Below are 56428 nucleotides of genomic sequence, written 5' to 3'. Positions count from 1 at the left end.
CGCGCTTGCCGAGCATCAGGCACGACACGAGGCCCGCGATACCGGCGTTGATGTGCACGACGGTGCCGCCCGCGAAGTCGAGCACGCCGTCCGCCGACAGCCAGCCGGTCGGCTCCCACACCATGTGCGCGATCGGCACATAGACGATCAGCGACCAGAGCGTCATGAACACGAGCATCGCCGAGAACTTCATCCGGTCGGCGAACGCGCCGCAGATCAGCGCCGGCGTGATGATCGCGAACGTCATCTGGTACACGAAGTAGACCGACTCCGGGATCGTCGTCGCCAGGTGGCTGACGGTCAGCGTGGTCGCCTTGTCGCCCTTCACGTAGGTCATCCCGTGCAGGAACGCGCGCGACAGGCCGCCGATGAAGCCGTTGCCCGGCGTGAACGCGAGGCTGTAGCCGACCACCGTCCACAGCACCGTGATCACCGCGGTGATCGCGAAGCTCTGCATCACGGTCGCGAGCACGTTCTTCTTGCGGACCATGCCCGCGTAGAACAGCGCGAGGCCGGGGATCGTCATGAACAGCACGAGCGCGGTGGAGGTCAGCATCCACGCGGTGTCGCCGGCGCTGATCTTCGACGAATCGACCGAGAACGGCTCGGTCGGTGCGGCGGGTGCGGCCGGCGCGGACGCGGCGGCGGCAGCCGATGCGTCCGCGGCGCCCGAAGCGGGTGCGGTAGCAGCGGCAGGCGCCGAAGCGTCGGTGGCAGCCGGCGCCGAAGCGGCGGGCGCGGCGGCAGCCGATGCATCGGAAGCCGCGGCGGCGGGCGCGGACGCAGCCGCGGCGGAGGCCGCGTCGTCGGCGAGCGCGGGGCCGACGCCGGCCGCGATCAGCGAGCCTGCCATCAGCAGGGACATCAGAAGTTTGCGCATCTCGGGTTTCCTCTTGTCGCTTGTCTTTGTCTGTTACAGCGCGTCTGCGCCGGTCTCCCCGGTCCGGATCCGGATCACCTGCTCGATCGGCGTGACGAAGATCTTCCCGTCGCCGATCTTGCCGGTGCGCGCGGCCCGCTCGATCGCCTCGACCGCCTGGTCGACGAGATCGTCGGATACGGCCGCCTCGATCTTCATCTTCGGCAGGAAATCGACCACGTATTCGGCACCCCGGTACAGCTCGGTGTGCCCCTTCTGGCGCCCGAACCCTTTCACCTCCGTCACCGTGATGCCGGAGACGCCGAGCGCGGAGAGCGCTTCGCGCGTCTCATCGAGCTTGAACGGCTTGATGATTGCGGTAATCAGTTTCATGAAGTCCTCTCGCTGGGTGATCCCGTCGAATTGGTTGGAATGGTGTAACGGCATCTTCTCAGCAACTCGCATGCCATGTTCGTGCGAGCACCGTCTCGAATGGCCATTAAACGGGGACGCATCGCACGTTGAAAGGTGCGGAAGCCCGGCCGAATGGCCAACGTGGCCCAGGTTTGCTGGCGCGTCGAAAGGATCGTTGCTAGAGTGCTCGCACGTCCCGGCTCACCGGGCCATTCACCCATGCGGGCGCCATGCCCGGAATTCGCGCCGCGGGCGCACCATTTCCGGTCATGCGTGCATCATGGGCGTGTACGCAACTGAAGATGCACATTTTTTGTGCAAGGAAGGGAAATCTCATGAAGCAACCCAGCGATGTTTTCAACGACCTGCAGTCGCGCGTCAGCGATCTGCTGAAAAACTCGCCGGCCAAGGATGTCGAGCGCAACGTGAAGGCCATGCTGTCGCAAGGCTTCTCGAAGCTCGATCTCGTCACGCGCGAGGAGTTCGACACGCAGGCACAGGTGCTCGCCCGCACCCGCGTGCGTCTCGAGGAACTCGAGAAGCGCGTCGCGGAACTCGAGCAGAAGCTCGCGGCGTCCCAGGCCTGACGCCCCACCCGACCGACAGGTCCAGGCGCGGGCCGCCATGTGCGGCCCGCGCCTGACACCCGGAAGTCAGCCAGCCAGTCAGTCGTTCCGTCGTTCTTCGCAGTCCCCCGCTCTTCGCTGTTCCTCGCTCTTCGCTCTTCGCTCTTCGCTCTTCGCTCTTCGCTCTTCGCTGTTCGTCGTTCCTCGTTCTTTCCCGCGCCACGCCGGCACGCGCGCACCGATTCCTCCGATTCCGCGGCATGCGGCCCCGAACGGCCGTTGCCCGTCCGATTCATTTACAGGAGCCTCGCCATGTCGCTCGCCGTGGTGCGCAGTCGCGCGCCGGCGGCCGGCCGCGCGCCGGACGTCACCGTCGAAGTCCATCTCGCCAACGGGTTGCCGTCGTTCTCGATCGTCGGCCTGCCCGATCTCGAAGTCCGCGAAAGCCGCGAGCGTGTGCGCGCCGCGCTGCAGAACTGCGGATTCGACTTCCCCGTCAGGCGCATCACCGTCAATCTCGCGCCGGCCGACCTGCCGAAGGAGTCGGGCCGCTTCGACCTGCCGATCGCGCTCGGCATCCTCGCCGCGAACGGTCAACTCCCGGCCGACGCGCTGGCCGGCCGCGAATTCGCGGGCGAACTGTCGCTGACCGGCGCGCTACGGCCGATGCGCGGCGCGTTCGCGATGGCGTGCGGTGCGGCACGCGACTGGCGCGAGCGGGTGGCCGGAGCGAGCCTCGGCTCCGGGCTCGGCTCCGGTCTTGATTCCAGCCGCCGTTCCGGCCTCGATTGCGACGCGATATCCGGCGCGACCGCCCTGTCGCACCCACCCGAGCTGTACCTGCCGCTCGACAGTGCGGCCGAGGCCGCGCTGGTGCCGGGGGTCACCGTGTTCGGCGCGCCCGACCTGCCCGCGCTGTGTGCGCACCTGGCCGATGCGCCGGATGCCCGGCTCGCGCCGATCGCGGCGCCCTGCCTCGACGGCGTGCCGGTGCCGGCGGCACCCGATCTCGCGGACGTCGTCGGCCAGCGCGGCGCCCGGCGCGCGCTCGAAGTCGCCGCCGCGGGCGGGCACCACATGCTGATGATCGGGCCGCCCGGCGCGGGCAAGTCGATGCTGGCCGCGCGGCTGCCCGGCCTCCTGCCGCCGCTGACCGACGACGAGGCGCTGACGTCGGCGGCGCTCCTTTCCGCGAGCCGCATCGGCTTCTCGCCGGCGCAGTGGCGGCGGCGCCCGTTCCGCTCGCCGCACCACTCGTCGAGCGCCGCCGCGCTGGTCGGCGGCCGCAACCCGCCGCAACCGGGCGAGATCACGCTCGCGCACCTCGGCGTGCTGTTTCTCGACGAACTGCCCGAATTCGACCGGCATGTGCTGGAAATGCTGCGCGAGCCGCTGGAAGTCGGCCGCATCACGATCTCGCGCGCGGCGCAGCAGGCCGACTTCCCCGCCGCGTGCCAGCTGATCGCCGCGATGAATCCGTGCCCGTGCGGCTGGCATGGCGATCCGTCCGGGCGCTGCCGCTGCACACCGGACGTCGCCGCGCGCTATCTACGCAAGCTGTCGGGGCCGCTGCTCGACCGGATCGACATCCAGATCGACCTGCCCGCGCTGTCGCCAGCCGAACTCGCGTCGCGCGCGAAGGCGCCCGGCGAGCCGAGCGCCGCGGTCGCCGCACGGGTCGCGCAGGCGCGTGCGCTGCAACTCGGCCGGCAGGGCAAGACGAACCACATGCTGAGCGGGCGCGAGACCGACGACCTGTGCCGGCCGACCGACGACGGCGAGCGGCTGCTGCGCGAGGCCGGCGAGCGCTTCGGCTGGTCGGCGCGCGCGTATTTCCGCGTGCTGAAGGTAGCGCGGACGATCGCCGACCTGGCCGGCGACCCGTTGCCGACAGCCGCGCAGATCGCCGAGGCGATCCGTTACCGGCGTGCGCTCACGGCGCTGTGACCGCCGTCGGAGGACAAAATATGACTGTCAAGACTTGACTTATGCACAATTTCACGAATCCGGCCCCTGATTACCATGCGCGGGCGCCCTTTCATCACGAAATTCGCATCCCTTTGTTTTTATTGATTTTTCCCAAACGGAGCGCAGACTGTCAAATGCGCCGGAAGGCCGTCCGGCGCGGCTTTGCGGGAGATTCGGTCAACTTTTCAACAAAGTTATCCACATGTGCTGTGGACAGTCGAAAAATCCCCGCAAAATCCGGCGATTAGCGTCGAAAGCTGCGAATGAACCTTCAATTGTCACAGCAGGTCCAAGCGTCCTCGCCGGCCGCTGTCAGTCGAGTTTGAACGAGCCGAAAAACTGGTCGAGCTGTTCCTGCGCAAGCGATCCGTCGGCGATCGCGACAGCCTGGTACGCATGCCGGCCGCGCGCCACGAGCCGCGCGACGATCGTCTTGTGCGAGTGGTCGCCGCCGCTGGCCGCACCCGCGATGCGCAGCTCGAGCCCGTTCACCGCACCGCCGGCCGCGAGCGGCACCGGCACCGAGGCCGTCTGCGGCACGCCGTCGAGATTGCGCGACAGCCCGGACCGCAGGAACTCGAGCGCCGCGCGGCGCGTGTCGTCGCGGTCGTCGGGCAGCGTCAGCGTGCCGACCGCGAATACCGCGCCGTCGACGTGCGCGGCCTGCATCCGCATCGGCATCGACGCGCCGCCGACCGCCACCGGCTGGTCCTCCACGGTCGGCTTCGCCGGCAGGTCGATCGTGTAGCCGGCGTCGTTGTGCAGCGTACGCCAGTCATATGACGGCGAGCACGCGGCCAGCGCCGCGCTCACGCACACGAGCGCGGCGAAGTGTCGCAGCGGACGAAAAAGGGGGCGCAACGAATCGATGACTTCCTTCGGCATGGCAGTGATGGGGACAGGCAAAACGCCCATTATCCGCCGAAGCTGACACCCGGGATGTGTCGCGGCCGCCGGTGCGTGCGCCGCATTCGCGCTAAAATAACCGCCGAATTTCGACGTCCTTTGCATCGATCCGCGTCATCGACCGACTCCGAGAGCACCGCAGATGAACACCACGCCTCCCGCCCAGCGCCGCACCGGCCCCGTCCGCTATATCGTCGCGGCCGTCGTCGTCGCGGCCATCGCCGTTGCCGGCTTCTTCGCGTTCAACGGCAAGTCCACCGTGCCGGACGCCACGTTCACGCTGCTGTCGGGCCAGAAGGTGTCGACGGCCGGCGATCTGAAGGGCAAGGTCTACCTCGTCAATTTCTGGGCGACGAGTTGCGCCACCTGCATGCAGGAAATGCCGCAGATGGTCGATACCTACAATCGCTTCAAGGGCCAGGGGCTGGAATTCGTCGCGGTCGCGATGAACTACGATCCGCCGATGTACGTCGCGAACTACGCGCAGACGCGCCAGTTGCCGTTCAAGGTCGCGCTCGACGACGGCAGCGTCGCGAAGCAGTTCGGCAACGTGCAGCTCACGCCGACGACCTTCGTCGTCGACAAGGACGGCAAGATCCTGAAGCGCTACGTCGGCGCCCCGCAATTCGCGGAACTCGACGCGCTGCTCAAGAAGGCGCTCGACAGCAACGCGGCCTGAACGCCGCCCGGCAAGACTCGCAGGGCCGGCCGCCGCGCCCTGCTCCGCATCACGGATCGCACGACCGGCCAGCCCGGTTCCGCGGTCCGTTTCATTTTCAGCGCTCGGTTTCGCCTTTCGCCGACAACCCGTAGCGCTTCATCTTCTCGTACAGCGTCGCCTTGCCGACGTGCAGCCGGTCGGCCGTCGCGGCGACCGCGCCGCCCGTCTGGTTCAGCGCCTCGGCGATGACCGCGCGCTCGAACTGCTCGATGCGCTCCTTCAGCGTCTGGTCGCTCTCGGCATCGTCGCCGCTTGCACCGGCTTCCTGCGGCATGTCGGCGACGCCGAGCACGAAGCGGTCGGCCGCGTTGCGCAGCTCGCGCACGTTGCCGGGCCAGTCGCGCTGCATCAGGCTCGCGCGCTGCCGGTCGGTCAGCACCGGGGCCGGCCGCGCGTAGCGCACGGCCGCGTCGAGCATGAAGTGCTCGAACAGCGGCACGATGTCCTCGCGACGCTCGGCGAGCGGCGGCAGCGCGATCGTCACGACGTTGAGGCGGTACAGCAGGTCGCGCCGGAACGTGCCGGCCGCGACGAGTTCGCTCATGTCGCCCTTCGCGGCCGCGACCACGCGGCAGTTCACGCGGATCGGCTGGTTCGAGCCGAGCCGCTCGAGCACGCCGTCCTGCAGCACGCGCAGCAGCTTCACCTGCAGCGCGAGCGGCATGCTCTCGATTTCGTCGAGGAACAGCGTGCCGCCGGACGCATATTCGAGCTTGCCGACGCGGCGCTTCGCGGCACCGGTAAACGCGCCGGGCTCGTAGCCGAACATCTCCGACTCGAACATCGGCTCGGGCAGCGCGCCGCAGTTCACCGCGATGAACGGCTTGTCGCGACGCGGCGACAGCTCGTGCAGGCTGCGCGCGATCAGCTCCTTGCCGGCGCCCGTGTCGCCGTTGATCAGCACCGATGCGTCGGTCGGCGCGACGTTCGCGATCAGCTTGCGCACCTGTTCGATCGCCGGGCTGCGGCCGATGATGCGCGGCGCGACGATGTTCTGCCCGGCGAGCTCGCGCCGCAGCGCATGGTTCTCGAGCACGAGCTCGCGCCGCTCGAGCGCGCGGCGTACCGTCTCGATCAGCCGCTCGGCCGCGAACGGCTTTTCGATGAAGTCGTACGCGCCGTCGCGCATCGCCTGCACGGCCATCGAGATGTCGCCGTGGCCGGTGACGAGGATCACCGGCACGTCGGGCACGCGCTCGCGGCACTGCGCGAGCAGGTCCAGCCCGCTCGCGCCGGGCAGCCGGATGTCGCTGACGATCGCGCCGGCGGTTTCCGCGACGATCGCCTTGTCGGCCGCCTCGGCCGACTCGAACCCGACGACGTCGAACCCCGCGAGCTGGAGGCTCTGCACGCTCGCCCGGCGAACGAGCGCATCGTCTTCGATATAGATCACTTGCAGCCGGTTGGCCATCGTAGTCACTTGCTCCTGGCGGGCCGCGCGGCGCTGGCGCGCGGCTCTCGTTGATACCGGTCGTTCGCCGGCCGGGCCTGAGGGCGGACTAATGCGAGCCCGCCGGCTCGGACATGGAGTCCGGATGATGCGTGCGCGCGCGCCGCAGCGTCAAGACGAACGACGCGCCGCCGGACGGCGCATTGCGCGCGGTCAGCGCGCCGCCCGCGTCGCTCGCGATCGACGACGAGATCGCGAGGCCGAGCCCGAGCCCGCGCCCCATTTCCTTGGTCGTGAAGAACGGTTCGAACAGCCGCGGCAGCAGATCGGGCGCGATGCCGGAACCGTTGTCGCGCACCTCGACCGCAAGCGTCGCGACCGACACCGCGATCGTCACTTCGATCGCCGGCGCCGCGACGCCCGCGACCGCGTCGAGCGCGTTGCCGAGCAGGTTGATCAGCACCTGTTCAAGGCGCAGGTCCTCGCAGCGGGCGACGAGCTCCGGATAATCGCGCGCCAGGTCGAGCGGCGCGTCCTGCGCGGGCGACACGGTCGCATCCTGCAGGGTCAGCGTGAGCGCGACGCCGCGCAGCCGGTCGCCGAGCAGCGCCAGCACGCTGCGCAGCGCGCGCACGACGAGCGCCTGTTCGTTGCGCGGCTTCGCGCGGCCGACGAACAGCTTCAGCTGGTTGGTGATCTTGCCCATCCGCTCGGTCAGCGCGGCGATCGCCTCGAGATTCTCGCGCGCGGCCGCCTGCTCGCCGCGATCGAGCAGCACGCGCGTGTTGTCCGAGAAGCTGCGCAATGCCGCGAGCGGCTGGTTCAGTTCGTGCGTGATGCCGGCCGCCATCTGGCCGAGCGCGGCGAGCTTGCTCGCCTGGATCAGTTCGTCGTGCGCGGCGCGCAATTCCTGTTCCGCGCGAATCCGGTCGCCGACTTCCTTCTGCAATTGCGCGTTCGCTTCCGACAGGTCGGCCGTGCGTTCCTCGACGCGCCGGTTCAGCTCCGCGTACGCCTGCTGCAGCAGCGCACGGCCGCGGATCATCTCGCGCACGCGTGCGCGGCGCATGCGCCAGTAGAACGCGAGCAACGCGACCGACACGAAGCCGAAGCCGGTGACGATCGTCGCGTTGCGCGCGTCGGCGTCGATGGGCGCGATCGGCGCGAGCGTGACGAGCAGCCAGTCGGGCTCGCCGATCCGGCGCTTGCTCGCGAGAAAGCGCGGCGCGCGCCGCCCGGCGCCTAGGCGTACGATCTCCGCGTCGGGGCCGAGCACCTGCTCGACGCGCAGCGGCAACGGCGTGACGGGCTGCTGCGCATACTGGCGCGTCTCGTAGATCGACGCGGCGACGGGCCCCGTCAGCGGATGCAGCGTGTGATACTTCCATGCGGGCACGGACGACAGGAACACGACGCCGTGATCGTCCGCGACGACGAGCGGCTCGGACGCATCGGCGCCCTGGAACCATTCGAGATTGAGCTTCACGACGACGACGCCCGCGATCCTGCCGTCGCGCCATACCGGCTGCGAAATGTAGTAGCCGGGATCGCGCGAGATCGTGCCGATCGCGAAGAAGCGGCCGACCCGGCCGTTCATCGCGTCGATGAAATACGGACGAAACTGGTATCCGATCCCGACGAAGCTGTCGGGCGCGCGCCAGTTGCTGGCGGCGACGCACAGACCGTCCGCACCGATCACGTAGGTGACGGTCGCGTGTGCGTGTTCGTTGAGGTCTTCGAGATAGCGGTTCGCGCGCGCGGTGAAATCGGCGCGCTTCGGCTCGGCGAGCAGGTCCAGCACGTACGGATGGCTGCCCAGCAGATAGGGCAGCGATTCGTAGCGATCGAGCGTGCTCTTGAGCGCGTTGGTGGTGCGGTCGACGCGCACCGCGGCGTTGCGCTGCAGTTCGGCGACGCCGCGCTGCCACGTGACGGTCCACGTCAGCGCGCACGCCGCCGCGAGCGCGGCGGCAAGCACGACGAGGATGAACAGGCGGCGCTTCACGGACGAGGCTTCCTGGCGATGCGGATCGCCTATTGTGTCATAGGGCTCCGCATCGATGCCCGGGCCGCCGCGCGGCGCGCCGCCTGCGGGCGGTGCCGCCGCCTGCTCCTTCATGGTGTCAGACGCCGGCCGTCTCGGTCGTCGTGACCTCGCCGCCGCCCTTCATCGCCTGGCGCAGCTTGTTGCGGTCGAGCTCCTTCTCCCAGGCCGACACGACCACGGTTGCGACACCGTTACCGACGATGTTGGTCAGCGCGCGGCATTCGCTCATGAAGCGGTCGATGCCGAGGATCAGCACCATGCCCGACAGCGGGATCGTCGGCACGACGGCGAGCGTCGCGGCGAGCGTGATGAAGCCCGCGCCCGTAACGCCGCTCGCGCCCTTCGACGTCAGCATCGCGACCGCGAGCAGCGTGAGCTGCTGCATCCACGTCAGTTCGATGTTGGTCGCCTGCGCGATGAACAGCACGGCCATCGTCATGTAGATGTTGGTGCCGTCGAGGTTGAACGAATAGCCGGTCGGCACGACGAGGCCGACGACCGAACGCGAGCAGCCGGCCTTCTCGAGCTTTTCCATCAGCTGCGGCAGCGCGGCTTCCGACGAGCTCGTGCCGAGCACGATCAGCAACTCTTCCTTGATGTAGGACACGAAGCGGATGATCGAGAAGCCGGTGGCGCGCGCGATCGTGCCGAGCACGACCAGCACGAACACGACCGACGTCAGGTAGAACGTGCCGATCAGCTTGAGCAGCGGCACCAGCGAGCCGACGCCGTACTTGCCGATCGTGAACGCCATCGCGCCGAACGCGCCGATCGGCGCCAGCTTCGTGACGATGTGCACGATGCCGAACAGCACGCGCGTGAGGCCGTCGATGAAGTCGGTCACGACCTTGCCGCGCTCGCCGAGGTGCGCAAGCACGCTGCCGAACAGCAGCGCGATCAGCAGGATCTGCAGGATTTCGCCCTGCGCGAACGCATCGACCATCGTGTTCGGGATGATGTGCATCAGGAAGTCGACCGTCGACTGCCCGTGCGCCTTCGCCGCGTACGATGCGACGGCCTTGCCGTCGAGCGTCGCCGGATCGATGTTGAAGCCGACGCCCGGACGCAGGATGTGCGTGGCCGCGAGGCCGAGCAGCAGCGCGAAGGTCGACACGATCTCGAAGTACAGCAGCGCCTTGCCGCCGACGCGGCCGACCTTCTTCATGTCCTCCATGCCGGCGATGCCGGTGACGACCGTACAGAAGATGATCGGACCGATCACCATCTTGATCAGCTTGATGAAGCCGTCGCCGAGCGGTTTCATCTCGGTGGCGAGCGACGGATAGAAGTGGCCGAGGATCACGCCGACGATGATGGCGAAGATCACCTGCACATAGAGCACTTTGTAGAAGGGTTTCTTCTTCACGATGGTTCCTGCTGAAGTAGATGAGCCGATGGAAACGGCGTCACGCGCGCGGACGAATGTCACAGGGGAAGATTCACTCGCCCGCGCGGCTGCCGTGCCGCAACAAGCGATGCCTCAGGACGTCCGGAGGGGGAGGAAGGCAGTGGTCATCGATTGTCTCCTTGCTTGCTGTAGTAGTTCGGCCGGGGGGATGGCCGTGCGCTTTATATCGCAAGGTCGATGCCAGGTTTCCGGAGCCCCTCAAGCCGTTGTTTTCATTGTATTTCTCATAATGCGGCAGGCAAGGAAATCCGGGATTCCGGATTTCCGGAAAATATCCGTCCGGCGATCCGGACGGATGGGCGATTTCATCCGACGAATCAGTGCTGGACAGCCCGGCTCGCCAGAACCCCCGTCTGCGCATAGAACTCCTGCTGCGCGAACGCGTCGCGCTCGCGTCGCGCGCGCTCGCCGCGGTCCGCGAGCGAGCCGACGACGATCCCGACGAACGCGAGCGGCACCGACACGAGTGCCGGGTTGTCGAGGAACACCGGCGCATGCGCGTGGTGCAGCACGTCGACCCACACCGACTTCGACAGCACCGTGAGCGCCACTGCCGACGCGAGGCCGAGGCCGCCGCCGAGCACCGCGCCGCGCGTCGTCATCCCGCGCCAGAAGATCGACATCGCGAGCACCGGGAAATTGGCGCTGGCGGCCACCGCCGCGACGAGGCCGACCATGAACGCGACGTTGACGTGCTCGAACAGGATCGACAGCGCGATCGCGACCGCGGACAGCCCGATCGTCGCCGCACGCGAGATACGCATCTCCAGCCGCTCGTCGGGCTTGCCGCGCGCCCACATCTGCGCATACAGGTCGTGCGAGATCGTGGTCGCGCCGGCGAGCGTCAGCCCGGCGACCACCGCGAGGATCGTCGCGAACGTGACGGCCGCGATGAACCCGTAGAACCAGTTTCCGCCGACCGCCTGTGCGAGCTTCACCGCAACCATGTTCGAGCCGCCGAGCAGGTCGTGCGTCAGGTTGAACGTGCCGTTCGCACCGAGCCGGAAGAATTCCGGATGCTGCGCGAGCAGCACGATCGCCGAGAAACCGATCACGAAGGTCAGCAAATAGAAGTAGCCGATGAAGCCCGTCGCGTACAGCACCGACTTGCGCGCCTCCTTCGCGTTCGGCACCGTGAAGAAGCGCATCAGGATGTGCGGGAAGCCGGCCGTGCCGAACATCAGCGCGATGCCGAGCGACAGTGCGTTGGCCGGATCGCGGATCAGCTTGCCGGGCCCCATGATCGACAGCGCGCCCGGATGTACGGCCACCGCGCGGCGGAACATCGCGTCGACGCTGAAGCCGAACTCGCCGAGCGCGAGCAATGCAAGCAGCGTCGCGCCGCACAGCAGCAGCACCGCCTTGATCACCTGCACCCAGGTGGTCGCGGTCATCCCGCCGAAGAACACGTAGACGACCATCAGCACGCCGACGATCAGCTCGGCCGTGCCGTACGACAGCCCGAACAGCAGCTGGATCAGCTTGCCCGCGCCGACCATCTGCACGACGAGATAGAGCACGACGATCGTCAGTGCGTTCGCGGACGTCAGCAGCCGGATCGGCCGCTGCGCGAAGCGGTACGCCACCACATCGACGAACGTGAACTTGCCGAGGTTGCGCAGCGGCTCGGCGATCAGGAACATCACGAACGGCCAGCCGACCAGGAAGCCGATCGAGTAGATCAGTCCGTCGAAGCCGAACATGAACACCATCCCCGACAGCCCGAGGAACGACGCGGCCGACATGTAGTCGCCGGCGATCGCGAGCCCGTTCTGCAGGCCGGTGATGCCGCCGCCGGCCGTGTAGAAGTCGCGCGTCGAGCGCGTGCGGCGCGCGGCCCAGCGCGTGAGCGCGAGCGTCGCGAACACGAACGCGAAGAACATCGCGATCGCGACCGGGTTCAGCTCGACCTTGTCGGGCATCGGGCCCGCGACGGAGGTCGCATGGGCGGCGGAGGAAACGAGAACGGCCAGCGCGCCGAGCGCGCTCGAGATGCGTCGCATGTCGGCCTCCATCACGAACGCTGCAGGATCGCGTCGACGCGGCGGTCGAACGCACGGTTCGCGCGCAGCACGTAGCACGCGGTCAGGCCGATCGCGACCAGGATGATCGCGACGCCCGCGGCGATCCCGACCGTCGTCGTCGCGCCGCGGTACAGCGGCGCGGCGAGCACGTGCGGCGCGAGCGCGACGAGCAGGATGAAGCCGTAGTAGGTGGCGATCATCAGCGCCGTCAGCGTGAAGCTGAAGCGGCGCCGCGCGCGCACGAGCTGCTGGTAGTCGCGGCGCGCCGTGACCGATTCGATGACGGAAAGCTCCATGGTGTCTCCATTTCCAACTCGTCATTGCGAGGGGTGTTGTGTGGCATGGTCGGCGCGCGTCGACTCCCCGCCCGCGCCGCGGCGGGAGAATCGATCTACACCACGCGGTCCGCACGCAGCCGCGCCAGCTCGGCCGCCGACAGCCCGAGCCAGCCGCCGAGCACGTCGTCCGTATCGGCGCCGAGCACCGGCGGCGCGCCGCGCACCGGCAGGCGCGCGCCGTCGAAGCGGTATGGCGGCGCGAGCACGTCGACGCCGCCCGCGACCGGATGCGGCTGCCGCGTGACGAGCCCTGCGCGGGTCGCGCGCTCGGACGTCAGCGCGTCGTGCAGCCCGAGCACTTCGCCGCACGGGATGCCGGCACCGGCCAGCGCCGCGAGCAGCATCGCGCGCGGCCGCCGCGCGAGTTCGCGGCGGATCTCGGGCAGCAGCGCGGCGCGGTTCTCCGAGCGGCCGAGGTTGGTCTTGTAGCGTTCGTCCGCGGCGAGGTCGGGCCGCTCGATCGCGTCGCAGAAACGCGCGAACTGCGCGTTGTTGCCGACCGTGATCACGAGCGGGCCGTCGGCCGCGTCGAACACGCCGTACGGCACGATCGACGGATGCGCATTGCCGTAGCGCGGCGGATCCTCGCCCATTAGCAGCGCGTCGAGCCCGTAGTACGCGGTGATCATCAGTCCGCAGTCGAACAGCGCCATCTCGATGCGCCGCCCGCGCCCGGTCGCATGGCGCTGGTACAGCGCGGCGAGGATCGCCTGCGCCGAATACATGCCGGTGAACAGGTCGACCGCCGCGACGCCGAACTTAAGCGGCGGCTGGCCGGCCTCGCCGTTCAGCGCCATCAACCCCGCCTCGCCCTGCACGACGAGGTCGTAGCCGGGCCGCGCGGCCTCCGGGCCCGAGCGGTCGTAGCCGGAAATCGCGCAATGCACGAGCCGCGGATTCAGCTCGGCCAGCAGGTCGTAGCCGAGCCCGAGCTTTTCCGCGCCGCCGAACTTGAAGTTGTGGATCAGCACGTCGGCCTGCGCGGCCAGCTCGCGCGCGATGCGCTGCCCGGCGTCCGTCTGCAGGTCGACGCAGATCGACCGCTTGCTGCGGTTCACGCTGTTGAAGTAGGTCGTTTCGGTCTCGCCGATCCGCAGCCCCCAGTCGCGCGTATCGTCGCCGCGCGCCGGATGCTCGACCTTGATCACGTCCGCGCCGAAATCGGCGAGCACCATCGCGCTCCACGGGCCCGCGAGCACGCGCGAGAAATCGAGCACCTTCACGCCGGCCAGCGGCAACGCACGCGGGTCGTTCGTCATCGTTGTCTCCTCCATTCGCGTGTTCGTCCTTATTGTTTCGACAGCGCGATGTAGCGTGCGAGATGGTGATCCTCGTCGCCGAGCTGGTGATCGATCATCACGAGCCGCTTCGCGTAGTGCGATAGCGGCAGCTCCCACGTCATCCCGATCCCGCCGTGCAGCTGGATGCTCTCCTCTGCGACGAGCGTGCCGATCCGGCCGATGCTGTATTTGGCGGCGGCGAGCGCGCGTTCGCGCACCACGCGCGGCGCATCGAGCTGCGCGGCCGCGTTGATCACCGCCGAGCGCGCCTGCTCGACTTCGAGCAGCAGGTCGGCCATCCGGTGCTGAAGTGCCTGGAAGCTGCCGATCGGCAGCCCGAACTGCTTGCGCGTGCGCAGGTAGTCGAGCGTCGCTTCCTTCGCGACGTCCATCGCGCCGAGCGCCTCCGCCGACAACGCGAGCAGGCCGTAGCCGAGCACGCGTTCGAGCAGCACGGCGCCCGCTTCGCCGTCTTGTGTGCCATACGGCACGCCGAGCGCGGCATCGGCCGGCAGCACGACGCGCTCGAAGCGCACTTCGGCCGCGCGGCCGCCGTCGATCTTCCGGTAGTCGCGCAGCGACACGCCCGGCGCGTCGGCCGGCACGACGAACAGGCCGATGCCGGCCGCGTCGTCGTCATTGCCCGCCGTGCGTGCGCTGACGACGAAGAACGCCGCCTGCGCGGCCTGGTCGACGACGCCCTTCGCGCCCGTCAGCAGCCAGCCGTCGCCGGCACGCTCGGCGCGCGTGCGCACGGTCGTCAGTTCGTAGTGCGAGCCCGGTTCGTCGTGCGCGAACGCGGCGCTCGCGCTGCCGTCGATCAGCGCGGCAAGCTTGTCGCGATGCGTGTCGCCGCCGGCAAGCGACAACGCACGGCCGGCAAGCAGCGCGCCGAGGAACGGCTCGACCACGAGCCCGCGGCCAAGGCATTCGAACACCACGGCGATATCGAAACCCGCGCCGCCGAAGCCGCCGTCGGTTTCGGCAAACAGCGCGCCGACCGCGCCGAGCTCGGCGAAGCGCTGCCACATCGTGCGATCGAAACCTTCGGCCGACTGCGCGATGCGGTCGCGCACCGGGAACGCGTACTGTTCGGCGATGAAGCGGTTCAACGTGTCCGCCAGCATCCGGCGGTCTTCTGTGTGCTGGAAATCCATCGTCGCGTTCCTCGTTACAGCCCGAGCATCATCTTCGCGATGATGTTCTTCTGGATCTCGTTCGAGCCGCCGAAGATCGACAGCTTGCGATTGTTGAAGTACTGCTGCGCGGCGCTCGCGGCGGCGTCCGGGCCGACCGGCTCGCCGTCGTAGTCGGCGTCGAGCGCGCCGTCGACGAACGGCTGCGCGTACGGGCCCATCGCGCGCCGCATCAGCGCGGTGATTTCCTGGCGGATCTGCGTGCCGCGGATCTTCAGCATCGAGCTTTCCGCGCCCGGCACGCCGCCGCCCGCGACCGCGGCCAGCACGCGCAGGTTGGTCGTGCGCATGTTCTCGAGTTCGATCTCGACACGTGCGACGCGCGCCGCGAAGAACGGATCGTCCGCGAGCGGCCGGCCGTTCTTCGTCACCTTCGCGGCGACCGCGCGCAACCGCTCCAGCGCGGCCGTCGAGAAGCCGATGCCGGCGATGTTGGTGCGCTCGTATGTGAGCAGGTATTTCGCGCAGGTCCAGCCGCGGTTCTCTTCGCCGACCAGGTTTTCCACCGGCACGCGCACGTCGGTGAAGAACACTTCGTTCACCTCGTGCTCGCCGTCGAGCGTGATGATCGGACGCACTTCGACGCCCGGCGTATTCATGTCGATCAGCAGGAAGCTGATGCCCTCCTGCTTGCGCACGTCGGTCGCGGTGCGCACGAGACAGAAGATCATGTTCGCGTGGTGGCCGAGCGTGGTCCACGTCTTCTGGCCGTTCACGACGTAGTGATCGCCACTGCGTACCGCGCTCGTCTTCACCGACGCGAGGTCGGAACCGGCGCCCGGCTCCGAATAGCCCTGGCACCACCAGTCGGTGCCGTCCAGGATGCGCGGCAGCCAGTGGCGCTTCTGCGCTTCGTTGCCGTACTTGATCAGCACGGGCCCGAGCATGTTCAGCCCGAACGGGACGATGCGCGGCGCGCCGGCGAGCGCGCATTCGTTGTCGAACAGGAACTTCTGCGCGACGCTCCAGCCGGGGCCGCCGTATTCGCGCGGCCAGTGGCTCGCGAGCCAGCCGCGCGCATTGAGGATCGCGTGCCATTCGCGCATGTCGTCGCGCGTCAGATGCAGACCGCCGTTCACCTTGCGCGCGATGCGCGCCGGCAGTTCGGCGGCGAGGAAGCGTTGCACTTCGGCGCGGAACGCTTCCTCTTCGGGGGTGAAATTCAGGTCCATCGTGGGTCCGTTGCGAATGCGGTTGCGTTCAGTCGATATGGTTCAGGCTCGCGAAGTTCGCGCCGCGCTCGACCAGCTCGACGATCAGCGGCGAAGGCTTCCAGAACAGCGGATCCTCCTGCGCGAACGCGCGGATGTCCGCGAGCACGTTCGCGAGGCCGAGCGTGTCCGCGTAGTGCATCGGGCCGCCGCGATGGCGCGGGAAGCCGTAGCCGTACAGGAACACCGCGTCGACGTCGAGCGGGCGCAGCGCGATCTTCTCGTGCACGACGTTCGCGCCTTCGTTGATCATCGCGGCGAGGTAGCGGCGCAGGATCTCGTCGTCGGTGAACGTGCGCGACGCGATGCCCTTCTTCGCGCGCTCGTCGGCGACGATGGCCTCGACTTCCGGGTCCGGCGTGCCGACGCGCGCGCCGTCCGGATACAGGTAGTAGCCGCGCGACGTCTTCTGCCCGAACCAGCCGCGCTCGCACAGCCGGTCGGAAATCTCCACGTAGCGCGCGCGCGGGTCGCGCGTCGCCGCGCGGCGCTTGCGGGTCGCCCAGCCGATGTCGCCGCCCGCGAGGTCGACGACCTGGAACGGCCCCATCGGGAAGCCGAATTCGCGCACCGCGCGATCGATCTGGTACGGCGACGCGCCGTCTTCCATCAGGTAATCGGCCGCGGTGCGATAGACCGCGAGGATCCGGTTGCCGATGAAGCCGTCGCATACGCCGGCGCGCACCGGCGTCTTCTTCAGCTGCTTGGCCAGCGCGAATGCGGTCGCGACGACCTCCGCGCTCACGCGCACCGGCACAACGATCTCGAGCAGCTTCATCACGTTGGCCGGCGAGAAGAAATGCAGGCCGATCACGTCGGCCGGCCGGTCGATGCTGGCGGCCAGCGCGTCGATGTCGAGATACGACGTGTTGGTCGCGAGCACCGCGCCTGGCTTGCACACGCGCGCGAGTTCGGCGAACACCGCCTGCTTCACGGCCAGATCCTCGAACACGGCCTCGATCACCACGTCCGCCTGCGCGAGCGCATCGTACGACGTGCTGCCCTTGAAGCGCGCGAGCCGCGCCGCATGCGCGGCCGGCGTCATCCGCCCCTTCGCGACGAGCCCGTCGTACACCTTCTCGACGTGCGCGCGGCCGCGCGCGAGCGACGCTTCGTCGCGTTCGATCATCGTCACGGGCAGCCCTGCATCGAGTGCCGCGACCGCGATGCCCGCGCCCATCGTGCCGCCGCCGACCACGCCGATCCGCTCGACCGGACGCGCGCTCGCGCGGCGCGCCTCGGGCGCCTTCGCGGCTTCGCGTTCCGCGAAGAACGCGTGCACGAGGCCCGCGCGCTGCGGGCTGTCGATGCATTGCAGGAACAGGCTGCGTTCGAGCTTCATCCCCGCGTCGAACGACAGCGTGAGCGCGGCCTCGACCGCGTCGACGATCTTCGCCGGCGAGAACAGGCCGCGCGACTTCTTCGCCAGGTCGGCGCGTGCCGCGTCGATCGCGGCCTGCGCGGCCGCACGATCGGCGAGCCCCTGCGCATCGCGCGTGCGGCGCGCCGGCGCGCCGAGCGACACGAGTTCCTGCGCATAGGCGAGCCCTTCGGCGAGCGTGTCGTCGCTGTGCGCGACGCGATCGACGAGGCCGAGCGAGAGCGCTTCGTCGGCGCTCGCGTGACGCCCCGTCAGCATCAGGTCGAGCGCGGCCTTCGCGCCGATCAGGCGCGGCGCGCGCTGCGTGCCGCCCGCGCCCGGCAGCAGGCCGAGCGTGACTTCGGGCAGTCCGAGCTTCGCGCCGGGCACCGCGAGCCGGTAATGCGCGGCGAGCGCGACCTCGAGGCCGCCGCCGAGCGTCGCGCCGTGCAGCGCGACCACGACCGGCTTCGCGCTCGACTCGATCCGCTCGCACACGTCGGGGAGCGACGGCGGCACGGGCGGCTTGCCGAATTCACGGATGTCGGCGCCCGCGATGAAGTTGCGGCCGGCGCCGACGATCAGCACCGCGCGGATCGCGTCGTCGGCCTGCGCGGCGTCGAGCGCGTCGGCGAGACCGCGCCGCACGTCGGCGGACAGCGCATTGACGGGCGGATGGTCGATCGTGACGACGAGCACCTTGTCGCGCCGTTCGCGCGTGACGGTGCCGGCTACGGATGTTTCGGGGGAAACGGGTGAATGCATGGTGTCTCCAGTGCGGTGCGCCGCGCGGCCGGGAACGGCCGCCGGGCCGGCGAGGTGGCGGTTCGCGAGCCTGATCCCGCGCGGCGGGAAACGATCCGGCGATATTTGCCGGGCATGACTCGATTCTCGATTGATCGAGATTCATTGACAATTCCCGCACGCCTTTACAAGCTGTCAAGTCTGACTTGACATTGAATGCTTTCGAACCGTTTCGGGTCGTTAAACGGGACGGAACAGGAGACACCAGGCATGGACCTGAACGCGCTGACGCTGCTCGTCGAGATCCTCGACGCGGGCAACCTGAGCAAGGCCGCGCAGCGGCTCAAGATGAGCCGCGCGAACGTCAGCTACCGGCTGAACCAGCTCGAACGCTCGATCGGCCAGCAGCTCGTGCGCCGCACGACGCGCCGCATCGAGCCGACCGAGATCGGACTGAAGCTGTACGAGCACGGCCGGCGCATCCGCAACGAACTGCTCGCCGCGCAGGAATCGGTGACGACGCTCGGCCAGGACCTGCAGGGCCGCGTGCGGCTGTCGGTGCCGAGCGGCTACGGGCAGATGGTGATGTCCGACTGGCTGCTCGCGTTCAAGCGGCTGCATCCGGGCATCGTGCTCGACGTGGTGTTCGAGAATCGGGTGGAGGACCTGATGCGCGACGAAGTCGACATCGCGATCCGCGTGATGTCCGAGCCGCCGCAGAACCTCGTCGCGCGCGACATGGGCGCGGTGCGCTACGTCGCGTGCGCGTCGCCCGCGTTCGCGGCCGCGCACGGGATGCCCGCGAGCCTCGGCGCGCTGGCCGCCGCGCCGGTCGTCACCGCGACGGTGCTTGGACGGCAGCTGCGGATCGCCGCGTATCTGGGCGACGAACGCCACGAGGTGCTGCTCGAGCCGACGCTGATTTCGGAGAACTTCCTGTTCCTGCGCCAGGCGATCCTCGCCGGGATCGGCGTCGGCATCGTGCCCGACTACGTGATGCAGGACGACATGCGGCGCGGCACGGTGGTCACGTCGCTCGACGCGTACCGGCTCAGCATCTTCGGCACGCACATGTACATGCTGTACATGCCGAACCGGCACCACACGCGCGCGACCGCGACGTTCATAGAGTTCATCCTCGAACAGGCCGGAAAGGCCGGCCGGGGCGGGCCCGGCGGGATGCGTCAGGGTTTCTTGTCTGATGACAATCCGCCGGCTGCGCGGCGACAATAGCGCGCCGCGTGCGCACGGCGCGTGCCGCGCCGGCGCCGCCGCCCCCTTCGATTTCACAGTTGCCGAGGGTTCAATGTTCGACCGGATTCGTCCGCATTCGCGTCCCTGGACGCCTGTCGCCGCGCTCGCGCTCGTCGCGCTCGTCACGTTCAGCGCCGGCTGCACGTCCCCGTCCGCGCCGTCGGGCGCCGTCGTCCCGGTCGCCGCCGCATCGGGCGCCGCGGTGCCGCTGCCCGGCGTTCATGCGCCCGAACTGTCGTCCGGCTGGACCGACAAGCCGGGCTGGACCTCGCAGCGCTTCATGATCGCGGCCGCGAACCCGCTCGCGACGCAGGCCGGCTACGGCATGCTGAAGGCCGGCGGCACCGCGATCGACGCGGCGATCGCGACGCAGATGGTGCTCGCGCTCGTCGAGCCGCAATCGTCGGGGCTCGGCGGCGGCGCGTTCATGCTGTATTTCGACGGCAAGGCAACGCAGGCGTACGACGGCCGCGAGACCGCGCCGGCCGCCGCGACCGACCGCCTGTTCTACGGCCCGACCGGCCAGCCGATGAGCTTCTACGAAGGTGTCGTCGGCGGGCGTTCGGTCGGCACGCCAGGCGTGCTGCGCATGCTCGACGCCGCGCACCGTGCGCACGGCAAGCTGCCGTGGCGCCGGCTGTTCCAGCCCGCGATCCGGCTCGCCGAGCACGGCTTCACGATCAGCCCGCGCCTGGCGATGCTCATCGCGAACGACAAGTACCTGATGAACGACCCGGCCGCGCGCGCGTACTTCTACAACAAGGACGGCACGCCGAAAGCGGCCGGCACGGTGCTGAAGAACCCCGCGCTCGCGACCGTGCTGCGCCAGGTCGCGGACCGCGGCGCGAATGCGTTCTACACCGGCGCGCTCGCGCGCGACATCGTCACGAAGGTGCGCAAGCACCCGACCAATCCCGGCCTGCTGTCACTGCAGGATCTCGCGCGCTACAAGGCGAAGGTGCGTGCGCCGCTGTGCACCGACTACCGGCGCTCGGTGGTGTGCGGAATGCCGCCGCCGTCGTCGGGCGGCCTCGCGATCGCGCAGATGCTCGGCATCCTCGAGGCGATGCCCGACTGGCAGCAGATCGGCGCGCAGAAGCCGGTGCGCAACGAAGTCGGCTACGAGCCGACGCCGTTCGCCGCGCACCTGTTCAGCGAAGCCGGGCGCCTCGCGTATGCGGATCGCGCACGCTACGTCGCCGATCCCGATTTCGTGCCGCTGCCGGGCGGCAGCTGGGCGAGCCTCACCGACAGGACCTATCTCGCGCAGCGCGCGCGCCTGATCGGCGACACCAGCATGGGCGTCGCGCAGGCCGGCACGCCGCAGGGCGCGACGCTCGCGCTGGCCGACGACCGCAGCCCCGAATTGCCGTCGACGTCCGACATCGCGATCGTCGACCGCTACGGCCAGGCGCTGTCGATGACGACCAGCGTCGAGGACGCGTTCGGTTCGCGGCTGATGGTGCGCGGCTTCATGCTGAACAACCAGCTCACCGATTTCTCGTTCGTGGCGAGCGAGAACGGCCGCCTCGTCGCGAACCGCGTGCAACCCGGCAAGCGGCCGCGCTCGGCGATGTCGCCGGAACTCGTGTTCGACAAGCAGACGAAGCAGGTGACGATGGTCGTCGGTTCGGCCGGCGGCCCCGCGATCATCAACCACGTCGCGAAGACGCTGATCGGCGTGCTCGACTGGGGAATGACGATGCAGCAGGCGATCGCGCTGCCGAACTTCGGGTCGATGAACGGGCCGACGCAGCTCGAACGCGGCCGCGTGTCGGATGCGCTCGTCGACGGGCTGAAGGGGCGCGGGCATGACGTGCAGGTCGTCGAGATGAATTCGGGACTGCAGGGCATCCAGCGGCTGAACGTGCAGGGGCAAACGGTGTGGTTCGGCGGCGCGGATCCGCGGCGGGAAGGGATTGCGATGGGGGAATGACGCGACCCGGCAGGAGCGGCGCCCCTCGCGCCGCCTGCTTCGCGTTACCCGCGCCCCTTCCACGGCACGATCCGGCGCTCGATCCACCGCATCGCGAGATCGAACAACCATGCGATCGCGCCGATGATGAGGATGCCCATCACGACGATATCGGTACGCAGGAAGCTCGACGCATTGAGCACCATCTGCCCGAGCCCGGCCGTCGCGGCGACCATCTCGGCCGCGACGAGCGTCGTCCAGCCGAACCCGATCGCGATCCGCAGGCCGGTGAGGATTTCCGGCAGCGCGGCCGGCAGCACGACGTGGCGCACGATCTGCGCGAAGCTGCCGCCGAGCGAATACGCGGCATTGATCTGCTCGACCGTCGCCGCGCGCACGCCCGCGCGTGCGGCCATCGCGATCGGCGCGAAGCACGCGAGGAAGATCACGACCAGCTTCGCCGTCTCGTCGATGCCGAACCAGATCACGACGAGCGGCAGGTAGGCGAGCGGCGGCAGCGGCCGGTAGAACTCCAGCAGCGGATCGAGCACGCCGCGCGCGATCCGGCTCACGCCCATCAGGATGCCGGCCGGCACGCCGACCGTGGTGGCGAGCACGAACGCGCCGAACACGCGCGCGGCGCTCCACAACAAATGCTCGGACAACGGCAGCCCGCCCTGGATGCGGCCGTGCCATGCGTCGACGAACGCGGTCCACACCGCTTCCGGCGCGGGCAGGAACAGCGGCGGCAACCACTGCCGGTGCGTCGCGACCCACCACAGCACGGCCAGCGCCGCGACCGTCGCCGCGCTTAACCCCGCTGTCCTGCCCTGCCCCGGCAGCCGATAGCGGCGCGACGCGCGCGCCGGACGACGCGATGCATCGTGCCGTTGCGCCGCGCAATCGTCGTCGTCGAATCCCGCGGCCGCTCGATCGGCCGCCCACGAATCCTGCGTGCTCATGGTGTCCTGCCTGTGCAAAGTTCTGATCCGGCCGCGCCCGACGGACGCACCCTGCCGCGCGAACTCATGCATCACGCGGTCTCCGCGACCGCCTCGTCGCGATGCAGGTACGCGATCAGCCGCTCGCGCCACGCGATGAATTCCGGCGACGACTTCACCGCGCGCGCATCGCGCGATTCGACGTAGCGCCGCGCGAACGGGAGCTCGAACGTTTCCGCGATGCGGCCGGGGCCCGGCGTCATCACGACGAGACGCGTCGCGAGGAACAGCGCCTCCTCGACATCGTGCGTGATGAAGAACACCGTCTTGCCGGTGCGCGCCCACACATCGAGCACGAGCGCCTGCATCGTGCCGCGCGTCATCGCGTCGAGCGCGCCCATCGGTTCGTCCATCAGCAGCACGCGCGGATCGCTCGCGAGCGCACGCGCGATGCCGACGCGCTGCTGCATCCCGCCCGACAGTTCGTACACGCGCGCGTGCGCCTGGCGCTCGAGGCCGACGAGCGCGAGCATCTCGCTTGCGCGCGCTTCGCGTTCGGCCTTCGACACGCGCGCGAAGCGCAGCCCGAGCGCGACGTTCTCGAGTACGTCGAGCCACGGCAGCAACGCATACTTCTGGAACACGACGCCGCGATCGGCGCCGGGGCCGGTGACCGGCACGCCGTCGACGCGCACGTCGCCGGTCGTCGGCGCGACGAAGCCGGCCATGCAGTTCAGCAGCGTCGTCTTCCCGCACCCGGACGCGCCGAGCGCGACGACGAATTCACCGGAATCGATGCGCAGGTCGACGCGCGCGAGTGCCTGCGTCGTCGGCCGACCGCGCTCGCCCGGATAGGCGACCGATACCTGACGGACTTCCAGCGTGCTCATGATCGAGGGCTCCGCGATGAGTGGCCTGGGTTGCCCGGGTTGGCGCGCTCAGCGCGCGGCCTTCTGCACGAACTGCGGATCGACACCGACCGAGTAGTCGGCGAGCACCGTCTGGATCGTGCCCTGCGATTTCAGGAACGCGGCGGTGGCCGCGAGCGACTTCGCGGCGCCCGACTGCGCACCGCCGCCGAGCCACGTCGGCGACGCCTGCTCGGCCGGCGTCGGGAACCCGTAGAGCGCCAGGCTCGCCGGCACGTCCTGCGCGTTCGCGCCCGACACCTTCGCGACCGCCTCGACCTGCGGCGAGCCGACCTTCCACGCGGCTGCATGCGCGCGGTAATCGGCATCGGCGGACGCGAGCACCTTCACGAAGCGCGCGACGAACCCGGGGTTTTCGCGCGCGAACTTGCGGCTCACGACGAAGCCGTCGAAGGTCGCCTTGCCGCTTGCCTTCGCGACCTGGCCCGACGTCGTCAGCACGGTGCCCGACTGCTTGACCTTCGCGAGCACCGGATCCCAGATGTAGGTCGCGTCGATGTCGCCGCGCGTCCACGCGGCCGCGACCTCGGGCGGACGCAGGTTGACGATCTTCACGTCGTTCGGATTCACGCCCGCGGCCTGCAGCGCGACGAGCGTATGGAAATGCGACGTCGACACGAACGGCACGCCGATCTTCCTGCCCTTCAGCGCGGCGACGCTGGTCACGCCCGAACCGTTGCGCGCGACGAGCGCCTCCGCGTCGTTGATGTTGTCCAGCACCCAGAACAGCGAGATGTCGAGCCCCTGCGACAGGCCGGCCGCGATCGGGCTGGAGCCGGCCTCGCCGAGCTGCACGGTGCCCGACGCGAGCGCGCGGATCACGTCGGCGCCGCTGTCGAGCTTGCGGAACCTGACCTTGTAGCCGGTCGCCTTTTCGACTTCACCGCTCGCCTGCGCGTAGCGCCACGGCACGACCATGTCCTGGTACGCGATCACGACTTCACGCGATTCGGCGTGCGCCGCGCCGAGCGCGGCAAAGGCGGTCAGCGCGACGACGGCGCGGCGGGTGAAGCTGAAACGGGACATGCGGCTCTCCTTCGAATGCGGGCGTTGCTGCGGGAGAGCCGACTTTACGAGCTTTGCGTGCGGCGGGAGCGAACTTATCCTGCGAAGCTATCGATGATGTTTCAGCTTTGCTTTCCATGCTGGATTAGATTGCGCGTCCGGTCGGGCGATGATTGCCGTGCGCGGGCGGGCTATCGCCGCGTGTGAACACCGTGCGTTAGTCGACGCGAGATCGTAGGCCCGCTCATAAGACAGGCGGTGGGCGGAACATATCAAGCAAAAGGTCCGCGCCATGGATAAGGAGGTTCTGGTTCAGCCCCGGCCAATGGTGCCGGGTGATGGTGTGTTCTCTCAGCGTGGCTTGGCTATCAGCCTCGGCATCGTCAAATATGCTCGTGTCCTGCGAGTTGTCGGCCTCGCTTTTACTGGCTATGACCTCTCGGTTGCATCCAATGAAACCATTCGCCTAAAGTCCGTTCGTCCTCTGGAAAAGGAGGTCATTCGCCAGACCGGGGGATGGGCGGGTAGTTGGGCCGGCGCCGTTGCTGGCGCCAGGATAGGCGCTACAGCGGGCGCGATGGTCGGTATTGAACTCGGGCCTGGTGCCGTAATAACCGGCGCCATCGGTGGCATCCTCTTTGGCGCCATCGGCTATTTCGGCGGCTCGACGATTGCCGATCAGATTCCAGATGAATGATGAGGGAGGAGACGTGTCTTTCTTCAAGCGCAAGATTGATGAGTTGCAAGCGAAGCGGGCGGAGCGGGAAAGTGCGAAGAGTCTCGAAGATGCCTTTGGAAAGTCGATCCGTGAATTGCAGACCATTTTCCGCTCCGGTTCGCTCGATCTCGAAAAGCAGCAAGTTCCTGCCTATCCCAAGCCGATATATCAAGGCGATGCAGGAATCAACGCTTTCGGGCTGGCTCATCATGTTCAGCCTGATCAGTTTCCGGCTTTGCTCAATCTCGTGCGACAAGGCCGGAACGAGGTTGCGTATTTTCATTTCGTGCGCGAAGTCGGCGGGCAGTCGCTGAGCACCGTCATCTCCCCCAAATGGAGGTTTGCAGAGCGAGTCGTGCGCTTGCTCTCCAACGATGTTGAGCTGATTGCCGAGCTCTCGGAGCAGGGCTTCCACCCTCCGCCTCCGTGGATCACGTTGTATGAGTTTGGACCAGTTCTGCATGTCAGTCAGGGCGATCCTCACTACTGGCTGAACTATGTCTGGGACTCGTTCTGGGAAAGCCTGAGCCTGGATGAACAGACGAGCTTTCTGGAAGCAGGCAGGAAAGAGACTGATGCCTATATCTCGACCGAGGACTGGGAACTGTGGGTTGAGAGTATCAGAATGCGCGACGCCCGGTTTCGCAAGCTTGAGGTCTGAAAGCCCATTTCCGACACTGGCCGATGCGACGTGATGGCAGCGTGCTTACCCGACTTGGTTTCTGGAGCTACCGAACACGATGATCGGTGACAGATCGTGGTACTTGGCTATGACGAGCAGGAGCGCGAAGGCACAATGACGGACGATTGACCGGATGCCAACTGGCGATGGAGGCGCTGACGAAATCGCGCCTGCGCTAGAAGCCACTGCTTCTCTTCGTCAGGATGCCGAGACGAAGATCAGCATAAAAAAACCCGCAAAGCGGGTTTTTTGTTCATCGAGCTTCAGTGCACAATCAAACCACCCCTGCCCCATGCGCCTGCAGATCGGCGTGATAGCTCGACCGCACCATCGCGCCGACGGCCGCGTGCGTGAAGCCCATCTTGTACGCTTCTTCCTCGTACATCTTGAACGTATCCGGATGCACGTATGCACGCACCGGCAGGTGGTGCTCCGACGGCTGCAGATACTGGCCGATCGTCAGCATGTCGACGTCGTGCGCGCGCAGGTCGCGCATCACCTGCAGGATTTCCTCTTCGGTTTCGCCGAGGCCGACCATCAGCCCCGACTTCGTCGCGACGTCCGGATGCTGCGCCTTGAAGTCCTTCAAGAGCTTCAGCGAGTGCGCGTAGTCCGAACCCGGGCGCGCTTCCTTGTACAGGCGCGGCACCGTTTCGAGGTTGTGGTTCATCACGTCCGGCGGTGCGGCGTTCAGGATCGAGATCGCGCGATCGAGACGGCCGCGGAAGTCCGGCGTCAGGATCTCGATGCGCGTGTCCGGCGACTGCTCGCGCACTTCGCGGATGCACTCGACGAAGTGGGCCGCGCCGCCGTCGCGCAGGTCGTCGCGGTCGACGCTCGTGATCACCACGTACTTGAGCTTGAGCGCGGCGATCGTGCGCGCGAGGTTCTTCGGTTCATCCGCGTCGAGCGGATCGGGGCGGCCGTGGCCAACGTCGCAGAACGGGCAGCGGCGCGTGCACTTGTCACCCATGATCATGAACGTCGCGGTGCCCTTGCCGAAGCATTCGCCGATGTTCGGGCAGCTCGCTTCCTCGCACACCGTATGCAGGTTGTGCTCGCGCAGGATCGTCTTGATCTCGTTGAAGCGCGAGCTGCCGGTGGCCGCCTTCACGCGGATCCACTCGGGCTTCTTCAGCTTCTCGATCGGAATGACCTTGATCGGGATGCGCGCCGTCTTCGCCTGCGCCTTCTGCTTGGCGGTCGGATCGTAGGCAGGGGTCGCGGCCGAATCGGCCGGTGCGGGGGAAGCGGTAACGTCAGTCATTCGAATGTTCCAGTGCCTGCGGCTTGTCGGCGGCCGCGGATTCGCCATCGAGGTTGGCAATCAGACGACCCACCAGCGTGTGGGCGACGTCGTTCCAGTCGGCGGCAACCTCGAGGCTCGCCATGTCGACGGTTTCCAGTCCGGCATAGCCGCACGGGTTGATCGCAAGAAACGGGCGCAGATCCATCTTCACGTTCAGGCTCAGGCCGTGATAGCTGCAGCCGTTGCGGATCTTCAGGCCGAGCGCCGCGATCTTCGCGCCTTCGTGCACGCCGGACGCCACGTAGATTCCCGGCGCGCCCGCCTTGCGGACCGAAGCGAGATTATACGCCGCGAGGGTTTCGATCACGGCCTCCTCGATCTTCGTCACGAGCGTGCGCACCATCAGCTTGCGCCGGCGCAGGTCCAGCAGCAGGTAGACGACGATCTGGCCGGGGCCGTGGTAGGTGATTTGTCCGCCGCGGTCGACCTTCACGAGCGGCACGCCGCTGTCGGCCACCAGCAGGTGGGCCGGGTCGCCGGCCTGGCCGAGCGTGTAGACGGGCGGATGCTCGACGACCCAGATCTCGTCGCCGGTGTCGGCCGTGCGCGTGTCGGTGAACGCGCGCATCGCGTCGAAGCTCGTCTCGTAGGCCTCGCTGCCCCGCCAGCGCACGGTGACCGGCGCGACAGGCTGAACCGGAGAGCCGGCGGGCGATTCGGAAACAGCGACAGGCGTGGACACGATGGCAACCGGCGAGACGGACATGGGCGGTAGTTTACCGAAAACCCATGGGTCTCGCCGGCCCTGGAAGGGGACGGATCCGGCGTATCCGTCGGAGGAAAGACCCGTCAGACGGTGCGCCAGCCGTCGTGGAGCAACGCATTCACGCGGTTGCGCAGCCGCGCGAGCACGCCGCGTGCGACTTCCCCGGCCGGCCGCGACACCGAAAACGCGACATGCGCGCCCTGCCGGCCTTCCGCGCTGAGCCATAGCCGCTCGCCGCGGCGCAGCCGGAGCGTCTCGCCGTCGACCAGGAAGTAGTCCTCGACGTCGTTGCTGCGCGTCGCCCACACCGGCCCGCATTGCACCGTCAGGCGCGTGCTGCGTTGCACCTTCATCGGCACGGTCTCGCCCGCGGGGATTTCGAACGTGATGCTTGAAGAAATTTCTTGCATGATCGACTCCGCCAATAAATGCTTCGATGGCTACAATCGTAGTCACTTCAAGGCACCCGACCAAACGACCAATTTTCACGTCGATGTGAGGAAAATTAGCAAATGGACCTCCGCCAGCTGCCTGCGCTGAACGCGATTCGCGCGTTCGAAGCCGCCGCCCGTCACGAGAATTTCTCCCGCGCCGCCGACGAGCTGTACGTCACGCACGGCGCGGTCAGCCATCAGGTTCGCGCGCTCGAGGAGGAGCTCGGCGTGCAGCTGTTCACGCGCAACGGCAAGCGGTTGTGCCTGACCGACGCCGGCATGCGCTACGCGCAGCAGGTCCGCACCGCGCTGATGGTGATCGCCGATGCGACGCGCGAGGTGCGCGCCAGCGACCGCGGACGGCGGCTGGTGGTGTCGATGCTGTCGTCGTTCGCCGCGCGCTTCATCACGCCGCGCATCGGCACGTTCATCGAGCGGCATCCGGAAATCGACGTCGAGCTGCAGTCGACCAACTCGCTCACCGATTTCGCGCGCGACGACGTCGATCTCGCGATCCGCTTCGGCTCCGGCAGCTATCCGGGGCTGCATGTCGAGCCGCTGTTCGAAGAGGTGTTCTTTCCGGCGTGCTCGCCGACGCTGAACGGCGGCAAGCTGCCGCAGACGCCCGCCGATCTCGTGCACTACAACCTGCTGCGCTCGGACGACGAGCTGTGGCGGCCGTGGTTCGACGCGGCGGGGCTCGATACGCTGACCGAACCGAAACGGGGGATTCTGTACCAGGATTCGTCGAACCTGCTGCTGGCCGCGATCGACGGCCAGGGCATCGCGCTGGTGCGCCGCTCGCTCGCGGTACACGACCTGCTGGACGGGCGCCTCGTGCGCCTGTTCGACATCGACGGGCAGAGCCCGTGGCACTATTTTTTCGTGTGTCCGCCGCCGCTCCTGAACACGCCGCGCGTGCAGGCGTTCAGGACCTGGCTGCTTCAGGAAGTCGCCGCGTACCAGCTGCTGTGCGATGAACTGGACGCGCGGCGCGCGGCGGGGAAGACCCCCGCCGAGTGCGCGCAGGAAGGAGGATGGAAAACGGCGCTCAGAGTACGACCTTGACCATCGGATGGCCGGTCAGCGCGCGGTAGATGTCGTCGAGCTGTTGCTGGCTCGTCGCGCGCACGGTGATCGTGAGGCCGGTGTAGTTACCGCCGCTCGATGCGCGCTCCTCGATCTTCTCGACGTCGATCTCGTTGTCGTGGACGGCCACGACCTTGAAGATCGTGTCCTTGAATTCCGGGTGCGCCTTGCCCATGATCTTGATCGGGAAATCGCACGGGAACTCCAGCAGCGACTCCTTCCGGGTATCGATCGCGCCGGTCACCTCGATGGTTTTGGTCGGTTCGCTCATCATTTTCTCCGGGTTAGGTCAAACTGTTCAAACTCGCGTGCCTTCGCACGCTGGTACGCGTCGTACAACGCCGCGAATACGGGGCCCGGCTTGCCGCCCTGCACGGGCAGGTCGTCGAGCGACGTGACGGGCAGGATTTCCTTCGTGGCCGACGTGATCATGATCTCGTCCGCCGAGCGCAGCTCGACTTCGCTGATCTCGCGCGCGACGAACGGAATGCCGCATTCGTCGGCCAGCTGCTCGACCAGCGCGTAGCGGATTCCTTCGAGGATCTTGTTGCTGCGCGGCGGCGCCGCCAACTCGCCGCTCTTCACGATCCACACGTTCGACGACGAGCCTTCGGTCACGTTGCCGTCGCGCAGCTGGATCGTCTCGAACGCGTCGCGTTCGGCCGCATGCTGCGCCATCAGCACGTTGCCGAGCAGCGAAATCGACTTGATGTCGCAATGCAGCCAGCGGCGATCCTCGGCCGTCACGCAACGCACGCCCTGCGCGCGCTCCGCTTCCGACGGCAGGCGCAGCGGGCTCGTCATCGCGAACACCGTCGGCACCGTATTCGCCGGGAACGCGTGGCCGCGCTTCGCGACGCCGCGCGTCACCTGCAGGTAGACGAGCGCGTTGGCGTCAGCGAGGCCCGCCGCATTCGCGGCGACCATGCGCTCGATCAACGCGCGCCAGCCGGCCGCGTCATGCGGATTCTCGATGCCGATCTTCTTCAGGCTGCGCGCGAGCCGCTCCAGATGCTGTTCGATCCGGAACGGCACGTGCGCGCCGTCGTGCGCATACACGGGGACGACTTCATACACGCCGTCGCCGAAGATGAACCCGCGGTCGAGCACCGGGACCCGGGCCTCCGACAGCGGCACCAGCTCCTCCTGCGACGACACGCTGAGGTAGACGATCGGTTCGAATTCGGCTTGGCTCATGGCTATACCAGTTGGGGATGAAGTCGTGAAAACAAAGGCCCGTCGCGCTTACTTCTTCTTGCTGAACATCAGCAGGATCGAGTCCCAGATACGGCCGAAGATACCCGCTTCCGGCACCGCCTGCAGCGCGACGACCGGGAATTCCGACAGCGTCTTGCCGTCGGCGACGAGCTTCACGGTACCGACCTGCTGGCCTTCCGCGAGCGGCGCGATCAGCGGCGCGTTGACCTCGACTTCCGGCTTGACCTTGTCGCCCAGGCCGCGCGGCACGGTCACCCACTGGTCGCCCTTCACGCCGACCTGCACGGTGTTTTCCTTGCCCTTGTAGACGCGCGGCGTCGACATCGCCTGGCCGCCCTTGAACAGGCGCACGGCGTCGAACGCGCTATAGCCGTAGTTCAGCATCTTCATGCTGTCCTGCGTGCGTTCGCCTTCCTTCTGCTCGCCCATCATCACCGACACGAGACGGCGCTGGCCGTCGACACCCGGGATCGCGCGCTTGGCCGACGCGATCAGGCAGTAGCCGGCCGCCTGCGTATGGCCGGTCTTCAGGCCGTCGACGGTCGGATCCAGCCACAGCAGCCGGTTGCGGTTGCCCTGGCGGATGTTGTTGTACTTGAATTCCTTCTCCGAGAAGATGCTGTAGTACTGCGGAAAATCGCGGACCAGGTGCGCGGACAGCTTCGCGAGGTCGCCGGCCGTCGTGTAGTGGTTCGGGTCGGGCATGCCGTTCACGTCGGCGAAGTGCGTGCCCTTCATGCCGAGGCGCGCCGCCTCGTCGTTCATCATCGTGACGAACTGCCCCTCGCTGCCGCCGACCAGTTCGGCCAGCGCGATCGCGGCGTCGTTGCCCGACTGGATGATCATCCCGTATACGAGGTCGTGTACCGACACCGGCTTGTCCGCCTCGATGAACATGCGCGACTCGTCGGTGCCGACGCGGCGCACGGCGGCGCTCGGCGTGACGATCTGCTCCATCGAGATCTTCTTCTTGTCGAGCGCCTCGAACACCAGGTAGGCCGTCATCAGCTTCGTCAGCGACGCGGGCTCGACGCGTTCGTCGGCGTTGCCCGATGCGAGCACCGTGTTGCTCGTCGCATCGACGAGCACCCACGAGCGCGCGTTCACGCCCGGCGGCGGCACCGCGCCCGGCATGAAGGTCGCGGGCGCGCCGGTGAACTGCTCGGCGGCAGCCGGCGCGGCATGCGCGGCCTTGGCCTTGGCGGCCGGCTTCGCCTCGGCGACGACGATCGTCGACGCGAGCGCGACGGGCAGCATCACGCCCAGCGCGACGTTGCGCGCGGCGGTGCCGAAGGCGATGGAAGAAGCGAGGGACTTGAGGCCTTGGGGAGACAGACGCATGATCGATTCAGGCTGGTGGCAGAAAGTGCGGCGCGAAACGCGCAGGGGTTGAACGGCAAGGCGGCGGGCGTTCCGGCGTTCGTCCGACTGCGTCGGACGGCGCGAAACGCGCCGGTTGGACTCGTGCGGACGCGTTCGGTTCGCGGCCGAACGCGAGCGGGCGGACAGGCGGCGAAACGAGCGCCGCATGGGCCCAGCCGGGCCGCGGGCGACGCGAAATGCGGCCATTATACGTGGCCGCGCAGGGCGTTTTCGCGAACCGTGACCCGGGTGGCCGCACACCGGCTTCGAGAGGATAGCGCGGCTTCGCTGCGGACAATCGCGCTCGAAGCCGCGCGAAAGGCGTGCGCAGGCGCTGTGCAAGTCGGGTTGCGCCGCGCGGGAGCGGGCAGGTGCGACCGTGCCATGACACGATGAGGCGCGATGTCGCGCGAGCGGCGACCTCGCGATCGTGCGGCAGCGGCGCCGCGCGCCGGGTTCAGCGAATCAACGCCACGCGTCGACGATGATGCGCTTCAGCACGTGCAGCTTGCGATGGAAGAAGTGCTCCGCGCCGGGGACCACGACGACCGGCAGCTCCTGCGGCCGCGCCCAGTCGTAGACCGATCCGATCGGCACCGTGTCGTCGGTTTCGCCGTGGATCACGAGCGTGTTCTCCGGCACGTCGGCGACCTGCCAGCGGCTCGCGGCAGTGCCGACGAACACCATCCGCTCGATCGTCTCGCCCGCGTCGCGCAGCCGCTTCGCGACATGCGACAGCACGAAGGTGCCGAACGAGAAGCCCGCGAGCACGAGCGGAAGATCCGCATACGCAGGCTGCGCGCGCATGTGCGCAAGCACGGCAAGCAGGTCGTCGGCCTCGCCGATGCCGTTGTCGTGCACGCCCTCGGTCGCGCCGACGCCGCGGAAGTTCGACCGGAACACCACGTAGTCGAGCTGGACCAGCGTGCGCGCGAGCGTTTGCGCGACCTTGTTGTCCATCGTGCCGCCGAACAGCGGATGCGGGTGCGCGACGAGCGCGATGCCGCGCGGCGCGGCGCTGCCTTCGCGCACGGCGTCCGGCAGGTCGACCGCGATTTCGATCTGCCCGACCGGGCCGGCGATCAGCGACTTCTGCGTATGAACGTTCATTCGGCCGGCCCGCTCAGATCTTCAGGCGCTCGACGACCTTGCCGTCGCGCAGGTGCGATTCGACGATCTCGTCGATGTCGGCCTGGTCGACGTACGTGTACCACGTGCCTTCCGGATACACGACCATCACGGGCCCTTCCTCGCAGCGGTCGAGGCAGCCGGCCTTGTTGATGCGGACCTTGCCGGGCCCCGCGAGGCCGAGTTCCTTCACGCGCTTTTTCGCATATTCCTGCATGGTCTGCGCGTCGCATTGCGCGCAGCTCGGACGCTCGGCGCCCGGGTCGCGCTGGTTCAGGCAGAAGAAGACGTGGTGCTGGTAGTAGGAATCCATGATGGTGACGAGCGGCCCGGCGCGGTGTCGGGCGAAAAGAGAGGCGATTGCCGTTGCACACGGCAACGGAGGTGCGGACGATTATAACGAGCGGCGCGCGCCGCTGCCCGCGATCGAGGCGCGGCCGCCCTGCCACGCGTGCCGCGTCAGCGCCGTGGCGCGGCCGGCAGCCACGCATGCTCGACGCGCTGGCCGAGCCAGATCAGCGCCGCGTAGGGCCAGATCCACGCGAGCCAGCGCGCGATGCTGTTGAAGTGCACGTAGCGCCCCTGCCGCCAGCCCGACAGCGTGAAGTCGAAGAACGGGTTGACGGGCAGCAGGTTGACGAGCGCCACGCCGGCCAGCAGCGCGAGCGCCGCGAGCAGCGCGCGCCATGCGGCCGGCACGCGCAATGCGAGCAGGGCCGCCGCGAAGCCGAGCTCGATGCCGAGCCGCGCGCCGGGCGTCGCCCACACGACGACGAGGCCGGTGGTCGACTGCATGAAGGTCGCGGCCGCCTTCAGCGCGAGCGTCGTGGCGACGAACGCGATCAGGAGCCGCACGCGCGGCGCGCCGGCGCGCATCGCGAGCGACGCGATCGCCAGCGCGGCGAACAGCATCAGCGCGCCGAGCGCGGCTTCCCACGCGGAGTCGGACAGCCAGCCGTCGACGCGCTCGGGCCATTCGCTCACGCGCCACGCGGCCGGCAGCCACGCGAGCAGCGCGTCCTGCATCGACCCGTCGGCGCGCTCCCACAGCGCGGCCGGCCAGTCGCCGATGCCGAACAGGAACGGCGACGGAAACAGGATCGCGAACGGCCACAGCCCGGCGAGCAGCAGCGGCGTCGCGCCGTCGGTCTCGAACCACGCGAAGCGCAGCCGGCGCAGCGCGCCGCGATCGAGCAGCGCGCCGGTGGCCGGTGCCGCGAGCGCCGCGCCGAGCAGCGCGCCGAGCGCGTTGGCCGCGAGGTCGAGATTCGACGCGACGCGCGTCGGCAGGTAGGTCTGCAGTGCCTCCATCGACCCCGACAGCAGCACGCCGAGGCCGCCCATGATCAACGTCGCGGCCACGCCGCGCCAGCGCGGGTGCAGCGCGAGCACGCCGAGCGCACCGAACGGCAGGTAGCCGAGCACGTTGGTGACCACGTCGAACGCGGTCACATAGCGCTGCATCGGCGCGAACAGGTAGTCGAACGGCCCGATGCCGAGCGACACCCAGCCGTCGAACGGATACAGCGACGCATAGACGATGAGCGCCGCATACGCGGCGAACGCCTGCCGCGCCAGCGACGACGCGCGCGGCGTGCTCATCGCGGCTGCGCGCGGTGCGTCACGGGTTGCCCGCGTACGCCTGCACGCCGACCCATGCGGCGATCTGCGACACGAGCTCGTCGCTCGCGGCCGCGAGCGCACGCGCGCCGCCGGCCGCGTCGGGTGTGCTCGACGGCGCGCGCGCGACGAACGTGCGCTGGCCGAGCACCTTGCCGTCCTGCATCAGCGTCGCGCGCGCGGTGACCGCGCCGTGGCTCTGCGACTGCCCGTCGAACACCTGCTCGAATTCGTTCAGGTCGACCTTCAGCGTCGGCGCGCGCACGCCGTCGGAGCCTTCGAGCACCGCGCCGCGCGTCGACAGCGCGCCGCGCAACCGCTGCGTGAGCAGTTGCGCGGGCGGCGCGGTCCAGCGGCTGTCGCGATAGACGGCCGTGCGCTGCGCATCCGCATACGCGAGGCGGTAGACGAACTTGTCCGTGTCGAGCGCATCGGGCGCGGCGACGTCGAGCACCTTCAGCGCGGGGCCCGTGCCGGCCGTGGCGACCGACGCGGCCGGCCCGAGGTCGTAGTGGACGTTCGACAGCGCCGCGCCGTTGCCGACGCAGCCGGCGGCGGACACGAGCGTCAGCATCGCGAGCGCGGTCGCGGCCGGACGCAGCGCGCGATCAAGAATTCGTGGCATGGCATGTTCCTGCATGAGGTTTCCGGTTTCGATGGCGTCTTGGCCCGGTCTCGCGCCGGGCCGGTCGATCGACGGGCTGGCGATGCGCGTCATTTCCCGGCGGCGGCACCCGCCCCCGGCCACACGAAGCCCGCCTCGCCGGGCCCGGGCGCGGAACCGGGCGAACCGAACAACAGACTGCTCGGGTTGCGGCCGAGTTCACCGGCGACGTCCTTCAATTGCCGCGACGCATCGCCGACGCTGCCGGCCAGCGTGTTGAAACGCGGCAGCGTGTCGTACTGGACCCGCGCGTTCAGGTCGTTCAGCGCGACGCCGACCTGCTCCGCGGCCGAGCCGGCCTTGTTCAGGTTCGACACGAGCGGCCCGTTCGGCTGCAGCAGCGTGTTCGCCGATGCCATCGCGCGATCGACCTGGTGCATCGTCTCCGGCAGCGCGGCCACCGCCGGCGCGAGCTGCTTCGACAGCGTCGCCGCGCCGTCCGCCGCGTGCTGCAGGCTTTCGGCCGTCGCGCGCAACTGCTCGCGCATCTCCGGCGACATCAGCGCGTTCGCGCTTTTCGCCGCCTGCTCGAGCTGCCGCAGCAGCACGTCGCCGCGCGCCTGGATCTGGTCGAACAGGCTCGGCCGCATCGGGATCTGCGCGATCGCCTTCGGCGACGACGGCAGCGGCGCCAGGTCGCTGCCCGTGTCCTCGAGCTGCACGAACGCGATGCCCGTCACGCCCTGGAAGCCGAGGCTGCCGTAGGTCGACTGCGTGATCGGCGCGTCGCGGTCGACGAGGATCCGGATCCGGATCTGGCCCGGATGCGCGCGGTCGAAGCCGATCGACTGCACCTTGCCGACGTCGAGGCCGCGAAAACGCACGGCCGCATCGGGAAACAGGCCCGTCACATTGGTGCGCGCGAGCAGGTCGTACGGCACGCGCACGGTCCGGTCGACGTTGAACCAGAACACGGTGCCCGCGATCGCCAGCGTCAGCGCGATCGTGAACAGGCCGGCCCAGAACGCATGTGATTTGTTTTCCATTCGCGGGTTCCTTGCTTCTTGCGTTGCCCTAGAGCTCGACGCTCGACGGCGCCGGTTCGAGGGCCGCCTTCGGGAGCTTCGCGCGCCGCTCGGGCGGCAGCGCCTGCAGCGCGCGGCGCCCGCGCAGCCCCAGGAAATATTCGTGGATGAACGGATGGTCGACGTTCGCGGCTTCCTCGACAGGTGCCGCGACCAGCACCTTGCGGTCGGCCAGCACCGCGACGCGCGTCGACAGCGCGACCATCGTGTCGAGATCGTGCGTCACCATCACGACCGTCAGCCCGAGCGTGCGGTGCAGCGTCGCGATCAGCTCGACGAATTCGTCGGACGCCTGCGGGTCGAGGCCGGCGGTCGGCTCGTCGAGGAACAGCAGCTCCGGCTCGAGCGCGATCGCGCGCGCGATGCCGACCCGCTTCACCATCCCGCCCGACAGCGCGGCCGGCATCTTCGACGCGTGCTTGCACGGCAGCCCGACCATCTCGAGCTTCAGCATCACGATGTCGTGCAGCAGGTCGGGCGGCACGCGGCCGAGCTCGCGCAGCGGCTGCGCGACGTTGTCGAACACCGTCATCGACGAGAACAGCGCGCCTTGCTGGAACAGCATCCCCGAGCGCGTGCGCATCATCCGCGCGCTCGCGTCGTCGATCTTCGACGTGTCCTCGCCGAACACCTTGATCGTGCCCGACGTCGGCCGCTCGAGGCCGAGGATCTGCCGCACGAGCGTCGTCTTGCCCGAACCCGAGCCGCCGACGATCGCCACGATCTCGCCGCGCCGCACGTCGAAATCGAGCTTCTGGTGAATGATGTTGCGCCCGTAGCGCTTCGTCAGGTTGCGCACCTCGATCACGAGGTCGTCGCCGTGCGCGGCGGCCGGCGGCGCGCCGACCGATCCGGCGCCGACTGCCGCGGCATGCGCGGAGGTTTCGTTCGACGCGTTCATCCGAGCCCCACGTTCTGGAACAGGATCGCGAACACGGCATCGGCGAGGATCACGACCGTGATCGACGAGACGACCGACGTGGTCGTCCCTTCGCCGAGGCTCTGCGAATTCGCCTTGATCCGGAAACCGAAATGACAGGCGACCAGCGCGATCAGCATGCCGAACACGACTCCCTTGCCGACGCCGATGTACAGGTTCGCGATCGGCACGACGCCCGGCAGCGAGCGCACGAAATAGTTGACGTCGATCCCGAGCACCAGCTTCGCGGCCAGCGCGCCGCCCGTCAGCGCGATGATGTTGGTCCACATCACGAGCAGCGGCATCGCGACGCCGAGCGCGAGCACGCGCGGCAGGATCAGCCTCAGCCCGTGCGGGATGCCCATCACGCGCATCGCGTCGAGTTCCTCGGTCACGCGCATCACGCCGATCTGCGCGGTGATCGCCGAACCCGAGCGGCCCGCGACGAGGATCGCCGACAGCACCGGCCCGAGCTCGCGGATCACCGACAGCCCGAGGATGTTCACGATGTAGCGGTTCGCGCCGAACATCTGCAGTTGCTGTGCGGACAGGTAGCTGAGCACGATGCCGATCAGGAATGCAACGAGCGCGGTGATCGGCAGCGCCTGCGCGCCGGCGCTGTAGATGTTCGCCGAGGTTTCCTTCCACGGCATCGTCTGCGGGCGGCGCAGCACCGACAGTGCATCGAGGATCACGAGGCCGAACATCGCGATACCGCCCTGCAGGTGTTCGCCGAACGCGAAGATCGCCTGGCCGAGGCGCGTGACGGGATCGAACCGCACGACGCGTTCGGGCGCCTCGCGCTGGCTGTCGAGGCGTTCGATCCGCTCGAAGATCGTGCGCTGCGTGGCGGTCAGCGCGACGCCGGCCGGCAGCTTGCGGCCCCATACGCGCCACAGCGCCTGGCCGCCGACGTGATCGAGCCGTTCGATGCCGGACAGATCCCATTCGTTCACGCGCCCGGACGCGATGCCCGCGACGCGGCGCGCGACCGCACCGCGGTTGCGCGCGAGCGCGAGTGCGGTCCATTGGCCGAACAGGCGCACCGTCTGACCCTGGCTGCCGGCGTCGACCGACAGGCCGGGAGGAGTCTCGAAGTCCAAGGGCGGGTTGTTTGCAAAAGGATGACAGCGGCCATTGTAGCGAACCGCCCGGCGCCGCGACGTGAGGATTTCCGGTGGGACGCCCGGGCCCGGGCTGCCCGCCGGAAGCGTCCGGTTGCGAGTGCCCGGCCCGCGACGGCGCGACGCTCGCCGCCGGTTCGGCGTGCCGGGCGCGCGACCTTTCATTCTTCCGTCACGTTTCCTTTCGATACTCTCACGCGCCGCATGTCAGGCCGTCGGCACCCGCGCCGCCATCTCGTTGCGCGCCTCGCGATTCATAGAAGAGAACACCGAACAGGACAATCGATGCGTCTCCCCCCGCTTTCCCGCCGCCGCGTGACCGCCGCCGCCGCGCTCGCCAGCCTCGCCTTCGCCCTCGCCGGTTGCGGCGGCGACGACGTCACCGCGCCGTCGCAGACGCAGGCCCAGGCGCCCGCCGGCACGACGGCCACGCTCGCGCTGCTCGAAACGACCGACCTGCACACCAACGTGCTGTCGTATGACTATTTCAAGCTCGCCGCCGACAAGTCGCTCGGCTTCGAGCGCGTGTCGACGCTGATCGCCCAGGCGCGCGCGCAGTATCCGAATACGCTGCTGCTCGACAACGGCGACACGATCCAGGGCACCGCGCTGTCGGATTACCAGGCGCTCGTGAATCCCATCGGCTGCGACCAGACGCTCGCGATCTACAAGGTGATGAACGCCGCGAAATTCGACGGCGGCGGGATCGGCAACCATGAATTCAACTACGGGCTGCCGTACCTGTCGCAGGTGACCGGCAACACGTTCGACGTCGACGGGCTGCCGGCCCCCGCGCAGCAGAAGAAGTGCGCGGGCCCGAACTTCCCGCAGGTGCTCGCGAACGTGATCAGCGCGAGGACCCATGCGCCGCTGTTCACGCCGTACACGATCCTGACCCGCACGGTGACGGCCGTCACGCCCGACGGCAAGACGGTCAGCGCGCCGGTGAAGGTCGGCATCATCGGCTTCACGCCGCCCGCGATCATGAGCTGGGACAAGCGCTGGCTCGACGGCAAGGTCTACACGACCGGCCTGAAGGAAGCAGCCGAGCAGTACATTCCGGAGATGCGCGCGAAGGGGGCCGACCTCGTCGTCGCGATCTCGCACGGCGGCCTCGACAATACCGCGTACTCGCCGACCATGGAAAACGGCAGCTGGTGGCTGTCGAAGGTGCCCGGCATCGACGCGATGCTGATCGGCCACTCGCACCAGGTGTTCCCGGACGCGAACAGCACCGTGGCGCAGTTCAACCTGCCGGGCGTCGACAAGGCGAAGGGCACCGTCAACGGCGTGCCGACCGTGATGGCCAACTACTGGGGCAAGCATCTCGGCGTGATCAAGCTCGGCCTCAGGTTCGACGGCAAGACGTGGAGCGTCGACAAGTCGCTGACGACCGTCGAGGCGCGGCCGATCCAGAACGCGGACAAGAGCTACGTCGCCGCCGATCCGTCGGTGTCCGCCGCGATCGCGGCCGAGCACCAGGCGACGATCGACTACGTGAAGACGCCGATCGGCTCGACCGACTACCGGATGAACTCGTACTTCGCGGACGTCGGCGACCCGGGCGCGATCCAGATCGTCAACGAGGCGCAGGCCGACTACGTGAAGACCTACGTGCAGGCGAACCTGCCGCAATACGCGTCGCTGCCGGTGCTGTCGGTCAGCGCGCCGTTCAAGAGCGGCTTCGGCGGCGGCAGCGACTACACCGACGTCGCGCCGGGCGCGCTCGCGATCAACAACGCGGCCGACCTGTACCTGTATCCGAACACCGTGTACGCGGTGAAGGTGAGCGGCAGCGACGTGAAGAACTGGCTCGAGACGGCCGCGAAACGCTTCAACACGATCGACCCGACCAAGGCGACCGTGCAGCCGCTCGTCGGCAGTTTCCCCGGCTACAACTTCGACATGTTCACGTCCGCGGATCTCGCGTACGAGATCGACGTCACGCAGCCGGTCGGCAGCCGGATCAAGAACCTGACGTACAAGGGCGTGGCGATCGACCCGAACGCGCAGTTCATCGTCGCGACCAACAACTACCGCGCGAGCGGCGGCGGCAACTTCCCGGGCCTCGACGGCAGCAAGACGATCTTCGCGTCGCCCGACGCGAACCGCGACGTGCTGATCGCGTTCATCAAGAAGCGCGGCGCGATCACGCGCGCGGCGGACGGCGCGCAGCGCAGCTGGCGCTTCACGAAGCTCGCGAGCTCGGTCGCGCACGTGCAGTTCACGTCCGCGCCGAACCGGCTCGGCGACGCGGCGGCGGCCGGCCTGAGCGGCCTCACGCAGGTCGCGGCCGACGACGGCTCGGGCAAGAACCTCGCCATCTACGAGATCGACCTCACGCAATGACCACGAGACCCGCGATGCAACCGATCCGGACGATACGGCCGGCCGAGACCGGCTTCACCGCCGCCGCGCGGCGCCTGCTGCGCGCGAAACTCCCGCCGGCCGCCCTGCTCGCGGCGGCGGCCGTGACCGTCGCGGCCGTCGTCGCAGCGACCGGCTGGCGCGCCGCCGGCCCCGCGCCGAGCGCCGCGCAGCTCGACGAATGGCAGGCGATGGTCGCGCAGGCCGTCGAGCCGCACGCGCTCGCGCAGTTGCGTACCCTCGCACGCCGCGGTTCGGGCGACGCGCAGGCGGCGCTCGGCATCGCGCTCGCCGATGCGCGCGAGCCGGGGCTGCGCGACGAGGGGCGCGGCTGGCTCGAGACCGCCGCTCAGGTGGACGCGAAAGCCGAAACGCCCGCCGCACGGCGTGCTCAGCTGGCACTCGGCAAGCTGCTGCTGCTCGGCAGCGGCGACATCCCGAAGGACTATGTGCGCGCCCGCGCGCTGCTCGGCAAAGCGGCCGGCCAGGGCGATCCGGCCGCCGCGTATTACCTCGGGCTGATCTATCGCAGCGGCTACGGCACCGCCGCCGACCCCGCGCAGGCCGCGCACTGGTTCGAGCGCGCGTCGCGCGCGGACATCCCGGCCGCGGACTTCATGCTCGCGAACGCCTACCGCGACGGCAGCGGCGTGCCGCGCGACGAAGCGCGCGCGCTCGCGCTGTATCGCCGTGCGGCGGAACACGAGCTGCCGGAAGCCGTGCAGACGCTCGCGATGGCCTATCGCAACGGCGAGCTGGGGCTCAGGCCCGACGCGGACGAATTCCACGCGCAGTGGATCGAGACCGCGCATGCGTTGAAGCATCCGGTCGTCGCGCCCTGACGGTGCGGCGGCGCGCGGCGGGCGGCCAGACCACGGCGCCCTGACGCGTATGGCATCCCGCGACTGCTCGCGGAATTGCCATACGCGGTACGCGACGACGGCGCCGATCCACCCCGACAGGCGGCACGGCGCCGTCAAGCGCGGCGGCCGAAGCGCCGCTCGACACGCACCGGCGCCCCCTGTCGCTACAATAGCCGCATGAACGCCCCCACCTCCTCCGACACGCCCGATTCCGGCGACGCGCACATCGCGCGTAACCGGCTCGAGGCGCACCTCGATGCCGCGCCGCGCGCGTGGCCGCTCGACATCGTCGCCGCCACCGGCTCGACCAACGCCGACGTCGCGACGCGCCTCAAGGCGCTGCCGCGCACCGCGAACGCGCTGCCCGCGCCGCTCGTGCGCGTCGCGTTCGAGCAGACGGCCGGCCGCGGCCGGCAAGGCCGTCCCTGGTTCGCGCAGCCCGGCAACGCGCTGCTGTGCTCGGTCGGCTGCATCGTGCCGCGCCCCGTCGACGCGCTCGGCGGCCTCAGCATCGCGATCGGCGTCGCACTCGCGGAAGGGCTCGCCACGCTGCCGCTCGACGCCCGCACGCGGGTCGCGCTCAAATGGCCGAACGACCTGCTGCTGACGGCCACCGACGACGGCACGTCGCACATCCTCGGCAAGCTCGCCGGGATCCTGATCGAAACCGTCTGGACCACCGCCGACGCGACCGCCGTCGTGATCGGCTTCGGCATCAACGTGCGCGGCGCGGAAGCCGTCGCCGCGCAGGTCGACGCGCTGCGCGCGCGCGAAGCGACGCTCGCGAGCGGGCTGCCGCCGGCCGCGCTGTCGGCCGCGTGCGCATCGGCCAACCTCACCGATACGCTCGCCGCCGCGCTGAACGCGCTCACGCCCGCGCTCGCGCAGTTCGGCACCGACGGGCTCGCGCCGTTCCTGCCGCGCTGGCATGCGCTGCACGCATACGCGGGGCGCGAAGTCGTGCTGCTCGAACAGGGCGTCGAACGCGTGCGCGGCATCGCGACGGGCATCGACGCGACCGGCCAGCTGCTGCTCGACACGCCCGATGGCGTGCAGGCGATCGCGGCCGGCGACGTGTCGCTGCGCGAAGCGCAATGAACGAACCGCATCTGCTGATCGACGCCGGCAACAGCCGGATCAAGTGGGCGCTCGCCGACGCGCAGCGCACGCTCGTCGACACGGGCGCGTTCGGCCATACGCGCGACGGCGGCGCCGATCCCGACTGGTCGGCCCTGCCGCGTCCGCGCCGCGCATGGATCTCGAACGTCGCGGGCACCGACGTGGCCGCCCGGCTCGACGCGCTGCTCGACGCCCGTTGGCCGGGCCTGCCGCGCACGACGATCCGCTCGCGGCCCGCGCAATGCGGTGTGACGAACGGCTATACGACGCCCGAACAGCTCGGCAGCGACCGCTGGGCCGGCCTGATCGGCGCACGGGCGGCGTTTCCGGGCGAGCATCTGCTGATCGCGACGTTCGGCACGGCGACGACGCTTGAAGCGTTGCGCGCGGACGGTCGTTTCACCGGCGGGCTGATCGCGCCGGGCTGGGCGTTGATGATGCGCGCGCTCGGCACGCACACCGCGCAGTTGCCGACGCTGACCACCGACATCGCGAGCGGGCTGCTTGCGGGCGCGCAGGCCGAGCCGTTCCAGGTCGATACGCCGCGCTCGCTGTCGGCCGGCTGCCTGTACGCGCAGGCGGGGCTGATCGAACGCGCCTGGCGCGATCTCGCCGACGCATGGCAGGCACCCGTGCGGCTCGTGCTGGCAGGCGGTGCGGCGGACGACGTCGCGCGCGCGCTGACGCTGCCGCACACGCGGCACGACGCGCTGATCCTGTCCGGGCTTGCGCTGATCGCCACGGAAACGGCTGCGCAGACAGGATGACAAGCCGGCCGGCATCGCGCCGGCCGCGTCGACGATTGCCCGGCTGCAGGCTTCGTCGCGCAGAGGATGGAAGAACGGGCGCCGGTATTTGCGCCCATGCAGACCGCCGGCCGCACACACGGCCCGGCCGATGCGAACAATCGCCGGCTGCAACGACGCAGCCTGCCAGGCGGCCGGCCCGACTGAACGGTTGAACGACTGAACAACGACGAGGAGTGTCGACGATGCTGCGCTGGCTGATCGCTGTTCTCTTTCTGGCGAACCTGCTCGCGTTCGTCGCGGTGCGCGGCGTGTTCGGGCCGCTGCCGGCGGCCGGGCCGCGCGAACCGGGCGTGCTGTCCCGGCAGGTGCGGCCCGATGCGCTGCATGCGATGCCGCTCGCGCAGGCGAGCGATCAGCCCGTGATCGGCGGTCCGATCGGCGCGTCGGCCGTCACGGCCGAGCCGCTCGCGGCATCCGCGCCCTGACGGCGCGGCACCTGCATCAGGACTGCTGCGCGCGCACCTTCTTCAGCAGCGCGGTGGTCGAGCGGTCGTGCTCGAACGGGATCGCGAGCGCCAGCCCGCCCCAGCCGCGCACGATCGCCGACTCCGGCAGCGCGTCCATGTCGTAGTCGCCGCCCTTCACGAGAATGTCCGGACGGACGGCCTCGATCAGCGACACCGGCGTCTTTTCCTCGAACTTCACGACCCAGTCGACGCTTTCCAGCGCCGCAAGCAGCGCCATCCGGTCTTCCTCGCGGTTGATCGGACGGTCGTCGCCCTTGCCGAGCATGCGCACCGACGCATCGCTGTTCACGCCGACGATCAGGCAGGCGCCGAGCGCCTTCGCATCGGCGAGATACGTGACGTGGCCACGGTGCAGGATGTCGAACACGCCGTTGGTGAACACGACGGGCGAAGGCAGCGAAGCGCGCAGGGCAACCAGGGCGTCGCGGGTGATCAGCTTGCGTTCGAAGGTAGCGGACATGATGGATTTCGGATGGCGTGAGCGGCGCGCGGTGCACGTCGCGACGGAACACGGCCGCGCCAGATAAAAAGCCCGCCGGATGACCGGGCGGGCTTCATGCATGAATGCGCTGCGGCGATCGCGACCGGTGGCACTTCGCGCCGGTGGCGACGCCGCGCGGCCTCAGGCCGGCTGCGCGGCCGACGACGGGCCGTTTTCCGACTGCAGGCGGCCGGTGACTTCCTTGCGGTAGCGGTTCAGTTCCTGCGCGGTCGCGAACGTGCGCTCGAACAGGATCGACAGGTTGTGCAGGATCCGTTCGACGACCTTCTTTTCCCACTCGCCGTCGAAGCGGATCTGCTCGTCGAGCCAGCGCTCGAGCCATTCCGGATCGGGCAGGCGCGACTGCACGGTGTCGCGCGGGAACAGCGCCTGGTTCACGTGCAGGTTGGTCGGGTGCAGCGGCTTCTCGGTGCGGCGCGCCGACGCCATCAGCACGCCGATCTTCGCGAACGCCGCGCGCGCGACGTCGCCGCAATTGTTCAGCGCCTTCTTCATGTAGCGCAGGTAAGCGCCGCCATGGCGCGCTTCATCGCGCGAGATCGTTTCGTAGATGTGCTTGATGACCGGCTCGGTGTGCCAGTCGGCCGCGCAGCGATACCAGTGGTTCAGGCGGATCTCGCCGCAGAAATGCAGCATCAGCGTCTCGAGCGGCGGCGCCGGATCGAACTCGAAGCGCACCGCGTGCAGTTCCTCTTCGGTCGGCACCATTTCCGGCCGGAAGCGGCGCAGGTATTCCATCAGCACGAGCGAATGCTTCTGCTCCTCGAAGAACCACACGCTCATGAACGCGGAAAAGTCGCTGTCGTGCTGGTTGTCGCGCAGGAACATTTCCGTCGCGGGGAGCGCCGACCATTCGGTGATCGCGTTCATCTTGATCGTCTTTGCCTGCTCGTCGGTGAGCAGCGAAGCGTCGAACTTGTCCCACGGAATGTCCTTCTCCATGTCCCAGCGGACGGCTTCGAGCGACCTGTAAAGTTCCGGATAAAGCATCGTGTTCATGATGGTCCCACCCCTGTTCTGCGCAATGCGACTTCTCTAAACGTGACTGTTGCCGCGTCGGCGCGCGAGCGCGCTTTTTGCAGCCAAGACTGTAATTTTACGCGTGAATCCAGCCTCCGGACGCAGATTCCACGTCCGGCAGCCGGGCGGCCGCGCCGCCGCCTTGAAGCACGCCGCGGCCCCGCTCCGCTCGAACGGAACCGACCGCGCGTGCCTGATGTGGGGGCCGGCGCAGGCCGGCTCGGTGGCGAGCCCGTCCCGGCGCCGCGCGGTTCCCGGACGGGTTCCCGTGCGACCGCCGGACCGGCGGGCTGCTCGATATGGTGTATACGGCGGCGGCCATGATAGCACGCGTGCATGACGGTTCCGAGACGCGCACCCGGTCAGGTGCCGCCAACCCCGGTGCGGCGATCGGTCGCGGGCCGCCGTCGCGAAAACGCAACCGATATGTAAGCTGCATCGCTTTCGGGCCAGGCCCGCGCGTGTCAGACCCGTATTTCGCCCGTCGCGATGCCGTCTTCCGGTGGCGTGCCGGCCGCCGGCGCGCTGCCGCCGTCCGCCCGCGCGATCCAGTCCGCCAGCGTGTCGCGCTGCGCGCGCCCGTCGCGGTAGCCGAGTTCGATCAGCTCGCGCGTGAACGCTTCCTCGAACAACAGGTAGCTCGCGAACGACGCGCCGGCGGGCTGGCTGCCGCCGATCGCACCGAGCAGCCCGCGCATCGTCGCCGGCATCTGCTTCAGGTGTTTCGCGGCGATCAGCTCGATGCGCTCGGACGGCGCGATCGCGAGCACGTCGACGTGCCGCCAGCCGCTGTCCACTTCGACCTGGTGCGGCAGGTGCTCGATCATCCGGTTGATGTGCTCGATGCGCTCGATGTCCGCGCCGATCGAGTCGAGAAACACGCTCGCGAGCACCTGCTGGCCGATCTGCGCGAGCGACGGGTAACCGCGCGCCCGTCCCGAGCCGTTTGCGGCCGGAATCTCGGGCCGCGGGTCGGCCGCACCGACGACGACGATCCGGTCCGCGCCGAAGTGGATCGCCGGCGACAGCGGCGCGACCTGCCGGATCGAGCCGTCGCCGAAGTATTCGATCTGCCCGTCGAGCACGAGCGGCACGGCCGGAAACACGAATGGAATGGCCGACGATGCGAGCAGGTGCGACGCCGACAGGTCGACGAGCCGCGCGGTGCGCTGCGCGCGCCGCCATGCCTGGATCGGCTCGGCGGCCTGGTAGAACGTCAGGTGCCGGCCGCTCGAATAGCTGAGTGCCGTCACCGACAGCGCATGCAGCAGGCGGTCCTCGAGCATCTGCTCGATCCGGTGGAAGCTCAGCTCGCGCTGCAGCAGGTGCGCGAGCGGCGCGTTGTCGAGCAGCCCGCGCGGCGAGCGGCGCGCCGCCCAGCCGAACGTCATCGTCGCGAGCCAGCGTGCACCCGCCGCCGCGATGCCGAGCCAGTCGGTGCGATACACGTAGTCCGCGCGCAGCGGCTCCCAGAATTCGAGCAGACGCCGCACGCCGTGCGAAAAATCGTCGGCGTGGCTCGCGATCGACGTCGCATTGATCGCACCGGCCGACGAGCCGCAGACAACCGTGAACGGCACCGTATGCCGGTTCGGATCGGCCTCGCGCGCGATCTCGGCCAGCGCCTTCAGCACGCCGACCTGATAGGCGGCGCGTGCGCCGCCCCCCATCAGAACGAGCGCGAGCCGCATGATCGACCTGCTATCCGGTTCGCGTCACGTCGAGCGCTTCGGCGGACGCGTTTCGGGCGACGAAGCAGCCGCCGCGCGCGCCGCGGCCGAGCCGGCCGGCTTCGCACGCTTCGCGGCCGGCTTGCGCGGCGCGGCGGCCGCGGCCGGTGCGGGCGGTTCCGCCCGCGCCGCCGGCTCGGACTGCTCGGGCGGCGCGGCGTCCGGCGCCGCGGGCTGCGCGCCCGGCTGCGTCATCGCGAGGCTCGCGAGCTGGTTGAACTGCGCCTGCAGCAGGTTCCACCAGCCGGCCGGGTCGAACGCCTGTTGCGCGGCGTCGCCGGCCGGCGGCGCGTCGGCGGCAGCGTCCGGCGCTTGCTGCGCGTCGGCACGCGGCGCGGACGCCGCTTGCGCGGCCGCAACCGCGGCCTCCTCGGCCGCCGACATCGAGCTTTGCGCGAACGCGCCGAACGCGCGCAGCGTCGCGAGCGTCGCGCGCTGTACCTCGAGCGCCTGGATCGCGGACTGCAGCATTCCGAGATTGAGCTTGAGCCATTGCTCGACCGCGCGCAGATCGGTGATCCGCTTGTCGAGCTCCTCGACGCTCGTGAGCGGCGCCATCATGTCGGACATGCTCGACAGCGACGGCGGCAGCCCCGAGGCGGCACCGGGAAACGACGCCATCCCGCCGAACGGCGACATCCGCATCATGTCCCACATCCGGTCGAGCATGTCGGCAGGCTTGAAACCGGCAAAGCCGGCGAAAGGATTGGAGCCGGAGGCATCGGTCGTCATACGGGCATCCTGGTTGACTGGGTGAGCGAAGCGGCCGGCGCGGGTCGCGCGGCCGCCTTGGGTTCGATCATAGCGCGCGTCAGAATGGTGCGTCGCCGGGGAAGCCGGGCGGGCGCCGCTCGCGCAGCGAGCGGATGCCTTCCTGCACGTCGGGCCCCGAAAAGCCCATGAATTCGAGCGCGAGCGACGTATCGAACGTCGGCCCGGCGCTGCGCAGCCAGTTGTTCAGCGCGTACTTGGTCCAGCGGATCGCCGACTGCGACCCGTGCGCGAGCCGCTCCGCGACCTCATACGCCTTCGGCAGCAGGTCGGCCGGCTCGACCGCGAGCGACACGAGGCCGATCCGCTCGGCCTCCTCGCCGCTCACCGGTTCGCACAGCAGCAGGTAGTACTTCGCCTTCGCCATCCCGCACAACAGCGGCCACACGATCGCCGCGTGATCACCGGCCGCGACCCCGAGCCGCGTATGGCCGTCGATGATGCGCGCATCCTTCGCGGCGATCGAGATGTCGGCGAGCAGCCCGGCGACGAGCCCCGCGCCGACGGCCGGGCCATGCATCGCCGACACGATCGGCTTGCTGCAGTTGATCACGTTGTAGACGAGGTCGCGCGCCTCGCGCCACACGCGGGCGCGCACGTCGAAATCGTTGGCCATCGCCTCGACGAGAGCGAGATCGCCGCCCGCCGAAAAGCCCTTGCCCTCGCCTCGGATCACCGCGACGCGCGTGTCGGGATCGCGGTCGACGTCGCGCCAGATGTCGGCAAGCTCGCGATGCATGCGCGCGTTCGCGGTCGCGAGGCCGCTGCGGTTCGCGCCCTCGCCGCTCATCACGATGTCGAGCACGCCATGGTCGCGGCGCGTCACCTTCAGTGCTTCGTAACCGCCATATGCGGCGAGATCGGCCATGCGCAGCTCCCGGGTTCCTGAGACGCTTGAATCGCTTGAATCGAGTGTAGCCAAGCCCGCGCGGGCAAACATCAGGCGAAACCCGGCGCGCGGGCCGGGGCCGGGCTTCGCGCCTGCGTCAGGCCGCGCCGTCGGGCGGGGCGACCGCCTGCTCGATCGCGCCGAAGATCGACTTGCCGGCCGCGTCGAACATCTCGATGCGCACGGTGTCGCCGTAGCGCATGAACTCGGTCTGCGGCGCGCCGTGCTCGATCGTCTCGAGGCAGCGCTTCTCGGCGATGCAGCAGTAGCCGCGCTTCGCGTCCTTGTTCGACACCGTGCCCGAGCCGACGATCGAGCCGGCACGCAGGTTGCGCGTCTTCGCCGCATGCGCGATCAGCTGGCCGAAGTGGAACACCATGTCGGTGCCCGCGTCGGGCTGGCCGACCTTCCTGCCGTTCCAGTGGACGATCATCGGCCGGTGCACGCGGCCTTCGCGCCATTCGTCGCCGAGCTCGTCGAGCGTCACCGCGACCGGTGCGAACGCGGTGGCCGGCTTGCTCTGGAAGAAGCCGAAGCCCTTCGCGAGTTCGGCCGGAATCAGGTTGCGCAACGACACGTCGTTCACGAGCGTGACGAGCCGCACGGCCTTCAGTGCGTCGTCGGGCGATGCGCTCATCGGCACGTCGCCGGTGATCACCGCGACCTCGGCCTCGAAGTCGATGCCCCACTCCTCGGACGGGCACACGATGTCGTCGCGCGCGCCGAGGAAATCGTCGCTGCCGCCCTGGTACATCAGCGGATCGGTCCAGAACTCCGGCGGCATCTCGGCGCCGCGCGCGCGGCGCACGAGCTCGACATGGTTCACGTACGCGGAGCCGTCGGCCCACTGGAACGCGCGCGGCAGCGGCGCCATGCAGTTCGCCGGGTCGAGCGCGAACGCGTTGCGTGCGCGGCCGTGGTTCAGCGCGTCGTACAAGTCGCGCAGTTGCGGCGCGTAGAACGCCCAGTCGTCGAGGACGCGCTGCAGCGTCGGTGCGATCGCGTCGGCGATCGCCGCGGTGTGCAGGTCGCGCGACACGACGATCAGCTGGCCGTCGCGCGTGCCGTCCTTCAGCGATGCAAGTTTCATGGGGTATCTGCCGTTGTAGTGACGATGGAGGGAATCTATTTTACGATGGTGAATCCGCGCGGCGCGCGATGATCGTGCTTGCCGCTTTCGTCCGACCCTTGCCGCCTTGTCGCGCCCCCGTTGCCCATGCCTGCCAGCCCGCTTCCCGACGACGATCTCGCTGATTCCGATACCGACGACACCGGCTCCGGCGAGCACGGCGAAGGCGGCGAGAAGGTCCGCTCCGGCATCCAGTCGATCGAGGTCGGCTTCCGCCTGCTCGACGTGCTGACGAGCGAGCCGCGCGCGATGATGCTGCGCGATCTCGCGCAGCGGGCGGGCATGAGCCCTGCGAAGGCGCACCGTTATCTGGTCAGCTTCTCGCGGCTCGGCGTCGTGTCGCAGGATCCCGTGTCGGGCCGCTACGAACTCGGCGGCTTCGCACTGCAGATGGGGCTCGCGCGGCTCGCGCGCGTCGACGGCGTCAAGCTCGCCCGAATCGCGCTGACCGAGTTGCGCGACCGCGTCGACCAGACGGTCGGCATCGCGGTATGGGGCAACCAGGGCCCGACGATCGTGCACTGGATGGAATCGAGCCACCCCGCGAAGGCGTCGCTTAAGCTCGGCGACGTGATGCCGCTGCTCGGCTCCGCGACGGGCCTGCTGTTCGCCGCGTACCTGCCGCGCAGCAAGACCGCCGCGATGCTCGAACGCGAGCTCGCCGATACGCGCCGCTCGCCGCATCACGGCGGCCCGCGCACGCTCGACGAGGTCGACGCGGTGCTCGCCGACGTGCGCGCGCATCAGGCCGCGCGTGTCGAAGGGATGCTGCTGCCGACGATCCATGCGTTCTGCATGCCGGTGTTCGATGCGGTCGGCGAACTCGCGCTCGCGATCGTCGCGCTCGGCCAGGAAGGCACGTTCGACATCGCGTGGGGCGGCGAGATGGACACCGCGCTGCGCGCCTGCGCGCAGAAACTGTCTTACGAACTCGGCTATAGTCCGGACGCGCGCGACGCCTGACACGCCTCAGACGCCGGGCGCGCGCCGCGCCGCGCGATGGTCCGCGAACGCGCGGCGCCTCCGGCGGTCCGATGGCTGTGACGCGTGCTGCGCGCGGCGCGCCACGACCGCCCCAACCCTGTTCCGACCGCCGATGCCGCCTGCCGACACCCGTCCTCGTCACGCCCCGCCCCGCCACTGGCTGCGCGTGGGCGTCGCGCTCGTCGTCGTGCTGGTGCTGCACGCGCTCGCGGCGTTGTGGCTGACGCGCAACCGCGATGCGTTCACGCCGCCCGCGCCCGCCGCGATACCGGTGCAGATCGAACTGCTGAAGCCCCAGCCGATCGAACGCCAGCCCGCGCCGAAGCCGGCCGAACATCCGGCCGAGCCGGCTCAGCCGGCCGCCGCTGCACCGAAACCTGCACCGAAACCCGCACGGAAGCCCGCCCCATCGCCCGAGCCGGTCCTCACGTCGACGCAGACGGCCGAGCGCGGCGAGCCGCCGCCGGCCGCCGCCTCCGCCGCGAGCGGCACGGCAGGCGCATCCGGCACGCAGGCGGCATCGGCCGCCGGCGCCAGCGGTGCCGCGACGCCGGGCCCCGCGACGAGCGGCGTGAAGTTCGCGGCGCCGCCGCCCGGCGACCTGCAGTACGACACGTTCTACAACGGGATGCAGAACATGATCGGCACGATCCACTGGCGCACCGACGGGCGCACCTACGATCTGTCGGTATCGATGCCCGTGCCGTTCGTCGGCCCGTTCACCTACCGCAGCGAAGGCCGCATCGACGCATTCGGCGTCGCGCCCGACCGCTATGTCGAGAAGCGCGGCAAGCGGCCCGAGGACATCGCGATCTTCAACCGCGAGATTCACCAGGTGGTCTTCACGCGCACGCCGAACAACGCGCCGCTGCCCGACGGCGTGCAGGATCGCTTCAGCATGCTGATGCAGCTGTCGGGGCTGTTGCGCGGCAATCCGTCCGCGTACCAGCCGGGCGTCACGCAACAGTTCTTCGTGATCGACAACAACAGCGGCGAGACCTGGCCGATCACCGTGATCGGCGACGATGACGTGCAGACGCAGGCCGGCACCATCAGGGCACGCCACTTCATGCGGCTGCCGCGCCGCGACGGCGACACGCGCCGCATCGACATGTGGCTCGCGCCGTCGCTCGGCTGGCTGCCCGCGCGTCTCGTACAATCGGAACCGAACGGCTCGCAGATCGAGCTGCTGTGGCACGGCCGGCTCGCCCCGCCGGATGCACCGGCCGATGGCGCGACGGAAGGCGCAACCAACGCGCCCGCCAGCGCACCGGCCGCGGAGCCGGCACAACCCGCGCCGCCGCCCGCCGAGCAACCGCCCGCGCCGGCGGCTGCACCGCCCGCATCGTCGCCGTCCGCGCCATGACGATCGGCCGATCGGCAATTTCGACCGATTAAAGTGCGCGTTAAAATGGCCGATGACACTCTTTAACAACTATTTCGGTACACCGGATCACAATAGGAAACGTTTGATAGACATCGGCTTCTAACCCGATACACCCCACGCAAACGGGAGAACGGGGTGTGCAGCGCAAGCCCCTTGAAACCGGCAAGGCCTGCCCCACCTATGGGACAACAAGGCCAGATGCCACTGCGAAGAGGAGTGCCGCCATGCAAATGATCTACAACAGCCCCAACTACTGCGTCGTCGAATTTGCGCCGCAGGCCGGTCACCATCTGATGAATGCCGGCGGATACGAAATCGTCGACAAGAACGCACAGCGCGAGATCTTCATCGACGGCGAGCTCGCCGAGCGATTCCGCGCGCACGTGAAGCAGCTGATCGAGGATGAACCGTCGCTCGACGAAGTGGACGAATTCCTCGGACAGTTCGACAGCCTGATGATGATGCCCGTCGTCCTGCACTGACGACCCGCGGCCCGGCGATATGCCGGGCCATTCGCCGCGATCGAGCGGCACCGCGAGCACTCCGATCCAAGCCCCCGTCCGGTTCGCCGGGCGGGGGTTTTCGTTTGGTGCCGCCGGTGCGCGGACGACGGCCGCGGGCACGTGTCACGCCGGCGCCGCTGCCGCGCCGCGCGAGGCCGGGCGGCGCCCCGGCGCACCGGCTACAATGACGGTTTTCCCGTCCTCGCCGCTCTTCCGCCATGTCCGCGACTCCTCTCGCCGCTTCCGCCCCGCTCGACGCGCGCTACACGCGTGGCGCCGAACTGCCCGCGCTGCTCAAATCGCGCATCCTGATCCTCGACGGCGCGATGGGCACGATGATCCAGCGCTACAAGCTCGACGAGGCCGCGTATCGCGGCGAGCGTTTCAAGGACTTCCCGCGCGACATCAAGGGCAACAACGAGCTGCTGTCGCTCACGCAGCCGCAGATCATCAGCGAGATCCACGACCAGTACTTCGCGGCCGGCGCGGACATCGTCGAAACCAACACCTTCGGCGCGACGACGGTTGCGCAGGCCGATTACGGGATGGAAGACCTCGTCGTCGAGATGAACGTCGAATCGGCGCGGCTCGCGCGCGAATCGGCCGCCCGCTACGCGACGCCCGACAAACCGCGCTTCGTCGCGGGCGCGATCGGGCCGACGCCGAAGACGGCGAGCATCTCGCCGGACGTCAACGACCCGGGCGCGCGCAACGTCACGTTCGACGAACTGCGCGACGCGTATTACCAGCAGGCGAAGGCGCTGCTCGACGGCGGCGTCGACCTGTTCCTCGTCGAGACGATCTTCGACACGCTGAACGCGAAGGCCGCCCTGTTCGCGCTCGACGAACTGTTCGAGGACACCGGCGAGCGCCTGCCGATCATGATCTCGGGCACCGTGACCGACGCCTCGGGCCGCATCCTGTCGGGCCAGACGGTCGAGGCGTTCTGGAATTCGCTGCGCCACGCGAAGCCGCTCACGTTCGGCCTGAACTGCGCGCTCGGCGCGGCGCTGATGCGCCCGTACATCGCCGAGCTCGCGAAGCTGTGCGACACCTACGTGTCGTGCTACCCGAACGCGGGCCTGCCGAACCCGATGAGCGACACCGGCTTCGACGAAACGCCGGACGTCACGTCGGGCCTCTTGAAGGAATTCGCGCAGGCCGGGCTCGTGAACCTCGCCGGCGGCTGCTGCGGCACGACGCCCGAGCACATCGCCGAGATCGCGAAGGCGCTCGCCGACGTGAAACCGCGCCGCTGGCCGACCCAGTACAGCGACGCCGCCTGACCGACCGCATCCACGCCCGCCCTACCTCACACGAATTCGCACCGCCATGACCGATCACATGATGCGCCTTGCCGGCCTCGAGCCGTTCAACGTCACGTCCGGGACGCTCTTCATCAACGTCGGTGAACGCACCAACGTCACCGGCTCGAAGGCGTTCGCGCGGATGATCCTCAACGGCCAGTTCGACGAGGCGCTCGCCGTCGCGCGCCAGCAGGTCGAGAACGGCGCGCAGGTGATCGACATCAACATGGACGAGGCGATGCTCGATTCGAAGGCGGCGATGGTGCGCTTCCTGAACCTGATCGCGTCGGAGCCGGACATCGCGCGCGTGCCGATCATGATCGACTCGTCGAAGTGGGACGTGATCGAGGCCGGCCTCAAGTGCGTGCAGGGCAAGGCGATCGTGAACTCGATCTCGCTGAAGGAAGGCGAGGACGCGTTCCGCCACCACGCGAACCTGATCCGCCGCTACGGCGCGGCCGCGGTCGTGATGGCGTTCGACGAGACGGGCCAGGCCGATACCTACGCGCGCAAGACCGAGATCTGCAAGCGCTCGTACGACTTCCTCGTGAACGAAGTCGGCTTCCCGCCGGAGGACATCATCTTCGACCCGAACATCTTCGCGGTCGCGACCGGCATCGAGGAGCACAACAACTACGCGGTCGACTTCATCGAGGCGACCCGCTGGATCAAGCAGAACCTGCCGTACGCGAAGGTGAGCGGCGGCGTGTCGAACGTGTCGTTCTCGTTCCGAGGCAACGACCCGGTGCGCGAGGCGATCCACACCGTGTTCCTGTACCACGCGATCCAGGCGGGGATGGACATGGGCATCGTGAACGCGGGCCAACTCGGCGTGTATGCCGACCTCGACCCGGAGCTGCGCGAGCGCGTCGAGGACGTGATCCTGAACCGCCGCGACGATTCCACCGACCGGCTCCTCGAAATCGCCGACAAGTTCAAGGCGGGCGGCGCGAAGAAGGAAGAGAACCTCGAGTGGCGCAACCAGCCGGTCGAGAAGCGGCTCTCGCACGCGCTCGTGCACGGCATCACGAACTTCATCGTCGAGGACACCGAAGAGGTGCGCGCGAAGATCGCCGCGGCGGGCGGCCGCCCGATCAACGTGATCGAAGGCCCGCTGATGGACGGGATGAACATCGTCGGCGACCTGTTCGGCCAGGGCAAGATGTTCCTGCCGCAGGTCGTGAAGTCGGCGCGCGTGATGAAGCAGGCCGTCGCGCACCTGATCCCGTTCATCGAGGAAGAAAAGCGGCTGCTCGCGGAAGCGGGCGGCGACGTGCGCGCGAAGGGCAAGATCGTCATCGCGACCGTGAAGGGCGACGTGCACGACATCGGCAAGAACATCGTGTCGGTCGTGCTCCAGTGCAACAACTTCGAAGTGGTCAACATGGGCGTGATGGTCCCGTGCAACGAGATCCTCGCGAAGGCGAAGGTCGAGGGCGCGGACATCATCGGGCTGTCGGGCCTGATCACGCCGAGCCTCGAGGAAATGGCGTACGTCGCGTCGGAAATGCAGCGCGACGACTACTTCCGCGTGAAGAAGATTCCGCTCCTGATCGGCGGCGCGACGACCTCGCGCGTGCACACGGCCGTGAAGATCGCGCCGCACTACGAAGGCCCGGTCGTCTACGTGCCGGACGCGTCGCGCTCGGTGTCGGTCGCGTCGAACCTGCTGTCGGACGAAGGCGCGGCGAAATACCTCGACGAGCTGAAATCCGATTACGAACGGATCCGCGACCAGCACGCGAACCGCAAGGCGCAGCCGATGGTCACGCTCGCCGAGGCGCGCGCGAACAAGACGAAGGTCGACTGGGCGGGCTACCAGCCCGTGAAGCCGAAGTTCATCGGCCGGCGCGTGTTCAAGAACTACGACCTGAACGAGCTCGCGAACTACATCGACTGGGGCCCGTTCTTCCAGACCTGGGATCTCGCGGGCCCGTACCCGGCGATCCTGAACGACGAGATCGTCGGCGAATCGGCGCGGCGCGTGTTCTCGGATGCCAAGTCGATGCTCGCGCGCCTGATCCAGGGCCGCTGGCTGACCGCGAACGGCGTGATCTCGCTGCTGCCCGCGAACACGGTCAACGACGACGACATCGAGATCTACACC

52 protein-coding genes (1 of these 52 cut by a window edge) are annotated in these 56428 nt (G+C 68.7%); 18 read left to right on the top strand and 34 right to left on the bottom strand.

Translation table 11 applies throughout. From position 1 onward, the window contains the following. Together DIE06_RS19010 and DIE06_RS19005 are read right to left on the bottom strand one after the other, a co-directional pair. A protein-coding gene (locus DIE06_RS19010; RefSeq protein WP_124662679.1) for an ammonium transporter crosses the window boundary here: on the bottom strand, window positions 1–880 show its 5' portion. The gene continues 635 nt to the left of window position 1, outside the view; the window shows 880 of its 1515 coding nt (coding positions 1–880); the start codon lies at window positions 878–880; its stop codon lies off the left edge, out of view. 33 nt (window positions 881–913) lie between these two features. Further along, window positions 914–1252 carry a P-II family nitrogen regulator gene (locus tag DIE06_RS19005; RefSeq protein WP_006398175.1) on the bottom strand — a complete coding sequence of 113 codons (339 nt, stop codon included), beginning with the start codon at window positions 1250–1252 and terminating at the stop codon, window positions 914–916. A 356-nt stretch (window positions 1253–1608) separates the two neighbouring features. Here DIE06_RS19005 and DIE06_RS19000 point away from each other — a divergent pair, with 356 nt between their 5' ends. Continuing rightward, a complete protein-coding gene (locus tag DIE06_RS19000; protein ID WP_006398174.1) occupies window positions 1609–1860 on the top strand; it encodes an accessory factor UbiK family protein in 252 nt (83 codons plus the stop codon). A gap of 291 nt (window positions 1861–2151) precedes the next feature. After that, complete coding sequence (locus DIE06_RS18995; protein WP_124662751.1) at window positions 2152–3786, top strand: YifB family Mg chelatase-like AAA ATPase; 1635 nt, start codon at window positions 2152–2154, stop codon at window positions 3784–3786. 333 nt (window positions 3787–4119) lie between these two features. On the opposite strand, the gene DIE06_RS18990 is transcribed toward DIE06_RS18995, so the two are convergent. Further along, entirely contained in the window at window positions 4120–4692 is a 573-nt protein-coding gene (locus tag DIE06_RS18990) for a hypothetical protein (protein ID WP_124662678.1), read from the bottom strand. Window positions 4693–4855: 163 nt separating this feature from the next. On the opposite strand from DIE06_RS18990, the gene DIE06_RS18985 reads away from it, so the two are divergent. After that, window positions 4856–5392, top strand: a complete 537-nt coding sequence (locus DIE06_RS18985) for a TlpA disulfide reductase family protein (protein WP_124662677.1) — start codon at window positions 4856–4858, stop codon at window positions 5390–5392. 97 nt (window positions 5393–5489) lie between these two features. Here the strand turns inward: DIE06_RS18985 and DIE06_RS18980 are convergent, their stop codons facing one another. From DIE06_RS18980 to DIE06_RS18940, 9 genes are all read right to left on the bottom strand, one after another. Continuing rightward, a complete protein-coding gene (locus DIE06_RS18980) occupies window positions 5490–6845 on the bottom strand; it encodes a sigma-54 dependent transcriptional regulator (protein ID WP_124662750.1) in 1356 nt (451 codons plus the stop codon). Between the two features lie 88 nt (window positions 6846–6933). Beyond that, the gene (locus tag DIE06_RS18975; RefSeq protein WP_124662676.1) at window positions 6934–8943 is read right to left on the bottom strand and encodes an ATP-binding protein; all 2010 of its coding nucleotides are present in this window, start codon (window positions 8941–8943) and stop codon (window positions 6934–6936) included. A 4-nt stretch (window positions 8944–8947) separates the two neighbouring features. Then, window positions 8948–10237: a dicarboxylate/amino acid:cation symporter gene (locus DIE06_RS18970; protein WP_124662675.1), complete on the bottom strand. Its 1290-nt coding sequence runs from the start codon at window positions 10235–10237 to the stop codon at window positions 8948–8950. Between the two features lie 359 nt (window positions 10238–10596). Further along, a complete protein-coding gene (locus DIE06_RS18965) occupies window positions 10597–12282 on the bottom strand; it encodes a cation acetate symporter (RefSeq protein WP_124662674.1) in 1686 nt (561 codons plus the stop codon). An 11-nt stretch (window positions 12283–12293) separates the two neighbouring features. Next, a complete protein-coding gene (locus tag DIE06_RS18960; RefSeq protein ID WP_014895931.1) occupies window positions 12294–12599 on the bottom strand; it encodes a DUF485 domain-containing protein in 306 nt (101 codons plus the stop codon). A 95-nt stretch (window positions 12600–12694) separates the two neighbouring features. Next, window positions 12695–13900: a CaiB/BaiF CoA-transferase family protein gene (locus DIE06_RS18955; protein WP_124662673.1), complete on the bottom strand. Its 1206-nt coding sequence runs from the start codon at window positions 13898–13900 to the stop codon at window positions 12695–12697. Between the two features lie 29 nt (window positions 13901–13929). After that, window positions 13930–15078, bottom strand: a complete 1149-nt coding sequence (locus tag DIE06_RS18950) for an acyl-CoA dehydrogenase family protein (protein WP_124662672.1) — start codon at window positions 15076–15078, stop codon at window positions 13930–13932. 14 nt (window positions 15079–15092) lie between these two features. Further along, complete coding sequence (locus DIE06_RS18945) at window positions 15093–16289, bottom strand: acyl-CoA dehydrogenase family protein (protein ID WP_124662671.1); 1197 nt, start codon at window positions 16287–16289, stop codon at window positions 15093–15095. A 28-nt stretch (window positions 16290–16317) separates the two neighbouring features. Beyond that, window positions 16318–18453 (bottom strand): 3-hydroxyacyl-CoA dehydrogenase NAD-binding domain-containing protein, encoded by a 2136-nt coding sequence (locus tag DIE06_RS18940; protein ID WP_124662670.1) that lies wholly within the window; start codon window positions 18451–18453, stop codon window positions 16318–16320. Between the two features lie 249 nt (window positions 18454–18702). Here DIE06_RS18940 and DIE06_RS18935 point away from each other — a divergent pair, with 249 nt between their 5' ends. Both DIE06_RS18935 and ggt read left to right on the top strand, forming a co-directional pair. Further along, window positions 18703–19665, top strand: coding sequence for a LysR family transcriptional regulator (locus DIE06_RS18935; RefSeq protein WP_124486547.1), 963 nt, complete (start codon window positions 18703–18705; stop codon window positions 19663–19665). A 73-nt stretch (window positions 19666–19738) separates the two neighbouring features. After that, on the top strand, window positions 19739–21622 hold the full coding sequence (ggt, locus tag DIE06_RS18930) for a gamma-glutamyltransferase (RefSeq protein WP_124662669.1): 1884 nt from the start codon (window positions 19739–19741) through the stop codon (window positions 21620–21622). Window positions 21623–21666: 44 nt separating this feature from the next. Here the strand turns inward: ggt and DIE06_RS18925 are convergent, their stop codons facing one another. Genes DIE06_RS18925 through tauA form a run of 3 tightly spaced genes read right to left on the bottom strand, consistent with a single transcriptional unit; the run spans window position 21667 to window position 24497 of the window. Then, window positions 21667–22635: an ABC transporter permease subunit gene (locus tag DIE06_RS18925; RefSeq protein ID WP_124662668.1), complete on the bottom strand. Its 969-nt coding sequence runs from the start codon at window positions 22633–22635 to the stop codon at window positions 21667–21669. Then, a complete protein-coding gene (locus DIE06_RS18920) occupies window positions 22635–23432 on the bottom strand; it encodes a taurine ABC transporter ATP-binding protein (RefSeq protein WP_124662667.1) in 798 nt (265 codons plus the stop codon). Before DIE06_RS18920 ends, DIE06_RS18925 begins: the two co-directional genes overlap by 1 nt. A 48-nt stretch (window positions 23433–23480) precedes the next feature. Further along, a complete protein-coding gene (gene tauA / locus DIE06_RS18915) occupies window positions 23481–24497 on the bottom strand; it encodes a taurine ABC transporter substrate-binding protein (protein ID WP_124662666.1) in 1017 nt (338 codons plus the stop codon). Between the two features lie 271 nt (window positions 24498–24768). On the opposite strand from tauA, the gene DIE06_RS18910 reads away from it, so the two are divergent. Together DIE06_RS18910 and DIE06_RS18905 are read left to right on the top strand one after the other, a co-directional pair. Beyond that, the gene (locus tag DIE06_RS18910) at window positions 24769–25173 is read left to right on the top strand and encodes a hypothetical protein (RefSeq protein WP_124662665.1); all 405 of its coding nucleotides are present in this window, start codon (window positions 24769–24771) and stop codon (window positions 25171–25173) included. 13 nt (window positions 25174–25186) lie between these two features. Further along, window positions 25187–25855: a hypothetical protein gene (locus tag DIE06_RS18905; RefSeq protein WP_124662664.1), complete on the top strand. Its 669-nt coding sequence runs from the start codon at window positions 25187–25189 to the stop codon at window positions 25853–25855. A gap of 295 nt (window positions 25856–26150) precedes the next feature. Here the strand turns inward: DIE06_RS18905 and lipA are convergent, their stop codons facing one another. The 3 genes from lipA to DIE06_RS18890 form a co-directional block, all read right to left on the bottom strand. Then, on the bottom strand, window positions 26151–27143 hold the full coding sequence (lipA, locus tag DIE06_RS18900) for a lipoyl synthase (protein ID WP_124662663.1): 993 nt from the start codon (window positions 27141–27143) through the stop codon (window positions 26151–26153). Continuing rightward, a complete protein-coding gene (gene lipB / locus DIE06_RS18895) occupies window positions 27136–27891 on the bottom strand; it encodes a lipoyl(octanoyl) transferase LipB (RefSeq protein ID WP_057928547.1) in 756 nt (251 codons plus the stop codon). Before lipB ends, lipA begins: the two co-directional genes overlap by 8 nt. An 83-nt stretch (window positions 27892–27974) precedes the next feature. After that, a complete protein-coding gene (locus DIE06_RS18890; protein ID WP_124615075.1) occupies window positions 27975–28301 on the bottom strand; it encodes a DUF2917 domain-containing protein in 327 nt (108 codons plus the stop codon). Window positions 28302–28403: 102 nt separating this feature from the next. Here DIE06_RS18890 and DIE06_RS18885 point away from each other — a divergent pair, with 102 nt between their 5' ends. Further along, complete coding sequence (locus DIE06_RS18885) at window positions 28404–29393, top strand: transcriptional regulator GcvA (RefSeq protein WP_124662662.1); 990 nt, start codon at window positions 28404–28406, stop codon at window positions 29391–29393. Here DIE06_RS18885 and DIE06_RS18880 read toward each other — a convergent pair. The 10 genes from DIE06_RS18880 to DIE06_RS18835 form a co-directional block, all read right to left on the bottom strand. Further along, window positions 29377–29685: a YbeD family protein gene (locus tag DIE06_RS18880; protein WP_057928637.1), complete on the bottom strand. Its 309-nt coding sequence runs from the start codon at window positions 29683–29685 to the stop codon at window positions 29377–29379. The genes DIE06_RS18885 and DIE06_RS18880 overlap by 17 nt on opposite strands. Further along, the gene (locus tag DIE06_RS18875; RefSeq protein WP_124662661.1) at window positions 29685–30611 is read right to left on the bottom strand and encodes a D-amino acid aminotransferase; all 927 of its coding nucleotides are present in this window, start codon (window positions 30609–30611) and stop codon (window positions 29685–29687) included. The genes DIE06_RS18880 and DIE06_RS18875 overlap by 1 nt, the downstream gene beginning before the upstream one ends. 48 nt (window positions 30612–30659) lie before the next feature. Next, complete coding sequence (locus DIE06_RS18870; protein ID WP_124662660.1) at window positions 30660–31973, bottom strand: D-alanyl-D-alanine carboxypeptidase family protein; 1314 nt, start codon at window positions 31971–31973, stop codon at window positions 30660–30662. 486 nt (window positions 31974–32459) lie between these two features. Further along, window positions 32460–33104: an alpha/beta hydrolase gene (locus DIE06_RS18865; RefSeq protein ID WP_124615080.1), complete on the bottom strand. Its 645-nt coding sequence runs from the start codon at window positions 33102–33104 to the stop codon at window positions 32460–32462. 13 nt (window positions 33105–33117) lie between these two features. Continuing rightward, window positions 33118–33435: a ferredoxin gene (locus DIE06_RS18860; protein WP_044846759.1), complete on the bottom strand. Its 318-nt coding sequence runs from the start codon at window positions 33433–33435 to the stop codon at window positions 33118–33120. Between the two features lie 146 nt (window positions 33436–33581). Then, a complete protein-coding gene (locus DIE06_RS18855; protein ID WP_124662659.1) occupies window positions 33582–34724 on the bottom strand; it encodes a VanZ family protein in 1143 nt (380 codons plus the stop codon). Window positions 34725–34743: 19 nt separating this feature from the next. Continuing rightward, the gene (locus tag DIE06_RS18850) at window positions 34744–35382 is read right to left on the bottom strand and encodes an ABC-type transport auxiliary lipoprotein family protein (RefSeq protein ID WP_409364507.1); all 639 of its coding nucleotides are present in this window, start codon (window positions 35380–35382) and stop codon (window positions 34744–34746) included. 74 nt (window positions 35383–35456) lie between these two features. After that, window positions 35457–36392 (bottom strand): MlaD family protein, encoded by a 936-nt coding sequence (locus DIE06_RS18845; protein WP_124662657.1) that lies wholly within the window; start codon window positions 36390–36392, stop codon window positions 35457–35459. A gap of 28 nt (window positions 36393–36420) precedes the next feature. Beyond that, on the bottom strand, window positions 36421–37332 hold the full coding sequence (locus DIE06_RS18840; protein ID WP_124662656.1) for an ABC transporter ATP-binding protein: 912 nt from the start codon (window positions 37330–37332) through the stop codon (window positions 36421–36423). Next, window positions 37329–38453 carry an ABC transporter permease gene (locus DIE06_RS18835; RefSeq protein WP_124662655.1) on the bottom strand — a complete coding sequence of 375 codons (1125 nt, stop codon included), beginning with the start codon at window positions 38451–38453 and terminating at the stop codon, window positions 37329–37331. Before DIE06_RS18835 ends, DIE06_RS18840 begins: the two co-directional genes overlap by 4 nt. Before the next feature lie 306 nt (window positions 38454–38759). On the opposite strand from DIE06_RS18835, the gene DIE06_RS18830 reads away from it, so the two are divergent. The 5 genes from DIE06_RS18830 to DIE06_RS18810 all read left to right on the top strand — a co-directional run bounded on the left by DIE06_RS18830 (window position 38760) and on the right by DIE06_RS18810 (window position 44057). Further along, complete coding sequence (locus tag DIE06_RS18830; RefSeq protein WP_124662654.1) at window positions 38760–40823, top strand: bifunctional 2',3'-cyclic-nucleotide 2'-phosphodiesterase/3'-nucleotidase; 2064 nt, start codon at window positions 38760–38762, stop codon at window positions 40821–40823. 14 nt (window positions 40824–40837) lie between these two features. Further along, window positions 40838–41683: a tetratricopeptide repeat protein gene (locus DIE06_RS18825; RefSeq protein WP_124662653.1), complete on the top strand. Its 846-nt coding sequence runs from the start codon at window positions 40838–40840 to the stop codon at window positions 41681–41683. A gap of 198 nt (window positions 41684–41881) precedes the next feature. Next, window positions 41882–42802, top strand: coding sequence for a biotin--[acetyl-CoA-carboxylase] ligase (locus tag DIE06_RS18820; protein ID WP_124662652.1), 921 nt, complete (start codon window positions 41882–41884; stop codon window positions 42800–42802). Continuing rightward, window positions 42799–43590, top strand: a complete 792-nt coding sequence (locus DIE06_RS18815; RefSeq protein ID WP_124662651.1) for a type III pantothenate kinase — start codon at window positions 42799–42801, stop codon at window positions 43588–43590. Before DIE06_RS18820 ends, DIE06_RS18815 begins: the two co-directional genes overlap by 4 nt. A 224-nt stretch (window positions 43591–43814) precedes the next feature. After that, complete coding sequence (locus DIE06_RS18810) at window positions 43815–44057, top strand: hypothetical protein (RefSeq protein ID WP_124662650.1); 243 nt, start codon at window positions 43815–43817, stop codon at window positions 44055–44057. Between the two features lie 16 nt (window positions 44058–44073). On the opposite strand, the gene rfaE2 is transcribed toward DIE06_RS18810, so the two are convergent. From rfaE2 to DIE06_RS18775, 6 genes are all read right to left on the bottom strand, one after another. After that, on the bottom strand, window positions 44074–44559 hold the full coding sequence (rfaE2, locus tag DIE06_RS18805) for a D-glycero-beta-D-manno-heptose 1-phosphate adenylyltransferase (protein ID WP_124662649.1): 486 nt from the start codon (window positions 44557–44559) through the stop codon (window positions 44074–44076). Window positions 44560–44721: 162 nt separating this feature from the next. After that, entirely contained in the window at window positions 44722–45600 is an 879-nt protein-coding gene (locus tag DIE06_RS18800; protein WP_124615092.1) for a ferritin-like domain-containing protein, read from the bottom strand. A 485-nt stretch (window positions 45601–46085) separates the two neighbouring features. Then, a complete protein-coding gene (locus DIE06_RS18790) occupies window positions 46086–47312 on the bottom strand; it encodes a patatin-like phospholipase family protein (RefSeq protein ID WP_124662648.1) in 1227 nt (408 codons plus the stop codon). 24 nt (window positions 47313–47336) lie between these two features. After that, window positions 47337–48083: a PhaM family polyhydroxyalkanoate granule multifunctional regulatory protein gene (locus tag DIE06_RS18785; RefSeq protein WP_124662647.1), complete on the bottom strand. Its 747-nt coding sequence runs from the start codon at window positions 48081–48083 to the stop codon at window positions 47337–47339. A 79-nt stretch (window positions 48084–48162) separates the two neighbouring features. Beyond that, entirely contained in the window at window positions 48163–48990 is an 828-nt protein-coding gene (locus DIE06_RS18780) for an enoyl-CoA hydratase/isomerase family protein (protein ID WP_124662646.1), read from the bottom strand. Window positions 48991–49108: 118 nt separating this feature from the next. After that, window positions 49109–50101: a fumarylacetoacetate hydrolase family protein gene (locus DIE06_RS18775; RefSeq protein WP_124662645.1), complete on the bottom strand. Its 993-nt coding sequence runs from the start codon at window positions 50099–50101 to the stop codon at window positions 49109–49111. A 126-nt stretch (window positions 50102–50227) separates the two neighbouring features. Between DIE06_RS18775 and DIE06_RS18770 the strand changes: the two genes are divergently transcribed. The 5 genes from DIE06_RS18770 to DIE06_RS18745 form a co-directional block, all read left to right on the top strand. After that, entirely contained in the window at window positions 50228–51103 is an 876-nt protein-coding gene (locus DIE06_RS18770) for an IclR family transcriptional regulator (protein WP_124662644.1), read from the top strand. A 133-nt stretch (window positions 51104–51236) separates the two neighbouring features. Beyond that, complete coding sequence (locus tag DIE06_RS18765; protein WP_124662643.1) at window positions 51237–52490, top strand: DUF3108 domain-containing protein; 1254 nt, start codon at window positions 51237–51239, stop codon at window positions 52488–52490. Between the two features lie 245 nt (window positions 52491–52735). Next, the gene (locus DIE06_RS18755; RefSeq protein ID WP_006477667.1) at window positions 52736–52993 is read left to right on the top strand and encodes a DUF3567 domain-containing protein; all 258 of its coding nucleotides are present in this window, start codon (window positions 52736–52738) and stop codon (window positions 52991–52993) included. 239 nt (window positions 52994–53232) lie between these two features. Then, entirely contained in the window at window positions 53233–54300 is a 1068-nt protein-coding gene (locus tag DIE06_RS18750) for a homocysteine S-methyltransferase family protein (protein ID WP_124662642.1), read from the top strand. A 46-nt stretch (window positions 54301–54346) separates the two neighbouring features. Beyond that, on the top strand, window positions 54347–56428 hold a 2082-nt coding region (locus tag DIE06_RS18745; protein WP_185733424.1), incomplete at its 3' end, for a dihydropteroate synthase.

The sequence above is a fragment of the Burkholderia sp. Bp8998 genome (assembly GCF_003854235.1).
Classification (GTDB): domain Bacteria; phylum Pseudomonadota; class Gammaproteobacteria; order Burkholderiales; family Burkholderiaceae; genus Burkholderia.
This window is presented reverse-complemented; position numbering and strand designations above follow the sequence as displayed.

What these genes read in the sequence shown, in the direction of transcription:
- DIE06_RS19005 (WP_006398175.1), bottom strand. Translation starts at nt 1,252, where the DNA reads ATGAAACTGATTACCGCAATCATCAAGCCGTTCAAGCTCGATGAGACG.
- DIE06_RS19000 (WP_006398174.1), top strand. Translation starts at nt 1,609, where the DNA reads ATGAAGCAACCCAGCGATGTTTTCAACGACCTGCAGTCGCGCGTCAGC.
- DIE06_RS18995 (WP_124662751.1), top strand. Translation starts at nt 2,152, where the DNA reads ATGTCGCTCGCCGTGGTGCGCAGTCGCGCGCCGGCGGCCGGCCGCGCG.
- DIE06_RS18990 (WP_124662678.1), bottom strand. Translation starts at nt 4,692, where the DNA reads ATGCCGAAGGAAGTCATCGATTCGTTGCGCCCCCTTTTTCGTCCGCTG.
- DIE06_RS18985 (WP_124662677.1), top strand. Translation starts at nt 4,856, where the DNA reads ATGAACACCACGCCTCCCGCCCAGCGCCGCACCGGCCCCGTCCGCTAT.
- DIE06_RS18980 (WP_124662750.1), bottom strand. Translation starts at nt 6,845, where the DNA reads ATGGCCAACCGGCTGCAAGTGATCTATATCGAAGACGATGCGCTCGTT.
- DIE06_RS18975 (WP_124662676.1), bottom strand. Translation starts at nt 8,943, where the DNA reads ATGAAGGAGCAGGCGGCGGCACCGCCCGCAGGCGGCGCGCCGCGCGGC.
- DIE06_RS18965 (WP_124662674.1), bottom strand. Translation starts at nt 12,282, where the DNA reads ATGCGACGCATCTCGAGCGCGCTCGGCGCGCTGGCCGTTCTCGTTTCC.
- DIE06_RS18960 (WP_014895931.1), bottom strand. Translation starts at nt 12,599, where the DNA reads ATGGAGCTTTCCGTCATCGAATCGGTCACGGCGCGCCGCGACTACCAG.
- DIE06_RS18955 (WP_124662673.1), bottom strand. Translation starts at nt 13,900, where the DNA reads ATGACGAACGACCCGCGTGCGTTGCCGCTGGCCGGCGTGAAGGTGCTC.
- DIE06_RS18950 (WP_124662672.1), bottom strand. Translation starts at nt 15,078, where the DNA reads ATGGATTTCCAGCACACAGAAGACCGCCGGATGCTGGCGGACACGTTG.
- DIE06_RS18945 (WP_124662671.1), bottom strand. Translation starts at nt 16,289, where the DNA reads ATGGACCTGAATTTCACCCCCGAAGAGGAAGCGTTCCGCGCCGAAGTG.
- DIE06_RS18940 (WP_124662670.1), bottom strand. Translation starts at nt 18,453, where the DNA reads ATGCATTCACCCGTTTCCCCCGAAACATCCGTAGCCGGCACCGTCACG.
- DIE06_RS18935 (WP_124486547.1), top strand. Translation starts at nt 18,703, where the DNA reads ATGGACCTGAACGCGCTGACGCTGCTCGTCGAGATCCTCGACGCGGGC.
- ggt (WP_124662669.1), top strand. Translation starts at nt 19,739, where the DNA reads ATGTTCGACCGGATTCGTCCGCATTCGCGTCCCTGGACGCCTGTCGCC.
- DIE06_RS18925 (WP_124662668.1), bottom strand. Translation starts at nt 22,635, where the DNA reads ATGCATGAGTTCGCGCGGCAGGGTGCGTCCGTCGGGCGCGGCCGGATC.
- DIE06_RS18920 (WP_124662667.1), bottom strand. Translation starts at nt 23,432, where the DNA reads ATGAGCACGCTGGAAGTCCGTCAGGTATCGGTCGCCTATCCGGGCGAG.
- tauA (WP_124662666.1), bottom strand. Translation starts at nt 24,497, where the DNA reads ATGTCCCGTTTCAGCTTCACCCGCCGCGCCGTCGTCGCGCTGACCGCC.
- DIE06_RS18910 (WP_124662665.1), top strand. Translation starts at nt 24,769, where the DNA reads ATGGATAAGGAGGTTCTGGTTCAGCCCCGGCCAATGGTGCCGGGTGAT.
- lipA (WP_124662663.1), bottom strand. Translation starts at nt 27,143, where the DNA reads ATGACTGACGTTACCGCTTCCCCCGCACCGGCCGATTCGGCCGCGACC.
- lipB (WP_057928547.1), bottom strand. Translation starts at nt 27,891, where the DNA reads ATGTCCGTCTCGCCGGTTGCCATCGTGTCCACGCCTGTCGCTGTTTCC.
- DIE06_RS18890 (WP_124615075.1), bottom strand. Translation starts at nt 28,301, where the DNA reads ATGCAAGAAATTTCTTCAAGCATCACGTTCGAAATCCCCGCGGGCGAG.
- DIE06_RS18885 (WP_124662662.1), top strand. Translation starts at nt 28,404, where the DNA reads ATGGACCTCCGCCAGCTGCCTGCGCTGAACGCGATTCGCGCGTTCGAA.
- DIE06_RS18880 (WP_057928637.1), bottom strand. Translation starts at nt 29,685, where the DNA reads ATGAGCGAACCGACCAAAACCATCGAGGTGACCGGCGCGATCGATACC.
- DIE06_RS18875 (WP_124662661.1), bottom strand. Translation starts at nt 30,611, where the DNA reads ATGAGCCAAGCCGAATTCGAACCGATCGTCTACCTCAGCGTGTCGTCG.
- DIE06_RS18870 (WP_124662660.1), bottom strand. Translation starts at nt 31,973, where the DNA reads ATGCGTCTGTCTCCCCAAGGCCTCAAGTCCCTCGCTTCTTCCATCGCC.
- DIE06_RS18865 (WP_124615080.1), bottom strand. Translation starts at nt 33,104, where the DNA reads ATGAACGTTCATACGCAGAAGTCGCTGATCGCCGGCCCGGTCGGGCAG.
- DIE06_RS18860 (WP_044846759.1), bottom strand. Translation starts at nt 33,435, where the DNA reads ATGGATTCCTACTACCAGCACCACGTCTTCTTCTGCCTGAACCAGCGC.
- DIE06_RS18855 (WP_124662659.1), bottom strand. Translation starts at nt 34,724, where the DNA reads ATGAGCACGCCGCGCGCGTCGTCGCTGGCGCGGCAGGCGTTCGCCGCG.
- DIE06_RS18850 (WP_409364507.1), bottom strand. Translation starts at nt 35,382, where the DNA reads ATGCAGGAACATGCCATGCCACGAATTCTTGATCGCGCGCTGCGTCCG.
- DIE06_RS18845 (WP_124662657.1), bottom strand. Translation starts at nt 36,392, where the DNA reads ATGGAAAACAAATCACATGCGTTCTGGGCCGGCCTGTTCACGATCGCG.
- DIE06_RS18840 (WP_124662656.1), bottom strand. Translation starts at nt 37,332, where the DNA reads ATGAACGCGTCGAACGAAACCTCCGCGCATGCCGCGGCAGTCGGCGCC.
- DIE06_RS18830 (WP_124662654.1), top strand. Translation starts at nt 38,760, where the DNA reads ATGCGTCTCCCCCCGCTTTCCCGCCGCCGCGTGACCGCCGCCGCCGCG.
- DIE06_RS18825 (WP_124662653.1), top strand. Translation starts at nt 40,838, where the DNA reads ATGCAACCGATCCGGACGATACGGCCGGCCGAGACCGGCTTCACCGCC.
- DIE06_RS18820 (WP_124662652.1), top strand. Translation starts at nt 41,882, where the DNA reads ATGAACGCCCCCACCTCCTCCGACACGCCCGATTCCGGCGACGCGCAC.
- DIE06_RS18815 (WP_124662651.1), top strand. Translation starts at nt 42,799, where the DNA reads ATGAACGAACCGCATCTGCTGATCGACGCCGGCAACAGCCGGATCAAG.
- DIE06_RS18810 (WP_124662650.1), top strand. Translation starts at nt 43,815, where the DNA reads ATGCTGCGCTGGCTGATCGCTGTTCTCTTTCTGGCGAACCTGCTCGCG.
- rfaE2 (WP_124662649.1), bottom strand. Translation starts at nt 44,559, where the DNA reads ATGTCCGCTACCTTCGAACGCAAGCTGATCACCCGCGACGCCCTGGTT.
- DIE06_RS18800 (WP_124615092.1), bottom strand. Translation starts at nt 45,600, where the DNA reads ATGAACACGATGCTTTATCCGGAACTTTACAGGTCGCTCGAAGCCGTC.
- DIE06_RS18790 (WP_124662648.1), bottom strand. Translation starts at nt 47,312, where the DNA reads ATGCGGCTCGCGCTCGTTCTGATGGGGGGCGGCGCACGCGCCGCCTAT.
- DIE06_RS18785 (WP_124662647.1), bottom strand. Translation starts at nt 48,083, where the DNA reads ATGACGACCGATGCCTCCGGCTCCAATCCTTTCGCCGGCTTTGCCGGT.
- DIE06_RS18780 (WP_124662646.1), bottom strand. Translation starts at nt 48,990, where the DNA reads ATGGCCGATCTCGCCGCATATGGCGGTTACGAAGCACTGAAGGTGACG.
- DIE06_RS18775 (WP_124662645.1), bottom strand. Translation starts at nt 50,101, where the DNA reads ATGAAACTTGCATCGCTGAAGGACGGCACGCGCGACGGCCAGCTGATC.
- DIE06_RS18770 (WP_124662644.1), top strand. Translation starts at nt 50,228, where the DNA reads ATGCCTGCCAGCCCGCTTCCCGACGACGATCTCGCTGATTCCGATACC.
- DIE06_RS18765 (WP_124662643.1), top strand. Translation starts at nt 51,237, where the DNA reads ATGCCGCCTGCCGACACCCGTCCTCGTCACGCCCCGCCCCGCCACTGG.
- DIE06_RS18755 (WP_006477667.1), top strand. Translation starts at nt 52,736, where the DNA reads ATGCAAATGATCTACAACAGCCCCAACTACTGCGTCGTCGAATTTGCG.
- DIE06_RS18750 (WP_124662642.1), top strand. Translation starts at nt 53,233, where the DNA reads ATGTCCGCGACTCCTCTCGCCGCTTCCGCCCCGCTCGACGCGCGCTAC.